The organism is Streptomyces sp. NPDC006309 (assembly GCF_040613095.1).
GTDB lineage: Bacteria > Actinomycetota > Actinomycetes > Streptomycetales > Streptomycetaceae > Streptomyces.
Genome location: NZ_JBEXRO010000012.1, coordinates 168,286 through 222,030 on the forward strand (window position 1 = coordinate 168,286; position 53,745 = coordinate 222,030).

The 53,745-nt window shown below is 73.1% G+C and carries 47 protein-coding genes and 1 rRNA gene (1 of these 48 only partly in view); 14 read left to right on the plus strand and 34 right to left on the minus strand.

Features of this window, described 5'->3' with window-relative positions; translation table 11 throughout:
* A protein-coding gene (locus ABZ117_RS18235; protein ID WP_356821888.1) for an FAD/NAD(P)-binding protein crosses the window boundary here: on the minus strand, positions 1–1,165 show its 5' portion. Its footprint begins 593 nt before the window's first position; the window shows 1,165 of its 1,758 coding nt (coding positions 1–1,165); it begins with the start codon at positions 1,163–1,165; its stop codon lies beyond the left edge, outside the window.
* The gene (locus ABZ117_RS18240; protein WP_356821890.1) at positions 1,162–2,019 is read right to left on the minus strand and encodes an amino acid ABC transporter permease; all 858 of its coding nucleotides are present in this window, start codon (positions 2,017–2,019) and stop codon (positions 1,162–1,164) included. The genes ABZ117_RS18235 and ABZ117_RS18240 overlap by 4 nt, the downstream gene beginning before the upstream one ends.
* A 438-nt stretch (positions 2,020–2,457) precedes the next feature.
* Here ABZ117_RS18240 and ABZ117_RS18245 point away from each other — a divergent pair, with 438 nt between their 5' ends.
* Both ABZ117_RS18245 and ABZ117_RS18250 read left to right on the plus strand, forming a co-directional pair.
* Positions 2,458–3,405 (plus strand): ABC transporter substrate-binding protein, encoded by a 948-nt coding sequence (locus ABZ117_RS18245; protein WP_356821892.1) that lies wholly within the window; start codon positions 2,458–2,460, stop codon positions 3,403–3,405.
* A 511-nt stretch (positions 3,406–3,916) separates the two neighbouring features.
* Entirely contained in the window at positions 3,917–4,354 is a 438-nt protein-coding gene (locus ABZ117_RS18250) for a cell division protein SepF (RefSeq protein ID WP_356821894.1), read from the plus strand.
* Between the two features lie 36 nt (positions 4,355–4,390).
* Here the strand turns inward: ABZ117_RS18250 and ABZ117_RS18255 are convergent, their stop codons facing one another.
* Both ABZ117_RS18255 and ABZ117_RS18260 read right to left on the minus strand, forming a co-directional pair.
* A complete protein-coding gene (locus ABZ117_RS18255) occupies positions 4,391–5,581 on the minus strand; it encodes an acyl-CoA dehydrogenase family protein (RefSeq protein WP_356821896.1) in 1,191 nt (396 codons plus the stop codon).
* A 67-nt stretch (positions 5,582–5,648) separates the two neighbouring features.
* The gene (locus ABZ117_RS18260) at positions 5,649–7,307 is read right to left on the minus strand and encodes an MFS transporter (protein ID WP_356821898.1); all 1,659 of its coding nucleotides are present in this window, start codon (positions 7,305–7,307) and stop codon (positions 5,649–5,651) included.
* A gap of 258 nt (positions 7,308–7,565) precedes the next feature.
* Here ABZ117_RS18260 and ABZ117_RS18265 point away from each other — a divergent pair, with 258 nt between their 5' ends.
* Together ABZ117_RS18265 and ABZ117_RS18270 are read left to right on the plus strand one after the other, a co-directional pair.
* Positions 7,566–8,876, plus strand: coding sequence for a hypothetical protein (locus ABZ117_RS18265; protein WP_356821900.1), 1,311 nt, complete (start codon positions 7,566–7,568; stop codon positions 8,874–8,876).
* A gap of 237 nt (positions 8,877–9,113) precedes the next feature.
* On the plus strand, positions 9,114–10,136 hold the full coding sequence (locus tag ABZ117_RS18270; protein ID WP_356821902.1) for a phosphatase PAP2 family protein: 1,023 nt from the start codon (positions 9,114–9,116) through the stop codon (positions 10,134–10,136).
* Between the two features lie 111 nt (positions 10,137–10,247).
* Here the strand turns inward: ABZ117_RS18270 and ABZ117_RS18275 are convergent, their stop codons facing one another.
* Positions 10,248–10,463, minus strand: a complete 216-nt coding sequence (locus tag ABZ117_RS18275) for an I78 family peptidase inhibitor (protein ID WP_356821904.1) — start codon at positions 10,461–10,463, stop codon at positions 10,248–10,250.
* A 460-nt stretch (positions 10,464–10,923) separates the two neighbouring features.
* Here ABZ117_RS18275 and ctaD point away from each other — a divergent pair, with 460 nt between their 5' ends.
* The gene (gene ctaD / locus ABZ117_RS18280) at positions 10,924–12,606 is read left to right on the plus strand and encodes a cytochrome c oxidase subunit I (RefSeq protein ID WP_356821906.1); all 1,683 of its coding nucleotides are present in this window, start codon (positions 10,924–10,926) and stop codon (positions 12,604–12,606) included.
* A 115-nt stretch (positions 12,607–12,721) separates the two neighbouring features.
* Here the strand turns inward: ctaD and ABZ117_RS18285 are convergent, their stop codons facing one another.
* Positions 12,722–13,447, minus strand: a complete 726-nt coding sequence (locus ABZ117_RS18285) for a transglycosylase family protein (protein WP_356821907.1) — start codon at positions 13,445–13,447, stop codon at positions 12,722–12,724.
* 543 nt (positions 13,448–13,990) lie between these two features.
* Here ABZ117_RS18285 and ABZ117_RS18290 point away from each other — a divergent pair.
* Both ABZ117_RS18290 and ABZ117_RS18295 read left to right on the plus strand, forming a co-directional pair.
* Positions 13,991–14,791, plus strand: coding sequence for a hypothetical protein (locus ABZ117_RS18290; RefSeq protein WP_356821908.1), 801 nt, complete (start codon positions 13,991–13,993; stop codon positions 14,789–14,791).
* Between the two features lie 67 nt (positions 14,792–14,858).
* Complete coding sequence (locus ABZ117_RS18295) at positions 14,859–15,251, plus strand: hypothetical protein (RefSeq protein ID WP_356821910.1); 393 nt, start codon at positions 14,859–14,861, stop codon at positions 15,249–15,251.
* 66 nt (positions 15,252–15,317) lie between these two features.
* On the opposite strand, the gene der is transcribed toward ABZ117_RS18295, so the two are convergent.
* From der to aroH, 5 genes are all read right to left on the minus strand, one after another.
* A complete protein-coding gene (gene der / locus ABZ117_RS18300) occupies positions 15,318–16,799 on the minus strand; it encodes a ribosome biogenesis GTPase Der (protein WP_356821912.1) in 1,482 nt (493 codons plus the stop codon).
* A 78-nt stretch (positions 16,800–16,877) separates the two neighbouring features.
* Positions 16,878–17,531, minus strand: a complete 654-nt coding sequence (locus ABZ117_RS18305) for a lysophospholipid acyltransferase family protein (RefSeq protein WP_356821913.1) — start codon at positions 17,529–17,531, stop codon at positions 16,878–16,880.
* Positions 17,528–18,223 (minus strand): (d)CMP kinase, encoded by a 696-nt coding sequence (gene cmk / locus ABZ117_RS18310; protein WP_356821915.1) that lies wholly within the window; start codon positions 18,221–18,223, stop codon positions 17,528–17,530. Before cmk ends, ABZ117_RS18305 begins: the two co-directional genes overlap by 4 nt.
* A gap of 99 nt (positions 18,224–18,322) precedes the next feature.
* Complete coding sequence (locus ABZ117_RS18315; protein WP_356821917.1) at positions 18,323–19,408, minus strand: prephenate dehydrogenase; 1,086 nt, start codon at positions 19,406–19,408, stop codon at positions 18,323–18,325.
* Positions 19,405–19,767, minus strand: coding sequence for a chorismate mutase (gene aroH / locus ABZ117_RS18320; RefSeq protein ID WP_356821919.1), 363 nt, complete (start codon positions 19,765–19,767; stop codon positions 19,405–19,407). The genes ABZ117_RS18315 and aroH overlap by 4 nt, the downstream gene beginning before the upstream one ends.
* A 148-nt stretch (positions 19,768–19,915) precedes the next feature.
* Here aroH and ABZ117_RS18325 point away from each other — a divergent pair, with 148 nt between their 5' ends.
* Entirely contained in the window at positions 19,916–20,416 is a 501-nt protein-coding gene (locus ABZ117_RS18325) for a Rieske (2Fe-2S) protein (RefSeq protein WP_356821921.1), read from the plus strand.
* Between the two features lie 21 nt (positions 20,417–20,437).
* A complete protein-coding gene (locus tag ABZ117_RS18330) occupies positions 20,438–21,223 on the plus strand; it encodes a nucleotidyltransferase domain-containing protein (RefSeq protein WP_356821923.1) in 786 nt (261 codons plus the stop codon).
* Here the strand turns inward: ABZ117_RS18330 and ABZ117_RS18335 are convergent.
* The 10 genes from ABZ117_RS18335 to ABZ117_RS18380 form a co-directional block, all read right to left on the minus strand.
* Positions 21,188–22,213, minus strand: a complete 1,026-nt coding sequence (locus tag ABZ117_RS18335; RefSeq protein ID WP_356821975.1) for an ADP-ribosylglycohydrolase family protein — start codon at positions 22,211–22,213, stop codon at positions 21,188–21,190. The two genes, ABZ117_RS18330 and ABZ117_RS18335, sit on opposite strands and share 36 nt — an antisense overlap.
* Positions 22,214–22,288: 75 nt before the next feature.
* Positions 22,289–23,353: a pseudouridine synthase gene (locus ABZ117_RS18340; protein WP_356821924.1), complete on the minus strand. Its 1,065-nt coding sequence runs from the start codon at positions 23,351–23,353 to the stop codon at positions 22,289–22,291.
* Between the two features lie 12 nt (positions 23,354–23,365).
* Positions 23,366–24,019: an SMC-Scp complex subunit ScpB gene (gene scpB / locus ABZ117_RS18345; RefSeq protein ID WP_356821926.1), complete on the minus strand. Its 654-nt coding sequence runs from the start codon at positions 24,017–24,019 to the stop codon at positions 23,366–23,368.
* The gene (locus tag ABZ117_RS18350) at positions 24,016–25,233 is read right to left on the minus strand and encodes a segregation/condensation protein A (protein ID WP_356821928.1); all 1,218 of its coding nucleotides are present in this window, start codon (positions 25,231–25,233) and stop codon (positions 24,016–24,018) included. The genes scpB and ABZ117_RS18350 overlap by 4 nt, the downstream gene beginning before the upstream one ends.
* 18 nt (positions 25,234–25,251) lie before the next feature.
* Positions 25,252–25,800: a hypothetical protein gene (locus ABZ117_RS18355; protein WP_356821930.1), complete on the minus strand. Its 549-nt coding sequence runs from the start codon at positions 25,798–25,800 to the stop codon at positions 25,252–25,254.
* On the minus strand, positions 25,785–26,918 hold the full coding sequence (locus tag ABZ117_RS18360) for a ParA family protein (RefSeq protein WP_356821932.1): 1,134 nt from the start codon (positions 26,916–26,918) through the stop codon (positions 25,785–25,787). Before ABZ117_RS18360 ends, ABZ117_RS18355 begins: the two co-directional genes overlap by 16 nt.
* A 415-nt stretch (positions 26,919–27,333) precedes the next feature.
* Positions 27,334–28,458, minus strand: a complete 1,125-nt coding sequence (gene ald / locus ABZ117_RS18365; RefSeq protein WP_356821934.1) for an alanine dehydrogenase — start codon at positions 28,456–28,458, stop codon at positions 27,334–27,336.
* Positions 28,459–28,596: 138 nt separating this feature from the next.
* A complete protein-coding gene (locus ABZ117_RS18370; protein WP_356821936.1) occupies positions 28,597–30,672 on the minus strand; it encodes a tetratricopeptide repeat protein in 2,076 nt (691 codons plus the stop codon).
* 168 nt (positions 30,673–30,840) lie between these two features.
* Entirely contained in the window at positions 30,841–31,467 is a 627-nt protein-coding gene (locus ABZ117_RS18375; protein ID WP_356821938.1) for an NUDIX hydrolase, read from the minus strand.
* A 109-nt stretch (positions 31,468–31,576) separates the two neighbouring features.
* Positions 31,577–33,226 (minus strand): CTP synthase, encoded by a 1,650-nt coding sequence (locus ABZ117_RS18380; protein ID WP_356821940.1) that lies wholly within the window; start codon positions 33,224–33,226, stop codon positions 31,577–31,579.
* Positions 33,227–33,746: 520 nt separating this feature from the next.
* Between ABZ117_RS18380 and ABZ117_RS18385 the strand changes: the two genes are divergently transcribed.
* From ABZ117_RS18385 to ABZ117_RS18395, 3 genes are all read left to right on the plus strand, one after another.
* A complete protein-coding gene (locus ABZ117_RS18385) occupies positions 33,747–35,549 on the plus strand; it encodes a glycoside hydrolase family 15 protein (protein WP_356821976.1) in 1,803 nt (600 codons plus the stop codon).
* A gap of 74 nt (positions 35,550–35,623) precedes the next feature.
* Positions 35,624–37,006, plus strand: a complete 1,383-nt coding sequence (locus tag ABZ117_RS18390; RefSeq protein WP_356821942.1) for an FAD-binding oxidoreductase — start codon at positions 35,624–35,626, stop codon at positions 37,004–37,006.
* A gap of 50 nt (positions 37,007–37,056) precedes the next feature.
* On the plus strand, positions 37,057–38,703 hold the full coding sequence (locus ABZ117_RS18395) for a PucR family transcriptional regulator (protein ID WP_356821944.1): 1,647 nt from the start codon (positions 37,057–37,059) through the stop codon (positions 38,701–38,703).
* Positions 38,704–38,715: 12 nt separating this feature from the next.
* Here ABZ117_RS18395 and ABZ117_RS18400 read toward each other — a convergent pair whose 3' ends face one another.
* From ABZ117_RS18400 to ABZ117_RS18425, 6 genes are all read right to left on the minus strand, one after another.
* Positions 38,716–39,861 carry a glycosyltransferase family 4 protein gene (locus ABZ117_RS18400; RefSeq protein ID WP_356821945.1) on the minus strand — a complete coding sequence of 382 codons (1,146 nt, stop codon included), beginning with the start codon at positions 39,859–39,861 and terminating at the stop codon, positions 38,716–38,718.
* Between the two features lie 282 nt (positions 39,862–40,143).
* Positions 40,144–40,899 carry a hypothetical protein gene (locus ABZ117_RS18405; RefSeq protein WP_356821947.1) on the minus strand — a complete coding sequence of 252 codons (756 nt, stop codon included), beginning with the start codon at positions 40,897–40,899 and terminating at the stop codon, positions 40,144–40,146.
* Positions 40,900–41,201: 302 nt separating this feature from the next.
* A complete protein-coding gene (recN, locus tag ABZ117_RS18410) occupies positions 41,202–42,944 on the minus strand; it encodes a DNA repair protein RecN (protein WP_356821949.1) in 1,743 nt (580 codons plus the stop codon).
* Positions 42,945–43,104: 160 nt separating this feature from the next.
* Positions 43,105–44,010 carry an NAD kinase gene (locus tag ABZ117_RS18415; RefSeq protein WP_356821951.1) on the minus strand — a complete coding sequence of 302 codons (906 nt, stop codon included), beginning with the start codon at positions 44,008–44,010 and terminating at the stop codon, positions 43,105–43,107.
* The gene (locus ABZ117_RS18420; RefSeq protein ID WP_356821953.1) at positions 44,007–44,822 is read right to left on the minus strand and encodes a TlyA family RNA methyltransferase; all 816 of its coding nucleotides are present in this window, start codon (positions 44,820–44,822) and stop codon (positions 44,007–44,009) included. Before ABZ117_RS18420 ends, ABZ117_RS18415 begins: the two co-directional genes overlap by 4 nt.
* Positions 44,823–44,878: 56 nt before the next feature.
* On the minus strand, positions 44,879–45,157 hold the full coding sequence (locus ABZ117_RS18425) for a hypothetical protein (protein ID WP_356821955.1): 279 nt from the start codon (positions 45,155–45,157) through the stop codon (positions 44,879–44,881).
* Between the two features lie 42 nt (positions 45,158–45,199).
* Here ABZ117_RS18425 and ABZ117_RS18430 point away from each other — a divergent pair, with 42 nt between their 5' ends.
* Positions 45,200–45,547 (plus strand): sterol-binding protein, encoded by a 348-nt coding sequence (locus tag ABZ117_RS18430; RefSeq protein WP_356821957.1) that lies wholly within the window; start codon positions 45,200–45,202, stop codon positions 45,545–45,547.
* Here ABZ117_RS18430 and ABZ117_RS18435 read toward each other — a convergent pair.
* The 4 genes from ABZ117_RS18435 to ABZ117_RS18450 all read right to left on the minus strand — a co-directional run bounded on the left by ABZ117_RS18435 (position 45,531) and on the right by ABZ117_RS18450 (position 49,586).
* Positions 45,531–46,379: an ABC transporter ATP-binding protein gene (locus ABZ117_RS18435; protein ID WP_356821959.1), complete on the minus strand. Its 849-nt coding sequence runs from the start codon at positions 46,377–46,379 to the stop codon at positions 45,531–45,533. The two genes, ABZ117_RS18430 and ABZ117_RS18435, sit on opposite strands and share 17 nt — an antisense overlap.
* A complete protein-coding gene (locus ABZ117_RS18440; protein ID WP_356821978.1) occupies positions 46,376–47,389 on the minus strand; it encodes an iron chelate uptake ABC transporter family permease subunit in 1,014 nt (337 codons plus the stop codon). Before ABZ117_RS18440 ends, ABZ117_RS18435 begins: the two co-directional genes overlap by 4 nt.
* 29 nt (positions 47,390–47,418) lie before the next feature.
* Positions 47,419–48,462, minus strand: a complete 1,044-nt coding sequence (locus tag ABZ117_RS18445) for an iron ABC transporter permease (protein ID WP_356821961.1) — start codon at positions 48,460–48,462, stop codon at positions 47,419–47,421.
* Positions 48,463–48,557: 95 nt separating this feature from the next.
* The gene (locus tag ABZ117_RS18450) at positions 48,558–49,586 is read right to left on the minus strand and encodes an HAD hydrolase-like protein (protein WP_356821963.1); all 1,029 of its coding nucleotides are present in this window, start codon (positions 49,584–49,586) and stop codon (positions 48,558–48,560) included.
* 73 nt (positions 49,587–49,659) lie between these two features.
* Between ABZ117_RS18450 and ABZ117_RS18455 the strand changes: the two genes are divergently transcribed.
* Positions 49,660–50,943: a DUF1015 domain-containing protein gene (locus ABZ117_RS18455; protein WP_356821964.1), complete on the plus strand. Its 1,284-nt coding sequence runs from the start codon at positions 49,660–49,662 to the stop codon at positions 50,941–50,943.
* A gap of 91 nt (positions 50,944–51,034) precedes the next feature.
* Here ABZ117_RS18455 and ABZ117_RS18460 read toward each other — a convergent pair whose 3' ends face one another.
* The 3 genes from ABZ117_RS18460 to rrf form a co-directional block, all read right to left on the minus strand.
* A complete protein-coding gene (locus ABZ117_RS18460; RefSeq protein ID WP_356821980.1) occupies positions 51,035–51,961 on the minus strand; it encodes a hypothetical protein in 927 nt (308 codons plus the stop codon).
* Entirely contained in the window at positions 51,853–53,271 is a 1,419-nt protein-coding gene (locus tag ABZ117_RS18465) for a hypothetical protein (RefSeq protein WP_356821982.1), read from the minus strand. The genes ABZ117_RS18460 and ABZ117_RS18465 overlap by 109 nt, the downstream gene beginning before the upstream one ends.
* A gap of 188 nt (positions 53,272–53,459) precedes the next feature.
* Positions 53,460–53,576 (minus strand): 5S ribosomal RNA (gene rrf, locus ABZ117_RS18470).
* Between the last annotated feature and the right edge of the window lie 169 nt (positions 53,577–53,745).

The following is a 53,745-nucleotide window of genomic DNA, read 5'->3' on the forward strand; positions in this document are numbered from 1 at the left end:
GGTCCAGGTCGGCCTCGACATAGTCCCTGAGCCCCGCCTGGAAGTCCTCGTGCGAGGCGTACCGGACGCCGTCCAGCGGGCGGTCGAGCGCGGCGAGGTCGAGCCGGTCGGCCGGGTCCGGTACGGCCGCGGCGACCAGCGCCCGCACCTCGGCGGGGTCCCCGGCCACCGCGTACTTCTCCTCGAAGTCGGCCCAGGCCATCGCCGTACGCCCGGGGTGGGCGGTGAACAGCCGGTGGTAGTGGGCGAAGCCCAGTTCCTTCTCGACCAGGGGCCACACATCGCGCCGGAAGTCGAAGCCGCCGGGCCGGGCCAGGAGTTCCGCCACCTCGGCGGGGCCGAGGAACCGGGGCAGCGGGGGACGGTCTCCGGTCCAGTCGTAGCCGATCTTGGAGTGGTACGGCACCCCGCGCCGCGAGCCGACGTACAGCACCGGCTCGCGCCCCGAGGGGAGGTAGGTCTCCCCCTCGTACCGTCCGCCGCGTCCCTCGGTGAGCAGCACCATCAGGTCGACGAAGGCCAGGCCGAACCCGCGGACGAGGACGGGTTCGCCGGGTGCGAGCGGCGAGAGGTCGCTGTCGGCGGTGAAGTCGGGCGGCAGGTGCACCAGGCCGTGTTCGCGGGCGTACCGCGCCAACCGGGCCTGTTCCGCGTCCGGTTCGGAGTCCAAATGGCCGAGGGTGAGGATCACCAGGTCGGCGGGGAGGGGCCGCGCGAGGCCCTCCAGCCACACCTGCTGGCGGCCCTCGCGCGGCCCGCCGACCCGGAGGGCGCGCCGGGGGTGGTGGTACACGGAGACGTTCGCGGGGAGGTCGGCGAGGGCCCGCTCGTACACCCAGCGCAGATAGCGGCCCTGGACCTGGCGGCCGGCGAAGACGCGGCCGTCGAGCCGGGCCCACTCGTGCAGGGTGGGGCCCTCGCGCACCGGACCGTCCATCGCCACCGTCTCGTCGGTGAACATGGTGACGTCCTCGGCGTGCGAGTTCATCCACAGCAGCGGCGACTGCTCCTCGCGCCAGATGCGTCCGCCGCCCGGCGGATGGGGGTCGACCAGATGGACGTCGAGGCCCGAACCGGTGTACAGGCCGGGCGCGTTGGCGGCGAGGCGTTCGAGGATGCCGGTCCCCCGCGGCCCGGCTCCGACGATCACCAGCTGCTGTCTCATCGGGCGCTCTCCGTGCCGCGCGCGTAGCGCTTCTCGACGTAGTACTGGCCGACGCCCAGCAGCGAGGTGACCACGGCGTACCAGAGGGTGGCGACCATCAGCAGCGGGATCACCTGATAGGTGCGGTGGTAGATCAACTGGGCGGAGAACAGAAGGTCGTTGACGGCGATGACGCTGACGATCGAGGTGCCCTTGAGGGTGCCGATCAGCATGTTCCCGGCCGGCGGCACGATGGAGCGCATCGCCTGCGGCAGCACGATCCGCCACCAGCGCCGCCACCGGCTCAGGCCGAGCGCGTGGGCCGCCTCGATCTGGCCGCGGTCCACGGAGAGGATCCCGCCGCGGACGACCTCGGCGGCGTAGGCGGCCTCGTGCAGGGTGAGGCCGACGATCGCGACGGCCACCGGGCTGAGCAGGTCGACGGTCCGCACGCCGAACACCTGGGGGTACAGCGCCCCGATGTTGAACCACAGCAGGAGCTGCACCAGGATCGGGATCGACCGGAACAGCCACACGTAGCCCCAGCTGACCGCGCGCAGCACGGGGTTGGCGGACAGCCGGAACGCGGCGAGCAGGGTGCCGAGGGCGAAGCCGAGGACCATCACCACCGCGGTCAGCCACAGCGTGAGCCACAGTCCGCGCAGGACGGAGTCCGAGGTGAAGTAGTCGGCGACGACGTCCCACTGGAACGCCTTGTTGCGCACGACCGAGTTGACGGCCAGGCCGAGCGCGACGAGGACGGTGACGGCGGCGGCCCACTGCCCGTACCGGCGCTGCGGGACGATCCGGGGAGCGTCCGCGGGCTCGGGCAGCTCCGGGACCGTGGGGAGTTTGGCGAGGGTGTCGGATGACATGCGAAGGCTCCGTGACGGGGGAGTCCGCCGCTCGGCGAGGCCGGGAGCGGGGGAGAGTCGTCGATACGGGGTGGTGCCTTCACACGGACGCGCCGCACGGCGCGTTACGGCCGAGCCCCTCAGCAGGGCCGCACCCCGAGAGTACGGGGGCGTTTCCCTCCGCTGTCAAGGCTGTCCATACTGTGAGCGGTACATCTCAACTCGGTTGACGCAGAACCGAATGCCTGTTCCACTTGGCCCATGCATCCACAGCAGTGGCTGGTCACCCGCTCCCACATCGACTTCGGTCGCGTGTGGTCCTCTTCCTGTTGAGCTGACCCCCTGCGCGCACCCGCCTCACGGCGGGCGCACTCGCGTTCTCTTGCTTCTCCGCCTTCACACGCACACCCCTCCCCTCGCGTTGTCGCACCCCCTTCGGCTTCAGGAGACCGCTCCCCGATGCGTACGCCCGCTTATCGGCATTTCATACCTTTTGTCAGCATCACGTCGGCCGCCCTGCTCCTCACCGCCTGCGGTTCCGGATCCGGCGGCCAGGACGGCACGGACGCCTCAGGAGTGGCGGCCAGGTCCGTCAAGGTGCCCACCACGGACGTCGTCTCCGCCGAGAAGAAGGACGAGGCCGCGGCGGGGCTGCTGCCGGCGGGCACCACCCGCCTCACCGTCGCGGTCAGCATCGGCGGCACCCCGCCCGGCACCACCTACCTCGCCGACGGCACGACCCTCACCGGCCAGGACGTCGACTTCACCAAGGCGGTCGCCCGCGTGCTGGGCGTCGAGCTGAAGCTGGAGCAGGCGAGTTTCGAGGCGATCCTGCCCGCCCTGGACAGCGGCAAGTACGACGTCGGGGCGAGCAACTTCGGTGTCACCGACGAGCGGCGCAGGACCATCGACTTCGTCACCTACATCAACGACGGCCAGGGCTTCGCCACCCGCGAGGACAGCAAGCTCTCGAAGATCACGGAGCTGACGCAGCTGTGCGGCCTGAACGTCGCGACCGCCGCCGGCACGACCTTCGAGGCCACGCTGGAGGAGAACAAGCACGTGTGCGCCGACGCGGGCAAGAAGGCCTACCAGGTGCAGACGTACGGGGAGACGAGCGCGATCTGGTCCTCGCTCCAGCAGGGCCGCAGCGACGTGGTGATGTCCACGATCAACGGACTGCGCTACGCCGTCGCCCACCAGCAGGGTCTGAGATTCCTCAACGAGTTCCACCGCCTGGACGTCGGCTTCGCCTTCAAGAAGGGCACCGCGCTGGCCCCGGCCTTCCGGGCGGCGGTGAACAAGCTGCTCGCGGACGGCACCTACGACAAGATCCTCAAGAAGTGGGACACGACGGGTTCCGCGATCGACAAGTCGCGGATCTCCCCTCCGGAGCTGAAGAACTAGGGAAACGGGGCCTTTGCCCCTCCCCCGCGTCCGAGCCCCCGGCGAAGCCGGCCGAACAGCCCCCGGCCCCGCCGGGGGCTCGGTGCGTCCCGGGCCCGCGCGCCGCCTGATCCACCGTCAGCGCGGATATGAGCAGCTCGTCATAACGTGTCACGATCCTCGCGACCCGGCCGTGATCGCGGCGAGGGCGCGGGCCGGAGCCCGTGCGCCGATGCGCCGTCCGCATTCCGCACGCGCGATCTGCCGGTTTCGCCCGTACTGTGGTACGACGTTGGGGTTCACCCATACGCACTGTGCATCACCCGTCCGCCGCGTACCATCATATTTCACTCTCAGTCAGCACCCGTATGAGTCTCGCCCCTTGGGGCACAAGGACTCTCGACGGATCTGCTGTGCACCAGTACCGTCACAAACCCCCCGCGCGGCGTCTATCCACTTGGCGCACCGTCCGCATCATGGATGACCATAGGGATACGGAAAGCAAGAAAGAACGCTGTGAGAGGAGGCGTCCATGGGATCGGTACGCAAGGCGAGTGCGTGGCTCGGCCTCGTCGACGACAACGATGACGAGCGCTACTACGACGACGACTACTCCGAGGGCTCCGAGTCCGGGGACGCCTGGGTCACCGACCCGCGCGTGAAGGTGGCCACGGACACGGCCGACGAGAAGGACCGCAGAATCGGCACGGTCACCCCGGACAGCTTCCGGGACGCCCGCGCCATCGGCGAGCTGTTCCGGGAGGGTGTCCCGGTCATCATGAACCTCACCAACATGGAGCCCGGCGACGCCAAGCGCGTCGTGGACTTCGCGGCGGGGCTCATCTTCGGGTTGCGCGGTTCGATCGACCGTGTCTCCAACCGGGTGTTCCTGCTGACCCCCGCCGACACCGAGATCATCAGCGGTGAGGCGTCCTCGCACCGCTCCGACGGCTTCTTCAACCAGAGCTGAGGCGGGGCCGCTCCCGGCCCCGCTCCCCGACGGGGCTCACCGGAAGGCGTCGAGCCCGGTGAGCGCCTTGCCCAGCACGAGCTGGTGCATCTCGACGGTGCCCTCGTAGGTGAGCACGGACTCCAGGTTGGTCGCGTGCCGCATGACGGGGTATTCGAGGGAGATCCCGTTGGCACCGAGGATCGTCCGCGCCGTACGGCAGATGTCGATGGCCTCGCGGACGTTGTTGAGCTTGCCGAAGCTGACCTGCTCGGGACGCAGGCGGCCGGCGTCCATCCGCCGCCCCAGATGGTGGGCGAGCAGGATGCCCTTGTGCAGTTCGACCGCCATGTCGGCGAGTTTGGCCTGGGTGAGCTGGAAGCCGCCGATGGGCCGGCCGAACTGCTCCCGCGTCCGCGCGTACTCCACGGCCGCCTCGAAGCTGCTGCGGGCCGCGCCCATCGCGCCCCACACGATGCCGTAACGGGCGTGCGAGAGACAGCTGAGCGGTCCGCGCAGTCCGGTCACCTCGGGCAGCACGGCCGTGGCGGGCAGCCGTACGTCGTCGAGGACGAGTTCACTGGTGACGGAGGCGCGCAGGGACCACTTGTGCCTGATCTCCGGCGCCGAGAAGCCGGGGCTGTCCGTGGGCACGACGAACCCGCGGATGCCGTCCTCCGTCTGCGCCCACACGACGGCGACGCCGGCCACGGACCCGTTGGTGATCCACATCTTGCGGCCGTTGAGCACCCAGTCCCCGCCGTCCCGCACGGCGTGGGTGCGCATGGACGCGGGGTCGGAGCCGTGGTCGGGCTCGGTCAGACCGAAGCAGCCGATCACCTCACCGGCGGCCATGCGGGGCAGCCACTGCTGCTTCTGCTCCTCGCTGCCGAACCGGTGGATGGCGTACATGGCGAGGGAGCCCTGCACCGAGACCAGGGAGCGGATGCCCGAGTCGGCCGCCTCCAGCTCCAGACAGGCCAGCCCGTACTGCACGGCGCTCGCGCCCGCGCATCCGTAACCGGTGAGGGACATGCCGAGCGCGCCGATCGAGCCCAGTTCGCGTGCGAGGTCCCGGATCACGGGGAGCTCGCCCTTCTCGTACCAGTCGGCGACGTACGGCAGGACGCGGTCGGCCGCCCAGCCGCGGACGGTGTCCCGGACGGCCAGGTCCTCCGGCTCCAGCAGGTCGTCGATCCCGAGCGGGTCGGCGGGGTCGAACGGGGGCAGCTTCGTGGACGCGGACATGGAACACCCTCCGGGACACGGGAACGGAGTAAAACTAGCACCGCTAGTCACAGCTCTCCGGCCGACGTTACGGTGCGGTGTCCCGCACGTCCAGAGCGGCCCGGGCGGAGACCCTCGGCCGGCCGCCGGTCGCCTCCGCCTCCCGCGGCCCCGGCACGTCCGGTGCGGTCCCGTCCGGCTCCTCGCCGCACTGCACGGTCCGCGGCAGCCGCAGCGCCATCAGCGCGCCCAGCAGCAACAGGCCCGCGCTCAGCAGCAGCGTCACATGCAGCCCGTGCACGAAGGAGTCCCGCGCCGCCCGGCGCAGCGCGGCCCCGGCGGGCCCGCCGAGCCGCCCGGCGACCTGGTAGGCCTCGCCGAGCGAGTGCCCCGCCGCCCGTGCCGCGTCCCGCGGCACGCCCGGCACCGACCGCAGCGCCGGGGCATAGGCCGCGTTCATCACGCTGCCCAGCAACGCGATGCCGATCCCGGCCCCCAGCTGGTAGGAGGTCTCGCCGATCGCCGCGGCGCCGCCGGCCCGGTCGGCCGGGGCCTCGCTGAGCATCGACTCGTACGCGCCGAACAGCGTCGTCTCCAGGCCGAAGCCCAGCAGCACGAAGCCGGCCAGCAGCAGCGGCGGGTCGTCGGTGCCGCCCATCACCGTCAGGGTCAGCACGGCCGCCGCCGTCAGGCAGAAGCCCGCGGACACCATCCGGCGCGGCCCGAAGCGGCGCAGCATGCGCGCGCCCGCCAGGCCCGCCGCCATCGCGGCGACGGTCAGGGGCAGCAGCCTGAGGCCGGTCTCCAGCGGCGACAGGCCGAGCACCAGTTGCAGGTACTGGGCGGCGATCAGCTCCAGGCCGACCAGCGCGAGCATGGCCAGCACGATGCAGCCCACCGAGGTGCTGAACGCGGGCCGGCGGAACATGCGCAGATCCACCAGGGGATACGGGAGCCGCCGCTGGCGCCGTACGAAGAGCAGGAGGAGACCCGCGCCGGTCAGCAGCGGCAGCGCGGTGAGCGGACTCGCCGCCGCCTGCCCGCCGCCGAGCCGCTGCACGCCGAGGACGACGGCGAACAGGCCGGCCGCCGCCGTCAGCGCGCCGGTCACGTCCCAGGGGCCGTCCCGCTCCCCCCGCGACTCGGGCAGCAGGAGCCGGCCCACCGGGAGGCTGACCAGCATCAGCGGGATGTTGACCAGGAAGACCGCGCCCCACCAGAAGTGCTCCAGCAGGAAGCCGCCGAGCAGCGGTCCGACCGCCGCGCCGACCGCCGCCACCGCGCTCCAGACGCCGATGGCGAGGGCGCGCTCGCGCCGGTCGGGGAAGACCTGGCGGAGGATCGACAGGGTCGCGGGCATGATCATGGCGCCGCCGACGCCGAGCAGCGCGCGGGCCAGGATGAGCATCTCGGCGGTCCCCGAGAACGCGGCCACGGCGGACGCCACACCGAACAGGGCGTAGCCGAGCAGCAGGACGCGTCTGCGGCCGACCCGGTCCCCGAGAGTGCCGAAGAGGATCAGCAGCGCGGCACAGACCAGCGGATAGACGTCGACGATCCAGAGCAGTTCCACGGCGCCGGGCCGGAGGTCCTCGGTGACGGCGGGCACCGCCACGTGCAGCACGGTGGCGTCGAGGGCGACGAGCAGCAGGCTGGCACAGAGGACGACGAGGACGACCCAGCGGTGGGCATCCGCCCCGGGCGCCCGACGGCGCGGCCCTGCGGCAGCCGTGGTCGTCCCGGACATGTACGTACCTCCCAGAAGATCCCTCGTGCGGGGGCGGACCGGCGGGGTGGGGACTCCTGCCGTACGGCCGGGAATGAGCGGTTTCCCGACCCGCGCGAACCCATGCGAGTGACTCGTCAGCGTACGCGAGTCCGCCGCACGGCCACGTGGCGGACATCTCACGCGCGCGACGGGGCCCGTGTGGGGTACGCCACGCCCTCCTCCCCGGCCGCGCCCCGGCGGCCGGTGCCGTTCCGGGTGCGGTCGATAATCGGATCCGTGACCGATCTCGCCGCGCGCGCAGCCGCGCCCCCCGTCTCCCTCCCGCGCCGGGCGGCCCCCGCCCTCCTGGGCTACGCGGCGGTGCGCGTTCTGGGGCTGGCCGTGCTGACGGTGTGGAGCGCCGCGCGCGGCAGGAGCGCGTACACCCTGCTGACGGCGCGCTGGGACTCGCTCTGGTACACCCGGGTTGCGGAAGGGGGGTACGGCTACGAGGTGCGGCTGCCGAACGGGGACGTCCACTCCAGTCTGGCGTTCTTTCCGCTGCTGCCGTGGCTGGAGCGGACGCTGCACGCGGTCACCCCGCTGTCGTACGCGGACGCCGGTTTCGTGGTGAGCCTGCTGGCGTCCCTGGCCGCGGCGGCCGGGATCTTCGCGGTCGCCGACCGGGTGTACGGGCCCCGGGCCGGGGTCTGGGCGGTGCTGCTGTGGGCGGTGCTGCCGGTCGGGGCCGTGCAGTGGATGGCGTACAGCGAGTCGCTGTTCACGGCGCTGGCGGCCTGGTCGCTGTACGCGGTCCTGACCGGGCGGTGGCTGACCGCGGGCACGCTCGCCGCGCTGGCGGGGCTGACCCGGCCGGTGGGGGTGGCGGTGGTCGCCGCGGTGTGGGTGGCGGGCGTGGTCTCGTTCGTGCGAGCGCGCGGCACGATGCGCGCGCCGGGCGCGTCCACCGTCTCGCGAGCCCAGGCGCACACACCGGGCGGGCCGGCCGCCTCGCACGCCCCGGCGCTCACACCCGGCGCGCCGACGGACACCCGCGCCCCCGCGCCCGTACCCGGCCCGCCCGGCGCACCGCCCGCCCCGAGCGCCCCCGCCTGGCGCCGTGCGCTCGGCATGCTGATCGCTCCGCTCGGTGCCGCCGGTTACGTCCTCTGGGTCGGGCGGCGCACCGGCGACGGCCCGCTCGGGTACCTGGACGTCCAGGCCGGGTGGCGCAACGGGTTCGACGGCGGCTACGCCTTCGCCCGCTTCGTGGGGACCGAGTTCACGTCATTCCCGTCGGCTCTCGCCGGCCTCGCCCTGGTCATCGGCGTCACCCTGCTGATCCGGCTGTACGTCACCGGCGTCCGCGGGCGCCAGCCCGTGGAACTGCTGGTGTACACGGGGATCGTCCTCGCCCTCGGCCTGTGCGCGTCGAGCTACTTCGGCTCCAAGCCCCGGCTGCTGATGCCGGCCTTCCCGGTGCTGCTGCCGCTCGCCTGCGCCCTGGCCCGGCTGCACACCTCCCGAGCCGCCCTGGTCACAGCGGGGTTGGCGGGCGCGGCGGCGGTCTACGGCGCGTTCTGGCTGAACGGCTCCGGTCCGCCGTGACCGCCCCCACCCCCCGATGACGGCCGGGAGAAATCCGCGCCAGGACCGGGTTAACACATTCATAAGCGCCATATAAACAACACCCGGCATGATCAAAGGAATTGACTCGAGTGGCCTCCCTCGATTGCGGAATCCCTGGAATTCGGGCCGCCCTTGAGAGGTTTGCCACATCACATCGTCATCACAAAGCCGCTGTTTCGACCGGGGACCCAGCTCACTCGCTGTAACGTCGATTGGGTGCGTACCGAACGAAACCTCATCCGGCGTCTGGACCGGGTGTTCACCAGACTGGACCGTGAGCCGGAACGACCGGCTCACATCGATGTGCCGAGGATGAGCCGGCACCGGGTCGTCCTGTTCTCCGCGACCCTGGCTTTCTACCTGGCGATCGTGTGGGCCGTGGTGACCACCTCCTGGCTGGTCCGGCTGGACTGGCAGGTCATGTTCTTCCGGCCGTACCAGCAGTGGCCGCAGATCCACGCCTTCCTCGACTACTACGTGGTGCTCGGCCAGCGCGGCCCCACCGCCGTGATGGTCGCGGCCTGGCTCGGCTGGCGCTCCTGGCGGCAGCACACGCTCCGCCCGCTGCTGACCCTGGCCGCCTCGCTGCTGCTGCTGAACATCACGGTCGGCGCCGCCAAGCTCGGCATGGGGCGGCTCGGTCCGCACTACGCGACCGTGATCGGCTCGAACGAGATGGGCCTGGGCGGCGATATATTTCCCAGCGGCCACACCGCCAACGCGGTCGTGACCTGGGGGATCCTGGCGTATCTGGCCTCGACCCCGAGAGCGCGCCGCTGGCTGTCGGCCCTCTCCGCGGTGACCTCGCTCGGCGTCGGCCTCACCACCGTCTACCTCGGTACGCACTGGCTGAGCGACGTACTGCTCGGCTGGGCCGCCGGCCTGCTGATCCTGCTCGCCCTGCCCTGGTTCGAGCCGCTGATCGCCCGGGCCGAGCAGGGGATCTTCGTCCTGCGCGACCGCCTGCGCGCCCGCGGCGGCCTGCCCGTGCCGGAACCGGCCGTCCCGGTCCGGCCGGTGGCGCTCCGGCCGCGCGGCGCCCCGGCGGAGCCGGCGCCGGTCCGCGAGCCGGTCTCCGCGACCCGGGCCTCCCGGGGCCCGGCCCACCTGGCCCCCGGGCCGCACACGGCCCGTTCGGAACGCACCCCGGTCACCCCGGTGGGCAGCCGCCGCCCGCCGCACGCCGACCGTCTCCCCCGCGGTACGTCCCAGCCGGCCCGCCCCCTGACAGGCGGCTGACGGCGGGAACGGCGACGGGGCCCGGTACGCACCACCACCCCGCGCCACGGCGAAGGCCCCGCTCCCTGACGAGGAGCGGGGCCTTCGCCGTATCCGTGTCACCGGCCCCGGTCAGCCCTTCCAGGCGCGGGCCACCCGGCCGTCCCGCACCTCGAAGTTCAGCCGGCCCGCGCGGTACTCCATGGTGATGACCGCGCCCGGCGGCAGCGACCGCACCGAGGGCCAACCGCGCTCGCGGGCGAGGCGCTCGGCGTGTGCGGCGTCGAGACCGACGTACCCGTCCGGACTGTCCTGGGGCTCCGCTGGCGGAGTGGGAATCGGTGCCATGCCGCCACGCTAGGCCGCTTCCGGCGACGACGGAAGCGGGCACAGCAGGGTAAGAGCCGTATCCGGTTCCGGTCACACCTCTGTCACAGCCTCGCGGCCCGGTTTCAGCCACCCGACATCGGCTGACATCACGGCCGGCCGTCACCCGAACGGGCGTTTCCGTTCGGCTTACCGGGGTAATCGAGCCGAATTCACGCGTGTCGGCGGACGGCTTCGAATTCCCCGGCGGAAAGTGCCCCCGTGGGGGATCGGGGCGGGTCCGCGGCGCGATTCCCCGGCAATCCTGTTCGACGCCACGGAAGCTGACGCCGCATAGGAGATTTCACGGATTCAGCACACAACCGCCGTATGCCCCCTGCCGGGCGCACGGCCCGGCGAGCGGCAGGACGGCGGCTCGCGGGCCCGCGCGCCGCGGGCCGTGGCGGGCCCGGGCGCGACGACGCGAAGGGGCGAGCGAGCGATGGGGACCGAGGTCGCGGGGACGACGGCACGGCCGGTGCGCACCGGCCGGGGCGGCCGGCTGGTCGTGGAGTGGCTCATCACCACCGACCACAAGAGGATCGGTCATCTGTACCTGATCACGGGGTTCTGCTTCTTCCTGGCCGGCGGGGTCATGGCCCTGCTGATGCGCGCGGAACTCGCCCGGCCGGGCCTCCAGGTCATGAGCAACGAGCAGTACAACCAGCTGTTCACGCTGCACGGCACGATCATGCTGCTGCTGTTCGCCACCCCCAGCTTCGCGGGCTTCGCCAACGAGCTGATGCCGTTGCAGATCGGCGCGCCCGACGTGGCCTTCCCGCGGCTGAACATGCTGTCGTACTGGCTGTTCACGTTCGGCGGGCTGATCGTGCTGGGTTCGCTGCTGGTGCCGGACGGGCCGGCCGACTTCGGCTGGTTCGCCTACGCGCCGCTCAACGACGCCGCCCACTCCCCCGGTCTCGGCCCGGACCTGTGGATCATGGGCCTGGCGCTGTCCGGCTTCGGGACGATCCTCGGCGCGGTCAACTTCATCACCACCATCATCGGGATGCGCGCACCCGGCATGACGATGTTCCGGATGCCGATCTTCACCTGGAACACGCTGTTCACGTCGATCCTGATCCTGCTGGCCTTCCCGGTGCTGGCGGCGGCGCTGCTGGTGCTGGAGGCGGACCGGCGGTTCGGCGCCCGGGTGTTCGAGGCGGCCAATGGGGGCCCGCTGCTGTGGCAGCACCTGTTCTGGTTCTTCGGGCACCCCGAGGTGTACATCATCGCGCTGCCGTTCTTCGGGATCGTCACGGAGATCATCCCGGTGTTCAGCCGCAAGCCGATCTTCGGCTATCTGACGCTGGTCGGCGCGACCATGACGATCACCGGGCTGTCGGTGGTGGTGTGGGCGCACCACATGTTCGCCACCGGCGCGGTGCTGCTGCCGTTCTTCTCGTTCACGTCGTTCCTCATCGCGGTGCCGACGGGCGTGAAGTTCTTCAACTGGACCGGCACGATGATCAAGGGTTCGCTGTCCTTCGAGACACCCATGCTGTGGGCGCTGGGCTTCCTGGTGACGTTCCTGTTCGGCGGGCTGTCCGGGGTGATCCTGGCGTCGCCGCCGCTGGACTTCCACGTCACGGACTCGTACTTCGTGGTGGCCCACTTCCACTACGTCGTCTTCGGCACGGTCGTCTTCGCGGTCTTCGGCGGCTTCTACTTCTGGTGGCCGAAGTTCACGGGCCGGATGCTCGACGAGCGGCTCGGGAAGATCCAGTTCTGGACCCTGTTCACGGGCTTCCACACCACCTTCCTGGTGCAGCACTGGCTGGGCGCCGAGGGCATGCCCCGCCGGTACGCCGACTACCTGGCGGCCGACGGCTTCACGGCGCTCAACACGGTCTCCACGATCGGCGCGTTCCTGCTGGGCGTGTCCACGCTGCCGTTCCTCTACAACGTCTGGACGACCGCCGTGCACGGCGCGAAGGTCGAGACCGACGACCCCTGGGGCTACGGCCGTTCCCTGGAGTGGGCGACCTCCTGCCCGCCGCCCCGGCACAACTTCGTCACCCTGCCCCGGATCCGCTCGGAGTCCCCGGCGTTCGACCTGCACCACCCGGAGTACGCCGGCCAGGCCCCGCAGCCCGAGCCGAAGCGGCATCAGGCCGGTTCCTGATCCTCCTGACCGCCTCGGCCGGCGGTCCGCGGCAACGCGCGGAGGCGGGCAGCCGCTCTCCCCGCCGGGACAGCGGCTGCCCGCCATGGGCGGCGCGGGGCTCAGAGCGCGGGGCTCACAGCGCGAGGCGCTGGCCGGGCACGATCAGATCGGGGTCGGCGCCGATGACGGCCTTGTTGGCGGCGTAGAGCCGCTGCCAGCTGGTTCCGTACCGGGCGGCGATGATGCTCAGGGTGTCGCCCTCGCGGACCGTGTAGTCGCCGCGGGACGCGCTGCGGCCGGTGGCGGCCGCCGGGCGTTCCGGCGTCGCGGCCGGGGCGGACGGCGTCGTCGCGCTCCTCGGCGTCGCGGTGTGCCGGGCCGGGCTGTTCCCGGTCGAGCCGCTTCCGGTTCCGCCGCTGCGGGGCGCGCCGCCCGGGGACGACGTGTCCGAGGCGGTAGCCGGGGCGGTGCCGGCGGCTCCGGCGCGGGCCGAGCAGACCGGCCAGGCACCCCAGCCCTGGGCGCCCTGGACCTTGGTGGCGACGGTGATCTGCGCGCTTCTGGAGGCCTGGTCGGCCGTCGGGGCGTAGGCGGTGCCGCCGTACGCGCGCCAGGTGCCGGCGGAGAACTGGAGCCCGCCGTAGTAGCCGTTGCCGGTGTTGATGTGCCAGTTGCCGCCGCTCTCGCACTGGGCGATGCGGTCCCACACCCCGTTGTCCGCCGCGGCGGCGTTGCCGGTCGCGGCCAGCAGTCCCAGCGGGGCCAGCAGGGCGGCTCCGGCCAGCGCGGCCGTCGTACGGCCCTTGCGGGCGCTGTCGGGCCGGCCGGTGTTGCGGGTGGTATCGGCACAGTCGGTCATGTGTTTCCCTCTCCACGAACCCGGGCTCCCCCGGACGGAGCGCGTCGTGCCGCGTATGACCGCGGTTCGTCGCGCCCGCCCCGTCCGCCACCACCGGTGCGGCGTTCGTGCTCTGCCTGATGCCGGTCTGCGGACGTACCCGAGCGGTGCTCCTTGCACACGGCGGAGGAATCTAGGGAGGGCGGGCCACCGGAATCAACCAACTCGCCTTCGCTCCAGGCCAGTTGACCGTTACCGACGGTAGCGGCGATTTCCGGACACCCACCTCATCCGCTTATTTCCGGATGAGTCGACCACCGACCCCAGCAGCCTGTGGCCCACATCACTCGGCCACGCCCTTTCTCCAGGCGGACTTCTCACTTGACGCAATCGTCCATGCACCCAGTGTGACAGCGCGCGGCAGGCAGTTCGAACCGGTCGGCCCCGGGGCGTGACCCCCACCACAGGACGCCCGTTGTCTTCTTCATGAGCCCGGAACCCCGGGGCTCATCGGCCGGGAGCCACCCGGCCGACCCCCAGCACCGCATTCCGAGGGAGCCACCCGTGCCGCGCATGCTCGACGTCAGTGACGCCGTACGCGCCGAGATCGGCGACGAAGAAGCCGACCGGCTGCTCGCCGGAGAGAACGCCCCGGGCAGTTACGACTGCACGTCCTGCCGCACCCAGGGCGACTCCGAGCAGGAGCGCACCAGCACCGTCCTGTTCGTCGGCGACGAGACCGCCGTCCTCGCCTTCGCCCACGCCGGCTGCCTGCCCTCGCAGGTCGTCCAGGTCACCGAGGAGCAGTTGCAGGGCGCCGTCCGGTCCATCGGCGCCGCCGGTGACATGGCCGGCGCCGACGCCGCCGGCGCGCCGCACGCGACCGTTCCCGAGCAGGCGGTGCTCGGTGTGACCAGCGGACTGGTCCTGATCGACGGGGAGTTGCACCCCGCGCTCGTCGTCGAGCCGACCACGGCGATCGCGCGCCCGGGCACCACCGGGACCGGCGACGACTTCCTCGCGCTGCTCGTCGAACAGGGCTTCCTGCCGGTGACCGAGCTGGCGTCCGTCCCGCCGGTGCTGCACGGCTGGTCCGTCCTGCTGGCCGTGGGGCAGCTGCACGCGGTGCTCCAGCCGTCGGCCAACGGGGGCGGGCCGGTGGCCTGGTGGCAGGCGCACCAGCCGCTCCAGGTGACCGACAGCTGGCGGGCCGCCGCCAACAAGCACCAGCAGGTGCTCCTGTTCGCGGCGCCGGTGGGATCGATCGGGCGCCAGCCCCGGGAGGACCTGCTGCGCGGCGCGCTGGACAGGGCCGCCGCGCACGGCAGGCTGGTCGCCGCGGCGCTTCCGCTCGCGGGTACCTGAGGCCGCCCGCGGAGCCGTACGACCGCGTCGGCCGCATCCCTTTGCGCGTCCGGTCGTTTGGACATACGTGCACGCATACGACACTCCCCCCCGCCGGTCCTTCTCCTCCGTGCCGTCCGCCCGGACGGCCCACGAACCGTCCGGCGGACCGTCGGCCACGCCGATCTACGACTCGCTCTACGCGGAGTGGGTCAGGACCTTCCGCACACTGCCGGGGGACCGCAGCGGCGAGGAGGAGCTGAGGTTCAGTGCCTTCGGCGACTTCCCCGACGGCACGAGCGCGTACGGCGGCCACCGCGCGGGGTCGTTCAGCAGCTCCTACAGCGCCTACAGCGCGGGGGCCTACAGCGCCCGGCAGCAGTCGCAGTGGCAGCGGGTCGGCACGCTCGGGCGGCAGCAGGACACCGGCATGCAGTACCTGCCCGCCGCCCTGCCGCCGGGGCCGCGCCGGGGCGCGTGACGGACCCGTGAACGGCGAGGGGCGCCCCCTGGAGAGCCAGGGGGCGCCCTTCTCGTCGTACCGCCGTCACTTCTTCTTCGCGCCGCGCTTCTCGCGCACCCGCACCGACAGGTGGATCGGGGTGCCCTCGAAGCCGAACTGCTCGCGCAGGCGGCGCTCGATGAAGCGCCGGTAGCCCGCCTCGATGAAGCCCGACGCGAAGAGCACGAACCGCGGCGGCTTGGTGCCGGCCTGGGTGCCGAACAGGATGCGCGGCTGCTTGCCGCCCCGGACGGGGTGCGGGTGGGCCGAGACCAGCTCGCCGAGGAAGGCGTTCAGGCGGCCCGTGGGGACGCGCGTCTCCCAGCCCGCCAGCGCCGTCTCGATCGCCGGGACCAGCTTCTCCATGTGCCGGCCGGTGCGGGCCGAGACGTTGACCCGGGGTGCCCAGGCGACCTGGGCCAGCTCCGTCTCGATCTCCCGCTCCAGGTAGTAGCGGCGCTCCTCGTCCAGGGTGTCCCACTTGTTGAAGGCGAGGACGATCGCGCGTCCCGCCTCCACCGCCATGGTGACGATGCGCTGGTCCTGGACGGAGATGTTCTCGGAGGCGTCGATCAGGATGACCGCCACCTCGGCCTTCTCCACGGCGGCCGCCGTACGCAGCGAGGCGTAGTAGTCGGCGCCCTGCTGGAGGTGGACCCGCTTGCGGATGCCCGCCGTGTCGACGAACTTCCAGGTGACGCCGCCCAACTGGATCAGCTCGTCGACCGGGTCGCGGGTGGTGCCCGCCAGTTCGTTGACGACGACGCGCTCCTCGCCGGCCACCTTGTTCAGCAGCGAGGACTTGCCGACGTTCGGGCGGCCGATGAGCGCGATGCGGCGGGGGCCGCCGACGGCGGTGCCGAAGGTCTGCTCGGGGGCCTCCGGCAGCGCCTCCAGGACGGCGTCCAGCATGTCGCCGGTGCCGCGGCCGTGCAGGGCGGAGACGGGATGCGGCTCGCCGAGGCCGAGCGCCCACAGGTAGGTCGCGTCCGCCTCACCGCTCGGGCCGTCGACCTTGTTGGCGCACAGCACGACGGGCTTGCCCGCCTTGCGCAGCAGCCGGACGACCGCCTGGTCGGTGTCGGTCGCGCCGACCTTGGCGTCGACGACGAAGACGACCGCGTCGGCCGCCTCGATCGCGTACTCGGCCTGCGCGGCCACGGAGGCGTCGATGCCGAGGACGTCCTGCTCCCAGCCGCCGGTGTCGACCACCTTGAAGCGGCGGCCGGCCCACTCGGCCTCGTAGCTGACACGGTCGCGGGTGACGCCCGGCTTGTCCTCGACGACCGCCTCGCGACGGCCGATGATCCGGTTCACCAGGGTCGACTTGCCGACGTTGGGGCGGCCGACGACGGCGAGCACGGGCAGCGGGCCGTGGCCCGCCGCCTCGATGGCGCCCTCGACGTCCTCGATGTCGAAGCCCTCTTCCGCGGCGAGCTGCATGAACTCCGCGTACTCGGCGTCGCCGAGAGCCCCGTGCTCGTACTCGTGCTCGGCCGAGCCGTCGGGCTGGATGTCGTCGTTCATGAAGTCCGTACCTCGTCGTTCATTCGTGGTGATCGGTGGAGCGGCCCTCCGTGGGCTGATCCACTACTCAAGTGTCGCCTAGCGCCCGGTCAGGCGCCTGGCGTTTTCCAGGTGGCTGGTGAGCCGCTCGCGGATCCGCTCGGTCGCCTCGTCCAGCGCGCCGCGCGTACGCCGCCCGCTGCCGTCGCCCGCGTCGAACGGGTCACCGAAGACGACGTCGACCCGCGAGCGCAGCGGAGGCAGCGCCTTGACCAGCCGTCCGGGCCGCTCGGAGCTTCCCAGGACGGCGACGGGCACGATCGGCGCCCCGCCGCGGACCGCGAAGTAAGCCAGCCCGGCGCGCAGCGCGGCGAAGTCGCCCTCGCCCCGGGTGCCCTCCGGGAAGATGCCCAGCACCCCCCCGGCCGCCAGCACGCCGAGGGCCTGGGTGATCGCGGTGCGGTCGGGCAGGGCCCGGTCCACCTTCAGCTGGCCGATGCCGGTCAGGAAGGGGTCCAGCGGGCCGATGAACGCCTCCTTCTTGATCAGGAAGTGCGTCGGTCGGGGCGCCACGCCCATGACCATGGGGCCGTCGACGTTGTGGGAGTGGTTCACCGCGAAGATCACCGGGCCGGTCGCCGGCACCTTCCAGGCGCCCAGCACACGCGGCCGGAACAACCCGTACATCAGGCCGACGCCGATGCGCCGCCCGATCTCGGCGCCCCGCTCCGAGGGGACCGGCGGACGGCTCACTTCCCGGCCCGCTTCTCCTCGACCAGGGTGACGACGCACTCGATGACCTGGGCGAGGGTCAGCTCGGTGGTGTCCACCTCGACCGCGTCGTCGGCCTTGGCGAGCGGCGAGGTCTTGCGGCTGGAGTCGGCCGCGTCCCGCTTGATCAGTGCCTCGCGGGTGGCGTGGACGTCGGCGTTCTTCAGCTCGCCGCTGCGGCGGGCCGCACGGGCCTCCGGGGAGGCGGTGAGGAAGATCTTCAGGTCGGCGTCCGGCAGGACGGTCGTACCGATGTCCCGGCCCTCGACCACGATGCCGTGCTCCGCGGCGGCGGCCAGCGAGCGCTGGAGCCCGGTGATCCGGGTGCGCACCTCGGGGACCGCGCTGACCGCGCTGACCTTGGAGGTGACCTCCTGGGTGCGGATCGGGCCGGCCACGTCGACGCCGTCGACCGTGATGGCCGGGTGCGCCGGGTCGGTGCCGGAGACGATCTCCGGCTTGCCGGCTGCGGCGGCGACGGCGCTGGGGTCCGCCAGGTCGATGCCGTTGTTCACCATCCACCAGGTGATCGCCCGGTACTGGGCGCCGGTGTCCAGGTAGCTCAGGCCGAGCTGCGCGGCCACGGCCTTCGACGTGCTCGACTTGCCCGTGCCGGACGGACCGTCGATCGCGACGATCACGGGCTTGGGCGTCGGGGCGGCGCCGTTTTCCACGGGGAGGCACCTTCCTGGTGAAGGGTGGTGGGCTGGGGGCGGGACGCAAGGGCGCCCCGCACAAGGTTACTGGCTCGCGGCAGGCGCCCTCACCGGGCTCTACTGCCGCAGGGCCCAGCCGCGCTCGCGCAGTGCCTCCCGCAGCGCCGCCGCGGCCTGCGGCTCGACCATGAGCTGGACGAGGCCGGCCTGCTGTCCCGTCGCGTGCTCGATGCGCACGTCCTCGACGTTGACGCCCGCCTGTCCCGCGTCCGCGAAGATGCGGGCCAGCTGGCCGGGCTGGTCGTCGATGAGGACGACGACGGTCTCGTACACGCGGGGCGCGCTGCCGTGCTTGCCGGGCACCCGCACCCGGCCGGCGTTCCCGCGGCGCAGCACGTCCTCGACGCCGGCGCTGCCCGAGCGGCGCTTGTCGTCGTCCGGGGACTGGAGGGCGCGCAGCGCCCGCACGGTCTCGCCGAGGTCGGCGGCGACGTCGGACAGCAGGTCGGCGACCGGCCCGGGGTTGGCGGACAGGATGTCGATCCACATGCGCGGGTCGGAGGCGGCGATCCGGGTCACGTCCCGGATGCCCTGCCCGCACAGCCGTACGGCGGCCTCCTCGGCGTGCTCCAGGCGCGCGGCGACCATGCTGGACACCAGGTGGGGCATGTGGGAGACGAGGGCGACGGCGCGGTCGTGGGCGTCGGCGTCCATGACGACCGGGACGGCCCGGCAGTACGAGACCAACTCCAGGGCGAGGTTCAGCACCTCGGTGTCGGTGTCCCGGGTCGGGGTGAGCACCCAGGGCCGGCCCTCGAAGAGGTCGGCGGTCGCGGCCAGCGGGCCGGACTTCTCCCGGCCGGACATGGGGTGGGTGCCGAGGTAGGCCCTGAGGTCGAGACCGGCCGCCTCCAGCTCGCGGCGGGGGCCGCCCTTGACGCTGGCGACGTCGAGGTAGCCCCGGGCCACGCCCCGGCGCATGGCGTCGGCGAGCACCCGGGCGACGTGGGCGGGCGGGGCGGCCACGATCGCCACGTCGACCGGGCCCTCGGGCGCCTCGTCGGTGCCGGCGCCCAGCGCGGCGGCCGTACGGGCCTGGTCGGGGTCGTGGTCGGCGAGGTGGACGGCGACACCGCGCCGGGCGAGGGCCAGGGCGGCGGAGGTGCCGATGAGGCCGGTGCCGATGACGAGTGCGGTTCTCACTGGGCGATGTCCTTGCGCAGGCCGGCCGCGGCGCCGAGGTAGACATGGGCGATGCCGGCGCGGGGTGTGTCCGACTCGACGTGGGCGAGGATCCGCACGACGCGGGGCATGGCGCCCTCGACATCCAGTTCCTGGGCGCAGATCAGCGGGACGTCCACGAGGCCGAGCCCGCGGGCGGCGGCGGCCGGGAAGTCGCTGTGCAGGTCGGGGGTGGCCGTGAACCAGATGCTGATCAGGTCGTCGGCGGTCAGCCCGTTCCGTTCCAGGACGGTGGTGAGCAGGGCCCCGACCTGCTCCTCCATGTGTCCGGCCTCGTCGCGCTCCAGCTGGACGGCCCCCCGGACCGCTCGTACCGCCACGGTGCTGCTCCTCGCTGACATGCGTGTCTGTTCTTGGTCCGTCCAGCGTAGTCAGCCCGCGCGGGGCGGGCGTGCGCCGCCCGGTCGCTGAGACGATGCGGACGTACCGGTATCCACCGTTCTGTACGTCCAGCGCGAAAGGCGTGACATGACCCACCCCTCGACCCGGCGCACGGTTCTGGCTTCGAGCGCGGGGGCGCTCGCCCTGGGCTGCGTGGGATGCGGCGGCGGCAAGAGCGGCAGCGGCTCCTCGTCGTCCGCCTCCCCCACCGGCGCCGGCAGCGGCTCCCCGTCGCCCGTCTCCTCCGCCTCGTCCGCGGGCGCCGCCAGCGGCTCCCCGTCGCCCTCCTCGTCCGCCGGCGGTGCGGAACTCACCAGGACCGGCGACATCCCGGTGGGCGGCGGCAAGGTGTTCGGCGACCGGAAGATCGTCGTCACCCAGCCGTCGAAGGGCGAGTTCAAGGCCTTCTCGGCGATCTGCACGCACCGCGGCTGCACGGTGGACAAGGTCGCGGACGGCACCATCGACTGCCCCTGCCACGGCAGCAGGTTCCACGTCGCCGACGGCTCGGTGGCCCACGGCCCGGCGACCGAGCCGCTGCCCGAGAAGCCGATCACCGTGCGGGGGCAGTCGATCCAGCTGGCCTGAGGGCCCGCGTAGGCTCCGGGGATGCAGCCGCAGGATCTCGTACGCGATCACACGGTCTACGCCTGTGTCATGGGCTCCCGTGCCTTCGGACTGGCCACGGACGCCAGCGACACCGACCGGCGGGGGGTGTTCCTCGCCCCCACCCCCTTGTTCTGGCGGTTCGAGAAGCCGCCGACGCATGTGGAGGGGCCGGGTGAGGAGCGGTTCTCCTGGGAGCTGGAGCGGTTCTGCGAGCTGGCGCTGCGCGGCAACCCGAACATCCTGGAGTGCCTGCACTCCCCGCTGGTGGAGCACGCCGACGACACCGGCCGCGAACTGCTGTCCCTGCGCGGCGCCTTCCTGTCGCTGCGGGCCTACGACACGTTCACCGGCTACGCCCTCGGCCAGCGCAAGAAGCTCGACGCCGACGTCCGCGTCACGGGCGCCCCGCGCTGGAAGCACGCGATGCATCTGCTGCGGCTGCTGGCGAGCGCCCGGGACCTGACGCGCACCGGCGAGCTGCGGATCGACGCCGGCGACCGGCGGGAGGCGCTGCTCGCGGTGAAGCGGGGCGAGGTGCCGTGGGCGGAGGTGGAGCGGCGGATGGTCCGGCTGGCGGCCGAGGCCGAGGCGGCTCTGCGGGGCAGCCCGCTGCCGCCGGAACCGGACCACGCGCGCGTGGCCGGCTTCCTGTACCGGGTGCGCCGGGCGTCGGCCCTGCGGGCGGAGCCGGACCACGAGGCCGCGCGGGGACTCCTGGACGCGGGGCACGGCGGTGGAGACCTCACGCTCTCAGGCCGGAGTGCCGGCCCCGGCGTCCCAGAGTGACCCCAGGGCCAGCAGGTCCGCCCGGTACTCGATCCGCCCGGCCCACTCGGCGGGCCAGGCACCGGCGCCCAGCCGGGCGCCCGCGAAGGCGCCGGTGAGGCAGGCGATGGAGTCGGAGTCACCGGCGGTGCAGGCGGCGCGGCGCAGGGCGGTGACGGGCTCGTCCGGGAAGAGCAGGAAGCACAGCAGCCCGGTGGCGAGGGCCTCCTCGGCGATCCAGCCCTCGCCGGTGGCCAGGCAGGGGTCGGTCTCCGGGGAGACGGTCCGTACGGCGTCCCGGAGGCGGTCGAGGATTGCCAGGCACTCGTCCCAGCCGCGCGCGATGAACTGCTCGGGGCCGGGGTCCTCGGCGCGGGTCCACAGGTCGCCCAGCCAGCCGTGGTGGTAGCGGGTGCGGTGGTCCAGGGCGTACGCGCGCAGGGCGCCGACCAGTTCCGCCGGTCCGGTGCCCCGCGCGAGCAGGTGGACGGCGTGGGCGGTGAGGTCGGAGGCGGCCAGCGCGGTGGGGTGGCCGTGGGTGAGCGCGGCCTGCAACTGGGCGGCGCCGGCACGCTGTTCGCCGCTCAGGCCGGGGGCGAGGGCGACGGGCGCGACGCGCATGTTGGCGCCGCAGCCCTTGGAGCCGACCCGGCTGGCGTCCTGCCAGGGCCGGCCGGGCTCCGTGAGCAGGGCGCACGCCCGCAGACAGGTGCCGCCGGGGGCGCGGACGTTCTCCGGTGACCGGTACCAGTGCACGAACTCCTCACGCAGCGGCCGCTCCAGCCGCCGCGGCGTGAGGTCGCCGCGCTCCATGGCCGTCCGCAGGGCGCGGCCGACGGCGAGGGTCATCTGGGTGTCGTCGGAGACCAGCGCGGGCCGCGCCGGCTCCAGCGTCCGCCAGGGACCGGACTCGGCGAGGATCGCCGGCACGGTCTTGAACTCGGTCGGGTAGCCGAGGGCGTCCCCGAGGGCCAGGCCCAGGAGCGCGCCGGTCGCGGCTCGTTCGGACACGCGGTTCACGCGGTTCACCATCCCCTTTATCGTCACTATGACAATAAACGGGGATGGTGATCACGGCAAGGCGCTCTAGAGGTCGACTTCCTTCATGAGCATGCCGACCTCGGTGTTCGACAGGCGGCGCAGCCAGCCCGACTTCTGGTCGCCGAGGGTGATCGGGCCGAAGGCGGTGCGCACCAGCTTCTCGACCGGGAAACCGGCCTCGGCGAGCATGCGCCGCACGATGTGCTTGCGGCCCTCGTGCAGGGTCACCTCGACCAGGTAGTTCTTGCCGGTCTGCTCGACCACCCGGAAGTGGTCCGCGCGGGCGTAACCGTCCTCCAGCTGGATGCCGTCCTTCAGCTGCTTGCCCAGGTCGCGCGGGATCGGGCCGACGATCGCCGCGAGGTAGGTCTTCTTCACCCCGTACTTCGGGTGGGTGAGACGGTGGGCCAGCTCGCCGTGGTTGGTGAGCAGGATGACACCCTCCGTCTCGGTGTCCAGCCGGCCGACGTGGAAGAGCCGCGTCTCGCGGTTGGTGACGTAGTCCCCGAGGCACTGGCGGCCCTCCGGGTCCTCCATGGTGGAGACGACACCGGCGGGCTTGTTGAGCGAGAAGAACTGGTAGGACTGCGTCGCGACCGTCAGGCCGTCGACCTTGACCTCGTCACTCTCCGGGTCCACCCGGCGGCCCTGCTCGGTGACGATCTCGCCGTTCACCTCGACCCGGGCCTGCTCGATCAGCTCCTCGCAGGCCCGCCGGGAGCCGTAGCCCGCGCGCGCGAGCACCTTCTGGAGGCGCTCGCCCTCCTGCTCCGCGCCCGGGAAGGTCTTGGGCAGCTTGATGTCCGGCTTCCCGGCGTACCGGTCCCGGTTGCGCTCCTCCACCCGCGTCTCGTACTCGCGCGAGCGCGCGGGGGCCGTACGGCCGCCCTGCTGGGGCCGCTTCGGGCCACCCTTGGCGCCACCGCGCGCGGCGCCGCCCCGGCCCGCCTTCGGGCCGTCGTGGGTGGCCCCGGGGCCCACGTCGTAGCGGCGCTCCTCGGGGCGGGGCTTGCGGGGCCGGCCCTGCCCCTGCTTGTCGTCCCTGCTGTTGCCGGCACCGCGGTAGTTCCCGCGTCCGCCACCGCTCTTGCCGCTGCCGCTGCTTCGCATCAAAGTTCCGTCTTAGTCGTCTGCGTCGTCGTCTGCTCCGGGCGCGTCGGGCGCGTCCGGGTCGAACGACGGGACTCCCTCCTGGGTCTCGGCCTCGATCGCCTCCGCCTCCGGGAGGAAGGGCGCGAGTTCCGGAAGCTCGTCCAGGCCGCGCAGGCCCGTCCGCTCCAGGAAGTAGTTCGTCGTCCTGTACAGGATCGCACCTGTTTCGGGTTCCGCGCCCGCCTCCTCGACCAGACCGCGCTGAAGGAGGGTGCGCATCACGCCGTCGCAGTTCACTCCGCGCACCGCGGAGACGCGGCTGCGGCTGACCGGCTGGCGGTAGGCCACGACCGCCAGGGTCTCCAGCGCGGCTTGGGTGAGCCGGGCCGTCCGGCCGTCCAGGACGAGCCGTTCGACTGCCGGCGCGTAGGCGGCCCGGGTGTAGAAACGCCAGCCGCCGGCGACGAACCGCAGGTCGAAACCGCGGCCCTGCGCGGTGTACTCGTCGGCCAGCTCCCGCAGGGCGTCCGCGACTGCCCGCTCCGGCCGCTCCAGGAGCCGCGCCAGGTGCTCCTCGGTCGCGGGCTCGTCCACGACCATGAGCATCGCCTCCAGGGCGGGCCTGAGGTCGAGGCCGGCGGCGGTCCGGGGTCCCGCGGGGGGTTCCGCTGTCTCCTCGCTCATGCCTTCTTCTCCTCGGGCCGCTCCGGCGGCCGGTCGAACTCGTCGGTGACCAGGGGTGCCGCGTCCGCGTCGCCGGTCCAGCGCACGAGCAGCCGGCCGAGCGCGGTCTCCTGGTCCAGGGCGACGGCCTTCTCCCGGTACAGCTCCAGCAGGGCCAGGAACCGGGCCACGACCGTCAGGGTGTCGCCGGTGTCCTCGACCAGCGTCCGGAAGTCCGCCTCGCCCAGTTCCCGCAGCCGGGCCACCACGATCCCGGCCTGCTCCTGCACGCTGACCAGCGGGGCGTGGATGTGGTCGACGTAGACCTGCGGCCTGGGCCGGGGCTGCATCGCCTTGACCGCCAGCCTGGCGAGACCCTCGGGGCCGATGCCGATGACGACCTCGGGCAGCAGCTCGGCGTGCTGCGGTTCCAGGCCGACGGTACGGGGATAGCGCCGGGCCTCCTCGTCGAGCCGCCGGTCGAGGATGCCGGCGATCTGCTTGTACGCGCGGTACTGGAGCAGCCGCGCGAACAGCAGGTCCCGCGCCTCCAGCAGCGCCAGGTCGCCCTCGTCCTCGACCTCGGCGGCGGGCAGCAGCCGGGCCGCCTTCAGGTCGAGCAGCGTGGCGGCCACGACCAGGAACTCGGTCGTCCGGTCCAGGTCCCAGTCCGGCCCCATGGCCCGGATGTGCGCCATGAACTCGTCCGTCACCCGGGACAGGGCGACCTCGGTGACGTCCAGCCGGTGCCGGGAGATCAACTGGAGCAGCAGGTCGAAGGGCCCCTCGAAGTTGGCGAGCCGAACCGTGAAAACCCCGTCGGAGGGTTGGTGGGGCACGGCAGGCGCACGGGGCTCCGCAGACTCACGGGGCTCGGTGGGCCCATGCTCCGCAGGATCACCGGGCGCCGGAGGCTCATGCGGCCCGGCGGACCCATGAGGCACAGCAGGGTCATCGCACACAGCGGGCTCGACCGGCTCACCGGGTGCCGAGGGCTCGGGTGGCAGGGGGGTTGTCGGTGCGGTCGGCGCCGGGGTCTGCGGGGCGCTCCCCGTAGTCCCGGGCGGCTCGGTGCCGGGGGTCCGGGAGGACGGGGTCTGCGGGGCGCTCCCCGGGGTCCCGGGCGGCTCGGTGCCGGGGGTCCGGGAGGCGTTCTCCGGTCCGCCCGGACCCCGCCCCAGCGCACGCCGGCGGCCGGCGGCTGCGCCGGGGGCGGGGGCTGCGTTCGAGGTCATGGCCTCCGCAGGCTACCGCTACCGCCCGCGCAGCCGTCGTACGAGGATGCTCGCGTCCCCGCGGGACTCCAGGTCGGCCAGGACCACGGCCACCGCCTCGCGGACGATCCGGCCGCGGTCCACCGCGAGCCCGTGCTCGCCGCGGAGCACGAGCCGGGCGTGCTCCAGGTCCATCAGTTCCTCGGCCGAGACGTACACGGTGATCTTCTCGTCGTGCCGCTCGCGCCCGCTGGGCCGCCGGGACGCGGCCCGCCCGCGCTTGCGCGGCTGCCCGGCGGGATCGACACCTTCCTGCGCCTCCTGCCGCCGCGCCGGACGGGTGCGGGACTCGCCGGACCCGGACGAATCGGCCGCGGCCGCCGCGTGCTCCGCACCCTCTCCGTCACCGCCCTGGACGGGCACCGACTGGGGTCCGTCCTCGGCGGCCGTCTCGTCGCTCTCCCCCGCGGGAGCCGGCACCCGGGCCTCACCGTTCGCCCCGCGCCGGGTACCGGACGGCTGGAGTGCCGTCCCCCCCGTCGTGCGGAACAACTCGTCGGCCCCGGGCAGACTCACTCGGCGTGACACCGGGCGAGCACCTCCCTGGCGAGCTGGCGGTAGGCGGCGGCACCTACGGAGTTGGAGGCGTACGTGGTGATCGGCTCACCGGCGACCGTGGTCTCCGGGAAGCGGACCGTGCGCCCGATGACCGTGTGGTAGACGTGGTCGTCGAACGCCTCGACGACACGTGCGAGCACCTCACGGCTGTGCACGGTTCTCGAGTCGTACATCGTGGCGAGGATGCCGTCCAGTTCCAGCTCGGGGTTGAGCCGCTCCTGGACCTTCTCGATGGTCTCGGTCAGCAGGGCCACACCGCGCAGGGCGAAGAACTCGCACTCCAGCGGCACGATCACCTTGTGCGCGGCCGTCAGGGCGTTGACGGTCAGCAGGCCGAGCGAGGGCTGACAGTCGATCACGATGTAGTCGTAGTCGGGCAGGAGCGGCTTCAGGGCCCGCTGGAGCGTCGACTCGCGCGCGACCTCGGAGACCAGCTGGACCTCGGCGGCCGACAGGTCGATGTTGCTGGGCAGCAGGTCCATGTTGGGGACCGCCGTCTTCAGCAGGACCTCGTCCGCGGACATGCCCCGCTCCATGAGCAGGTTGTAGACGGTGAGGTCCAACTCCATCGGGTTGACGCCGAGACCGACCGACAGCGCGCCCTGCGGGTCGAAGTCCACGAGCAGCACGCGCCGGCCGTACTCCGCGAGCGCGGCACCCAGGTTGATGGTCGACGTGGTCTTGCCGACGCCGCCCTTCTGGTTGCACATCGCGATGATCTTCGCGGGGCCGTGGTCGGTCAGCGGGCCCGGGATCGGGAAGTACGGCAGCGGGCGGCCGGTGGGGCCGACGCGCTCACGGCGCTGGCGGGCAGCGTCGGGCGCGAGCGTGGCCGCGTACTCCGGATCGGGCTCGTACTCGGCGTCGGGGTCGTAGAAATGCCCCTCGGGCAGGTCGTCGTAGTCGGCGAGTTGGTTGTGGGGCGCGCCACTTCCGTCGCCGGCCATGGCGTTCACGTGATGGCCATCCATGCTCTGGTGTGCTGTCCGGTCCGCCTGCGGATCCGGACTCTGGTGGGCTGCGAAGGTGCGCACAGCTACGGAGCCGACAGCCTCGAATCCCGTGGGGTCCTGGCCCCGTACCGGCATTCCTGGTTGACCACCCCCGGGAGAAAATGTCGACTCATTCACAAGTCGTCTTACCTCCTTGGTGACCAGGAAACTTCTAGACAAGGTCAGCGTGGCACCATGCCGACGGTTGGCGACTCTATGGCGTGTCGGCGGTCCGCAGCAACACAATCCGCCGGACCCGGCAGGATGTGTCGGCAATGAAACATCCCTCTGTCAAGGGCTCACGGCCGTCGCACGGCAGGTTTCACCGGTGTGCGAATCGGTCGAAGGGTTACGTTCGAGGCGAGTTGACCGAGTGCCGCAAAGTGACCATACACACATCCGGCCGGACCTTGTCGGGCAAGGTCCGGCCGGGCGCGCGCGGTTGACGAGTCGTGTTGACGAATCGCCTTTTACCTGGCGGTGACTTGGTGACCCGCCAGGTCGGAAGGGGTCAGCCGAGCAGGGCGGTCAGCTCGACGTGGTCCAGGCCGTGGGCCTCGGCGACCTCCTTGTAGACCACCTTGCCGTCATGGGTGTTGAGACCCTTGGCGAGCGCGGCGTCACGGCGCAGCGCCTCGACCCAGCCGTTGTTGGCGAGGGAGACGATGTACGGCAGCGTGGCGTTGGTGAGCGCGTTGGTGGAGGTGTTCGGCACCGCGCCCGGCATGTTGGCCACGCAGTAGAAGACCGAGTTGTGGACCTGGAAGGTCGGCTCGGCGTGCGTGGTGGGACGGGAGTCCTCGAAGCAGCCGCCCTGGTCGATCGCGATGTCGACAAGAACACTTCCGGGCTTCATGCGGGACACCAGCTCGTTGGTGACCAGCTTCGGGGCCTTGGCGCCCGGGATGAGGACCGCACCGATGACCAGGTCGGCGTCGAGGACGGCCTTCTCCAGCTCGAAGGAGTTGGACATGATCGCCTTGACCTTCGTGCCGAAGATCCGGTCGGCCTCGCGGAGCTTGTTGATGTCGCGGTCCAGCAGGGTGACGTCGAAGCCCATGCCGACGGCGATCTGGGTGGCGTTCCAGCCGGAGACACCGCCGCCGATGACGACGGCCTTGGCCGGGGTCACGCCCGGGACGCCGCCGGGGAGCACGCCACGGCCGCCGGCCGCGCGCATCAGGTGGTACGCGCCGACCTGCGGGGCCAGGCGGCCCGCGACCTCGGACATCGGGGCGAGCAGCGGCAGGCCGCGGCCCGGCAGCTCGACGGTCTCGTAGGCGATGGCCGTGGTGCCGGACTCCAGCAGCGCGTCCGTGCACTCCTTGGAGGCGGCCAGGTGGAGGTAGGTGAAGAGCGTCTGGTCCTTGCGGAGGCGGTGGTACTCCTCCGCGATCGGCTCCTTGACCTTGAGCAGCAGGTCGGCGGTGGCCCACACCTCGTCGGCGGTGTCGAGGATGGCGGCACCGGCGGAGACGTACTCCTGGTCCGTGATGGAGGAGCCGAGGCCGGCGCCCCGCTCGATGACGACCTGGTGGCCGTTGCGCACCAGCTCGTGCACGCCGGCGGGGGTGATGGCCACCCGGAACTCGTTGTTCTTGACCTCGCGGGGGATGCCGACCTTCACGTCGATCACGGTCCTTGGCTCAGAGGGTATGGGGGGTGCATTACATGACATACCCAGGCATGCAGGGCACACCGGGAGACACCGCAGGAGAACGAGCGGCAGAGCCAGTCTAATGAAGGCGTTCCGGCTGTCTAGCCTTTCATTGCATCAATCTTTGTCGGATGAGCTGCGGATTTCGCAGGCATCAGCGTCCTTTTCCTGGCCTGTGCCGTCCTCGGGCGGCTCCTCGACCAGCATGCGCTCCGCCGCCACGCGGTGCAGGCGGGCCGCCGCCGGGTCGCCGATCCGGTCCAGGGTGTCCGCCAGCCGCAGCTCCAGCGCGGCGTGCAACCGGACGTCCTCGGCGCGCCGCGCCCAGTCCACGGCCTCCTGGCAGGTGCGCAGCGACTCCTCGGGCCGCCCCGCGTACTCCTGCACCCGGGCGATCTCGCTCAACGCCCGCGCGCTGGCGGCGACATCACCGCTCCTGCGGTAGCCGGCGAGCGCGGCCCGCCAGTTCCTGAGCGCCTCGCCGTACCGGCCGGCGTAGGTGTGGGTGGTGGCGATCCGGCCGTAGAGCCGGGCGGCCTCCGGGCGTTCCCCGCGGGCCAGCCGCTCGGCCAGGGCCCGCCCGAACCAGTCCGCGGCCCGGTCGTAGTCGCCCAGCTCCTGGTAGGCGCCGCCTACGGATTCCATCGCGCGGCCGGTCGCGTACGGGTCGTTCGCCTCGCGGCCGGCCTCCAGGGCGGCCCGGTAGCGCACCAGGGCGTCCCGGGTACGGCCGGTCTGCGCGTCCAGATCGCCCAGGTTCAGCAGGGCCGCGGCCTTCTCCCGGGGCAGCCCGCGCCGCTCGGCGACATCGAGGACCAGGCCGTGGACGCCGTACAGGTCCGGCGCGGCGGCCTGGGTGCCGACATGCGCCGCGATGGCCCTGACCAGCTGGGACAGCAGCCGCCTCGCCAGGGTGTCCAGCTCCCCGTCGGCCACCGCGAGCCGGGCGGACGCCAGCAGGGCGGGCCGCCGGATACGCAGCCAGTCGGCCGCCGCCCGCGGGGTGGGGAAGCGCACCTCCCGGGGCATGGCGCTCAGCTTCTCCCGGGCCTGCGGACTGTCCGTCTCGGTGATGACCCGGCAGGAGTGCAGCAGCCGCACCGTCCGCTCCAGCATCCGGGCCCGGGCGAGCTGGAGCTCCGCGGGCCGCTCCTGGCCGGCGGCGAGGACGCGCAGCAACGGGTGCAGCCAGCCGGGGACGTCGTACTGGGGCAGCGGGGAGTCCACCGCGCGCAGCAGGCCGAGGGCGACGAAGTCGTCCAGGACGGCGCGGGCGGCGTCGACCGAGCAGCCGGCCAGGGAGGAGGCGGTGTGCGGGTCGACCAGGCCGGCCGGGGCGAGGCTGAGCAGTCGCAGTATCCGGGCACCCTGGCCGGGCAGCTGTTCGTACACGAGCCGCAGGACACGGGCCGTCGGACCGGCGTCCGCGCCGTCGGCGCCGTCATCGCTGTCCGCGTGCATCCGCTTGGCGAGGTCGGCGACGGCGGCCTGGGGCCGGGCCGCCAGCCAGCCGCCGGCCAGGACGAGCGCGGCCGGGTGTCCCTGGCAGGCCTCGGCCAGGCTCTCCGCGGAACGGGGGTCGACGGTGACACGGACCGCGCCGGCGTAGCGGGTGAGCAGCTCCACGGCGGACTTGGTGTCCAGTCCGCCGAGTGTGCAGGGGCGGACGTCCGCGATACCGGTGAGCGGGCCGCCGGAGACGGCCACCGCCAGGCAGTCCGGGGCGTCCGGGAGCAGCGCGTCGACCTGGTCGGCACCGGCGGCGTCGTCCAGCAGGAGCAGCATGCGCCGGCCGGCGAGGGCGCCGCGCAGGGCAGCGGTGAGGTCGTCCTCGGCGGCCCCGGCCGGTGCGGGCAGGCCCAGGGCGCCGAGCAGTTCGCGGGCGGCCCGCTCGACGGGCACCGGCGTGCCGTCGGGTTCGCTCAGCCGGGCCCGCAGCACCCCGTCGGGGTAGCGGCCGGCGACCTGGCGGACGAGTTCCTCGGCGAGGCTGGTGCGGCCCGAGCCGGGGCGGCCGGCGATGAGGAGCACGCGCGCGCGGGGGGCCTTGCGGCCGGAGAGCGTGTCCAGGCCCGCGCGCTCGATGTCGGCGCGCAGTTCCTTCAGCTCGCGTGCCCGGCCGAGGAAACGGTCCCGCGTGGCCGGGTGCGCGGCCGGCCGCACCTCGCCTGTGTCCACCGCCTGATCCGTCACGGGCCACGCTCCCGTCCCACCGCACGCGCAAAGCCCGCCGGTGTCTTCCGGTACGGGCGTTTTGCAGAGCCTAGTTCACGCTCTGCTACCTCCCGGAAGGAGCGCGGCGGACGGATCGCCCGATCGGATCAGGCGATCGTCACACCACTGCGCCGGACGGGTGATGGGTCAGGAGGTGAAGGGACGCGCGGGCCACGGGGCGTCGGCCGGGCGCAGCGCGTCCAGCCCGTCCCCGCCGCGGGCCGCCACCAGGGAGAGGACCCCGACGACGAGGCAGTTGTTGTGCACGTCCCCGGCCAGCACCCGGCGCACCAGTTCCTCGACCGGCACGCGCGCGTGCTCCATGTCGGTCTCCTCGTGCTCCGCCTCGAAGCGCTGCTGATCGGCCGGGGACAGGTTCCGGGCGAGGAAGATCCGTACGGCCTCGTCGCAGCCGCCGGGGGTGGTGTAGACGTCGGTCAGCACCCGCCAGTCGCCGGCCTTGACGTGCGCCTCCTCGTACAGCTCCCGCTGGGCGGCGTGCAGCGGGTTCTCGCCGGGTACGTCGAGCAGGCCGGCCGGGATCTCCCACAGCCGGTGCCGGACCGGGTGCCGGTACTGGTTGATGAGCAGGACCCGGTCCTCGTCGTCCAGGGCGAGGACGGCGACCGAGCCGGGGTGGACCTGGTAATCACGGCCGGCCACCGAGCCGTCGGGCATGACCACGTCGTCCGTGCGGACGGAGGTCTTGCCGCCCACGAAGGGGGTGTCCGTCGCCCGGATCTCCCACTCCTCGGGGGTGTCCTTGATCGTCATGCCCTGTCCTTCCACGTGCGCACAGAGAAAACCGGGGTGCCCACCTCTCGAAGGTGCGCACCCCGGCCACCGTACAACCGGTGGATCACCTCGCGATCTTCCGCGTGTGTCAGCCCTGCTGCTGGCGCTCGACGGCCGCCTTCACGAGGCCGGCGAAGAGCGGGTGCGGGCGGGTCGGGCGCGAGCGCAGCTCCGGGTGCGCCTGGGTGGCGACCAGGTAGGGGTGGACCTCCCGCGGGTACTCCACGTACTCGACGAGCTTGCCGTCCGGGGAGGTGCCGGAGAACAGGATGCCGGCCTTCTTCTCCAGCTCCGCGCGGTAGGCGTTGTTCACCTCGTAGCGGTGGCGGTGGCGCTCCTCGACGTACTCCTTGCCGTCGTACACCTCGCGCACGATGGAGTCCTCGGCGAGCTTGGCCGGGTACATGCCCAGCCGCATCGTCCCGCCCATGTCGCCCTCACCGGCGACGATGTCCATCTGCTCGGCCATGGTGGAGATGACCGGGTGGCCGGTGGCCGGGTCGAACTCGGTGGAGTTGGCGTCCGGGATCCCGGCCAGGTTGCGCGCCGCCTCGATCACGATGCACTGGAGACCCAGGCACAGGCCGAGCAGCGGGATCCGGTTCTCGCGGGCGTATCGGATGGCACCGACCTTGCCGAGCACACCGCGGTCGCCGAAGCCGCCGGGGATGCAGATGCCGTCGACGTCACCGAGCTGGGCCTGGGCGCCGGCCGCGGTCTTGCAGTCGTCCGAGGTCACCCACTTGATCTTCACCCGGGCGCGGTGGGCGAACCCGCCGGCCCGCAGCGCCTCGGTGACCGAGAGGTAGGCGTCGGGCAGGTCGATGTACTTGCCGACCAGCGCGAGGGTGATCTCGTGGTCGGGGTTGTGGACGCGGTCGAGCAGGTCGTCCCAGGTCGTCCAGTCCACGTCCCGGAAGGGCAGGTCGAGCTTGCGGACGACGTAGGCGTCCAGGCCCTCACCGTGCACGGTCTTCGGGATGTCGTAGATCGAGCGGGCGTCCGGGCAGGCGACGACGGCGGCCTCGTCCACGTCGCACATCAGCGAGATCTTCCGCTTGATGGCGGTGGGCACCTCGCGGTCGCAGCGCAGCACGATCGCGTCGGGCTGGATGCCGATGTTGCGCAGCGCGGCCACCGAGTGCTGGGTGGGCTTGGTCTTCAGCTCGCCCGACGGGCCGATGTACGGCAGCAGCGAGATGTGCACGACGAAGACGTTGTCCCGGCCGACCTCGTGGCGGACCTGGCGGACGGTCTCCAGGAACGGCAGCGACTCGATGTCGCCGACGGTGCCGCCGACCTCGGTGATGACGACGTCGACCTCGTCGGTCGCCATGCGGCGGATGCGGTGCTTGATCTCGTTGGTGATGTGCGGGATGACCTGGACGGTGTCGCCCAGGTACTCGCCGCGGCGCTCCTTGGCGATCACCGTGTTGTAGATCTGGCCGGTGGTGACGTTGGCGCTGCCGTCCAGGTCGCGGTCGAGGAAGCGCTCGTAGTGGCCGATGTCCAGGTCGGTCTCGGCGCCGTCGTTCGTGACGAACACCTCACCGTGCTGGAAGGGGTTCATCGTGCCCGGGTCGACGTTCAGGTACGGGTCGAGCTTCTGCATCACGACACGCAGGCCGCGGGCCTTGAGCAGCATGCCCAGGCTGGAGGCCGTCAGACCCTTGCCGAGCGAGGAGGCGACACCCCCGGTGACGAAGATGTGCTTGGTCGTCGTGGATTTGGAGGGCATGGCCAAGAGGGGGCTCCCGTGGTCGCTGTCTGTGATGCGGGGCGGCTGCCGGACGGGAAGGGCCCGGGGTGCCGTCGCTGCGGTACGGGGGTTCGTCGCCCACCGCTCCACGGGCTACCAGCGTATCAGCGCCCGGACGGGATGGCTCCCGGGCACACTCCGCGCACACCCGGGCACGGACCGCTCCGTCACGTACGTCACTACGGACAGTTCCCACCCGCCAGGTCACCCGTTTAGCCCACACGGGTTGTCCGGAGCGGCGCGCGGATCATGTACGTGCGTCGTATCCTGCTCGGACACTCGCTGCCGAGCCCGGCCGGAAAAGACGGCACACCCCCGCTGCATCACACCGGAACAACGAGAGCGCGGCAGTTCGTTGAGCAAAGACTGTCGTGTTGCCTCAGGGCTCGGCGGGCTGCTTTGCTTCACCGCTCAACGACGCACAACAACGATCCCCTTGACCGCACTAAGCGATATCCCCCTGCGCGGGGGTGACGTGGCCGTTCGACTGGAGTTGCACGTGGCCGGGCGCATCGAAGATTACGCACTCATCGGAGACATGCAGACCGCGGCACTGGTCTGCCGGGACGGCACGGTGGACTGGCTGTGCCTGCCCCGCTTCGACTCGCATGCCATCTTCGCCGGCCTCATGGGCACCGAGGAACACGGCTTCTGGCGGCTCGGCCCGGCGCACGCGGCCGACGCCGAGCCGCCCACGGCGGCCCGGCGCGGCTACCGCGGCGACTCGCTGATCCTGGAGTCCGAGTGGGACACCCCGCGCGGCACGGTGCGCGTGACCGATTTCATGCCGCCGCGTGACGGCGCCCCCCAGCTGATCCGGATCGTGGAGGGCGTCACCGGCCGGGTGCCGATGCGTTCCGCCCTGCGGATGCGGTTCTCCTACGGCCGTGTGGTGCCGTGGGTGCACAAGCACGAGGGCCGCACGGTGGCCGTCGCCGGACCGGACTCCGTGTGGTTCGACACGGAGGCCGAGACCTACGGCAAGGCGCTGACCACGTACGCGGACTTCACGGTCGCCCCGGGTGACCGGATCGCCTTCACGATCTCCTGGGAGCCCTCCCACAAGCAGCCGCCGCCGCTGCCGGAGCCGGAGCAGTCGCTGGAGGCGACGGAGACGTTCTGGCGCGAGTGGGTCGAGCACTGTACGTACCACGGGCCGTACCGCGAGGCCGTGGTCCGCTCGCTGATCACCCTGAAGGCGCTGACGTACGCCCCCACGGGCGGCATCGTCGCGGCCCCCACCACGTCCCTGCCCGAGGACATCGGCGGCGTCCGCAACTGGGACTACCGCTACACGTGGCTGCGCGACGCGGCGATCACCCTCTCCTCCCTGCTGCGCACCGGCTACCGCGAGGAGGCCCGCGCCTGGCGCGAGTGGCTGCTGCGGGCGGTGGCCGGCGACCCGGAGAACCTCCAGATCATGTACGGCATCGCCGGCGAGCGGGAACTGGGCGAGGCCGAGCTGGACTGGCTGCCGGGCTACGAGAACTCGGCCCCGGTCCGGGTCGGCAACGGCGCCGCGCACCAGCTCCAGCTGGACGTGTACGGCGAGGTCACCGAGGCCCTGCACCTGGGCCACATGACGGGCCTGGCCCGCAACGACTACGCCTCGCTGCTCCAGCTGAAGCTGATCCGCTACCTGGAGGACCACTGGCAGGAGCCGGACGAGGGCATCTGGGAGGTGCGCGGCCCGCGCCGGCACTTCGTGCACTCCAAGGTGATGGCCTGGGTCGCGGTGGACCGCACCATCAAGCTGATCGAGTCCGGTGACGCGGACGGCCCGCTGGAGCGCTGGAAGGAACTGCGCGACGACATCCACCGGGACGTCTGCGAGAGGGGCTACGACCAGGAACGCAACACCTTCACCCAGTCCTACGGCTCCCGTGAGCTGGACGCCTCGCTGCTGCTGATCCCCCAGATGGGCTTCCTGCCGCCGGACGACAAGCGGGTGATCGGCACGATCGAGGCGATCCAGCGGGAGCTGTCCACCGCCGACGGGTTCATCCTGCGCTACCCGACGGAGGGCGACAACGCGGGCGTCGACGGCCTGCCGGGTGACGAGGGCGCCTTCCTGGCCTGCTCGTTCTGGATGGCGGACGACCTGGCGATGATCGGCCGGGTGGACGAGGCCCGCAGGCTGTTCGAGAAGCTCCTCTCCCTGCGCAACGACCTCGGTCTGCTCGCCGAGGAGTGGGACCCGCGCCTGAAGCGCCAGGTCGGCAACTTCCCGCAGGCGTTCAGCCACGTCCCGCTGATCGACACGGCCCTGCGCCTGACCGCCTCGGGGGCGTACGGCGGCTGACCGCGACCGGAAAGCCCGGCGGGACGGCCTAGGCTGGAGGCGGACGACAGCCCCTGTTGCGGAAGGGGGCAGCCATGGCTTCCCTCTCGAAGGCGGGCGCGGCCCTGGACGCGCTGCGCGACGATCTGGTCGGCGCGGTGCTCGCCCCGGCCGACCCGGGTTACGACGAGGCCCGTACGGTCCTCAACGCGGTGACCGACCGGCGGCCGGCCGTGATCGCCCAGTGCGCGGACACCACCGACGTGGTCCGGGCGGTGCGCTTCGGCCGGGAGCTGGATCTGCCGATCGCGGTGCGCGGTGGCGGGCACGGCGTGGCCGGTGCGGCGCTCGGCGACGGGGCGCTCGTGGTGGACCTGCGCCGGATGCACGAGGTGAGTGTCGACCCGGCGGCCGAGGCGGTCCGGATCGGGGGCGGCGCCACGATGAGCCATCTGGACCGGGCCACCGAGCCGTACGGTCTGGCGACCACCGGCGGGCGGGTCTCCACCACCGGCGTCGGCGGACTCGTCCTCGGCGGCGGCACCGGCTGGCTGGACCGTGCCTTCGGTCTCGCCGCCGACAACCTCCTCGGGGTCGAGCTGGTGACCGCCGACGCCGAGCGGGTGCACGCCGGCGCCGACGAGAACCCCGAGCTGTTCTGGGCGCTGCACGGCGGGGGCGGCAACTTCGGCGTCGCCACCGCGCTCACCCTGCGGCTGCACGAGCTGCCGGAGTTCTCCGTCGTCCTGCTGCTGTACCTCCCCGAGTCCGGCCCCGACGCGGTCCGCGCCTTCGGGGAGGTCATCGCCGAGGGGCCCGACGAGCTCGGCGGCGCGGTGCTCTGCGGGGCCGGCCCGCCCGCGGAGTTCGTGCCGGAGCGGCTGGTGGGCACGCCGCTGTGCGGGGTGCTGCTGACGTACGCGGGCGGCGAGGACCACCTGCGCAAGCTCGCCGGGCCGCTGCTGGCGCTGCCGCACGAGGTGGAGCTGGCCGGTGACATGCCGTACGCCGACGTGCAGTGCATGCTGGACGTCCCGTCCGGGCTGCGCCACCACTGGTCGGCCCAGTGCCTGACCGGGCTGCCGGACGAGGTGGTGGACATCCTCTGCGCCCGCGCGGACGGCCTGCCGGTGCCGGCCGGCTGCCGGCACCTCCTGTTCCCGCAGGGCGGGGCGATCGCCGCCGGCCCGCGCGAGTACCCGCTGCCGTACCGGGACGCGCCCTGGGCCGCGCACCCGTTCGCCGTCTGGGCGGAGCCGGCCGACGACGAGCGGGCGACCGGCTGGGTGCGGGACGTGTGCGCCGGCCTGCGGCCGTGGAGCACGGGCGCCGTCCACCTCAACTTCGTCGGTGACGAGGGACCCGAGCGGGTCCGGGCGGGCCTGGGCGTCGGCAACATCCTGCGCCTGGAGAAGGTGAAGCGGCGGTACGACCCCGACAACGTGTTCCGCTTCAACCACAACATCAGGCCCGTGTAGCCGGCCGCCACACCTGTCATCGGGCCGTTTACGCAGGTAGCGTCCGCTGCATGGACAGCAGTACGGACCACCGTTTCGACACCCGGGGCGCCGGCATCACCGTGCAGCGGGCGCTGGAGCTGCCCGGGCTGCGCAGCGGGCTGCCGGAGATTGTGGCGGGCGCCGACCGGCTCGGCCGTACCGTGCGCTGGGTGCACGCCGGCGAGGTGCCGAACATCGCCTCGCTGCTCAAGGGCGGCGAGCTGCTGCTCACCACCGGTTACGGCGCGGGCACCCGCCCGGCCGAGCAGCGGGCCTTCGTCCGCACCCTCGCCGAGCGCGGGATCGCCGCCCTGGTGGTGGAGCTGGGCCCGCGGTTCGCCCGGCTGCCCGCCGCCCTGGTCGAGACCGCCCGGACGGCCGGCCTGCCCCTGGTCCAGCTGCACCGTGAGGTGCCGTTCGTGACGGTGACCGAGGAGATCCACACCGAGATCGTCAATCACCACTACGCGCTGCTCCAGCGGGCGGAGGAGGTGCACCGGCGGTGCACGCAGGCCCTGCTGGGCGGCGGCGGGGTGCCGCAGGTCCTGGGCATCCTGGCCGACTTCGGGGACAACCCGGTGTTCCTGGAGACCGCCGACGGCCGCCTGCTGTACGCCGCCGGATCCGGACCCGAGGGCGCGGACCCGCTCCAGGTGTGGGAGGGACTGCGCGGCCCGCACAAGGACGCCCCGCCGCCCGCCGGTTCGGTCCTGGTGGACGTGCCCGGCGGCGGACCCGGTACGACGGGTTCGGTGCGCGCCCGTCTCGTCCTGTTGCCGGTGCGGGCGCCGCTGGCCCCGGTGCACCGGATCGCCGCCGAGCGGGCCGCGGGCATCCTGGCCGTGGTGCTGATGCAGGCCCGGCAGGAGGAGGAGCTGGCGGCGCGCGGGCGCGGTGACTTCCTCACCGACCTCGCCGAGGGCCGGATCGCGGCGGAGGACGCGCCGGCGCAGGCCCGGGTCCTCGGCTTCAAGCCCGGCGGCAGCCCGCTGCTGCCCGTCGTCATGCGCGTCGGGGACACCCTCTCGCCCGGCGGGGGCTGGGCGGTGCTGGCCCGGGCCGTCTCGGAGGAGCTGGCCGCGGTGGGCGTACCGGTGCTGCTGGGGGTGCGGCCGGTGGAGGGACGGGTGCCCGTGCTGCTGGGGCTGCGCTCGGAGTCGGAGCGGGCGGCGGTCGCGGACCGGGTGGCGGCGGCGCTGCGGGCGGGTGTGGAGCGTGCCGGGATGCGGCGGCCGGGCTCCCCTCCCCCGGTGGTCGTCGTCGGCGTGGCCGGCGGCTGGGCGGCCGCGTCGGCGGGGCTGCGGCACGCGGCGGAGACGGCGACCGCGGCGCAGGGCCTGAGCGACCGGCCCTGGTACGACGCCCGCCGCCTCGACATCGACCTGCTGCTGTGGCGGCTGCGCGAACACCCGGACCTGGCGGCCTTCGTCGACCGCGCGATCGGCCCGCTGCGCGAGCACGACCACCGCTCCCGGCCGCCGCTGCTGCCCACCCTGGAGACCTATCTGGCGCACGCCGGCCGCAAGGCGGAGACGGCCCGCGAGCTGCACCTCAACCGGCAGACCCTCTACAACCGGCTCGCCCGGATCGGTGAGCTGCTGGGCACCGACCTCGACGACCCGCAGACGGTCCTGGCCCTGAGCCTGGCCCTGCGCGCCCGCCGCCACGTGCCGTAGCCCCGCCGCCGGTCAGGCCAGGGGCCGGGGCTGGGTCAACTCGTCGTAGACGCTGAGCACCTGGGCGACGGTCTCGTCCTCCGTCGGCCACGTCGCCGCCTGCCGCACCCCGCGCTCGCGCAGCCGCGCGCACCACCCGGGGTCCGCCAGCAGCCGTACGACGGTGGCGGCCAGGGCGTCCGCGTCACCGTAGGGGACGAGGGCCGCCGCGTCGCCGACGAGGTCCGGGATGCCGCCGACGCGGGTCGCGACGAGCGGCACGCGCGCGTGCAGCGCCTCCTGGGCGAGGACGGACCGTGACTCCCACCTGCTCGTCAGCAGCGCCAGATCGGCGGCGGCGAGCAGTTCGGGCACGTCGTCCCGGCGTCCGATGAGCCGTACCGGCAGTTCCTCGTCCTCGATGCGCCGCTGGAGCACCGGACGCAGCGGCCCCTCGCCCGCGATCACCACCAGCGGGACGGGGTCGAGGTCCCGCCAGGCCCGTGCCGCGTCGAGCAGGACGTCGTAGCCGCGCTGCCGGTCCAGGGAACCGACGGCGATGAGCAACGGGCGTCCGGTGGCGCCGAGTTCGGCCCGGGTCTTGGGCCGCAGCAGGTCGGGGTCGTCCGGGGCCGCCGGGTGACCGGGCCGGCGCCGGTCCGGCAGGGCGACGGCCGCGAGCCGGGCGTCGCGCGCACCGCCCCGCCGGGCCAGGTCGACCAGGTCGGAGCTGGTGCCGAGGACCACGGCCGCGGTCCGCACGACCCGCCGCTCGAGCACCCGCAGCAGTTGTGCCCGCGGGCCCTCGGCGCGGGCGCGGCCGTGCCAGGTGACCACCAGCGGGGTGCCGCGTCCGCTGAGTGCGAGCACGGTCCGGAAGGAGGCGTGCAGACCGTGCGCGTGCACCAGGTCGGCATGGGCGCAGGCCGTCCGCAGCGCGGCCACGGAGACCGGGTCGCTGCTGCGCGGCACGTGCACGTGTTCGGCGCCGGCTCCGGTGAAGTCGTAGGCGCGTTCGGCCTCGACGGGGGCGCACACGGTGACCCGCACGCCCCGCGCCACGAGCCCCTGGGCCAGGGACCGCACGTGCGCGCTGCTGCCGGCATTGCCTCCGCCGAGCACCTGCACGGTGCGCAGCGATGACTGGCCGTGCGGTGCGTTGCTGCTCACGGGGGTCACGTGGCCGGGGCTCCTGGTTCGCGTGGGCGGTACGAGGAAACGTACAGAAGGTAGCGGGCTCAGGGGGCCGGAAGGGCGCACCCCGCGCGCCTCCCGCGCGGACGGTCCGGACCCGTCGCCCGCCCCCCGTTCCCTGCCAAGCATGCCAGGGCGTACGGCTGTTCAGGGACAGCCGGGAGGGCGCACCACGCGGCGGGCCGGGGCAATGCGCCGGAGCACATCACCCACACGGAGGAGGGAAATTCCGCCATGGCCGAGCGGCAGACCCGGCATACGGTGAGGTCAGCCGCCCACGGCGCGCGCCCAGGTGCTCACCCGGTCCCCGTACCGGGCCGCCGCCACCACCGCGACCGCGTGGGCGAGCAACCCCGCGCGCCGGTTTCCCGCCGCCACGGCCGCCCCCAGCGCGACGCCGAGGGCGTGCGCCCCCGTGTCCCCGAGCATCGTCCGCTCCGCCAGGTCCTCCGGCAGCACGGCCGCGGCCGCCCCCAGCGCACCGGCGGCCAGCTGCCCGCCGGCCCCCGCGCGCACCGCCGCCGGCGCGCCGAGCAGCAGCACCGCGCCGGCGGCCCGTCCGGGCCGCACGTCGACGAGGTTGACCAGGTGGGCGGTGCCCGCGACGGCGACCCCGGCGAGCAGCCGGTCGAGCGGGTGTTCCTTCAGCAGGACTCCCGCGGCCAGCCCGGCGGCCGAGATCCCGAACAGCTTCACGGCTCCGCTGGTGACCTCGCCGTCGCGCAGCGCCCCCAGATGCGCGCGGAAGCCGCGCCGGTGGTCCCCGGCCACGTCGTCGTACGCACCGCACACCCCGGCGGCGAGGACCGCGAGTCCGGCCCCGGGACGCACCCGGGCCACGGCGAGGGACGCGCCGAGGGCCGCGGCGGGACCGGCGTACAGCCCGACGGTGCGCCCGGCGTGGTTCGTCCGCTCCCAGCGCTCCCGCCCGCCGGGCGCCCGGGCGCGCAGCAGGGCCTGGCCGGCCCGGGTGAGTCCGGCGGCGAGGAGGAAGACGCGGGAGGACCGCGTCGCACTGATCATCCCGCCACCCTAGTCACCGGCGAGGACACCGTCCGCGAGACCGGCTCCGGCCGCCGCCAGGCTCCTCCGCGCGCGCCCGGCCCGTCTCGGCCGCCACCCCGATCACCGGCGAAGGCGCCGCCCCCACACCTCGGCCCCGACCGGCACCGGCAGCACGCCCCCACGGACCCTGGACCGTCCCCGAGCCACCACCACGGTCACCAGCGGAGACGCGTCCGCACAGCTCGGCACGGGCAGCACGCCCGGACGCACCCTGCTGCCGCCCCGAAGCCACCGCCACGGTCACCGGCGGGGACCCCGGCTCAGAGGGCGGCTCTGGCCGTCGCCAGGAGCTCCTCCGCGTGCGCGCGGGCCGTCTCGGAGTCCTCCTGGCCCGCCAGCATGCGCGACAGTTCGCGGATGCGGTCCTCGCCCTCCAGGACCTTCACGCCGGAGCGGGTGACCGACCCGTCGTCGGTCTTCTCCACCAGCAGTTGCCGGTCGGCGAACGCGGCGACCTGCGGCAGGTGGGTGACCACGACGACCTGCGCGGTCCGGGCGAGCTTCGCCAGGCGCCGGCCGATCTCGACCGCGGCCTTGCCGCCGACCCCGGCGTCGACCTCGTCGAAGAGGTACGTCGGGACCGGGTCGGTGCCCGCGAACACGACCTCCACGGCCAGCATCACCCGGGACAGCTCACCGCCGGACGCGCCCTTGGCGATGGGCCGGGGCGGGGCGCCGGGGTGCGGGGCGAGGAGCAGTTCGACCTCGTCGACGCCCGACGGCCCGTAGGCGACCGTACGGCCGCCGACCTCGACGCCCTCGGGGTCCTCGGTCTGCCGGATGTCGAAGGACACGCGCGCGTGGGGCATCGCCAGCGAGGCCAGCTCGGCGGTCACCGCGGCGGCGAACCGCTCGGCGGCCTCGGCGCGCGCGTCGGTCAGCGCCTGGGCCAGCCCGCTCAGCTCGGCGCGCAGCGCGTCCCGCTCGGCGGTCAGCTCCCCGGTCCGCTCGTCGTCGCCGTCCAGCTCGGTGAGGCGCGCGGCGCTCTGCTCGGCCCAGGCGAGGACGGCGTCGATGTCCTCGCCGTACTTGCGGGTCAGCGCGGTGAGCGCGGCCCGCCGTTCCTCCACGGCGGCCAGGCGCAGCGGATCGGCGTCCAGGTCGTCGGCGTATCCGGCCAGCTCGCCCGCCACGTCGCCGAGCAGGATCCCGATCTCCCCGGCCCGGTCGGCGAGCGCGGCCAGCGCCGGGTCGTGGGAGCGTACGGCCTCCAGCGCCCGGTGGGCGCCCGCCACGAGGGTCGAGGCGTCGATCCCCTCCGGGTCCTCCGGGTTGCCCGCGAGAGCGGCGTGCGCGGCCGTCGCGGCGGACGCCAGCGCCTCGGCGTGCCCGAGCCGCTCCGCCTCTTCTGCCAGCTCCGCGTCCTCCCCGGGCCGCGGCTCCACGGCGGCGATCTCGTCCAGCCCGTACCGCAGCAGGTCGGCTTCCTGCGCCCGCTCACGGGCGCGGGTGGTGATCTCCTCCAGCTCGGCGGAGACGGCCCGCAGCCGCCGGTAGGCCTGCGTGTAGGCGGCGAGCGGCACGGCGACGGCGTCGCCCGCGTACCGGTCCAGGGCCTGCCGCTGCCGGGACAGCTTCAGCAGCCCCTGCTGGTCGGTCTGCCCGTGCACGGCCACCAGATCGTCGGCCAGCTCGGCGAGCAGCCCGACGGGCACGCTGCGTCCGCCGAGATGCGCCCGGGAGCGGCCCTCGGCGGAGACGGTACGGGTGATGAGCAGGGCCCCGTCGTCCAGTTCCGCGCCCGCCTCCTCGGCCCGGACGACGGCGGCGGCGTCGGCGGGTACGGTGATCCGCCCCTCGACGACGGCCCTCTCGGCGCCGATCCGCACCAGCGCCGGGTCCGCCCGGCCGCCGAGCAGCAGCCCCAGGCTCGTCACCACCATGGTCTTGCCCGCACCCGTCTCACCGGTGACAGCGGTGAACCCCGGTGACAGCTCGACCACAGCGTCGTCGATGACCCCGAGTGACCGTATCCGCATCTCCTCCAACACGGAACAGACCATACGAGGTCCGGGGCGGGGAGCGCACATGGCCCGCCCGTGTCACCCCGGCGAGTGGTCCCGCCGCCCGGGCGCGGCGAACCGCGCGGCGAGCCACGAAGCACCCGCACCCGCCGGCGGACCGCGCCGTCCGCCGGCGGACCGCGCCGGGCCCCACGATCCGCTAGTGCGGCGCTCCGCGCCATCCGGTGGTCGGCAGCGCGAACTTCGCCACGATCCGGTCCGTGAACGACGAGTGGTGCAGCCGGGCCAGCCGCACCGGTACGGCCCCCCGCCGCACTTCCACCCGCGCCCCCGGCGGCAGCTCGACGGTCCGCCGTCCGTCGCACCACAGGACACCGGGCGGGACGTGCGGCAGGACCTCCACCGCCAGCACCGAGTCCGGCGAGGTGACCAGCGGCTTGGCGAACAGGGCGTGCGCGCTGATCGGCACCATCAGCAGCGCCTCCACCTCGGGCCACACCACCGGCCCGCCGGCGGAGAACGCGTACGCGGTGGACCCGGTCGGCGTGGACAGGACGACCCCGTCGCACCCGAACCCCGTCACCGGCCGCCCGTCGATCTCCAGCACGACCTCCAGCAGCTTCTCGGCGCCGGCCTTCTGCACGGCCGCCTCGTTCAGCGCCCAGTCGGTGTGCACGATGTCCCCGTTGCGGTGCACGACGACGTCGACGGTCATCCGCTCCTCGACCTCGTACGACCGTGCCACCACCCGGTCCACCACCCGGTCCAGGTCGTCGCGTTCGGCCTCGGCGAGGAAGCCGACGCGCCCGAGGTTGACGCCGAGCATCGGCACCCCGGAGGCCCGCGCGAACTCGGCGCCGCGCAGCAGCGTGCCGTCACCGCCGAGCACGATCAGCAGCTCGCACCCGTCGAGGCACTGCGGGGTGGCCTCCTTGACGAGCCGCACCTCGTCGGGGAGCGGCAGGTCGCGGGCCTCCTCCTCCAGCACCCGCACCCCGATGCCGTGCCGGAGCAGGCCCTTGACGACGAGTTCCGCGCTGCGGATCGCCGCGGGCCGCCCGGTGTGGGCGAGCAGGAAGACAGTACGCGCCAGGTTCTGTGTCACCGGGGCCCCTCCGCCACTGCACGGTCGACGTCGGCCGGGTCCACCTCAGGTGCTCCCGCCCGCAGCCAGAGAAAGTACTCCACGTTCCCCGAGGGCCCGGGCAGCGGGCTCGCGGTGACGCCACGCACCCCGAGTCCCAGCTCCCAGGCCTTCCGGGCCACTCCCCGCACGGCCTCCGCCCGCAGCTGCGGACTCCGTACGACACCTCCGCTGCCGAGCCGTTCCTTCCCCACCTCGAACTGCGGCTTGACCATCATCACCAGGTCGGCGTCCGGCGTCACGCACCGCTTCAGGGCGGGCAGCACCAGCCCGAGCGGGATGAAGGACAGATCGCCCACGACTAGATCCACCGGTTCCCCATCGATCGCCTCAAGCGTCAACTCGCGTACGTTCGTACGGTCCTTGACGGTGACGCGTTCATCGTTGCGCAGACTCCAGGCGAGCTGTCCGTAGCCGACGTCCACCGCGACGACGTGGGCGGCGCCCGCGCGCAGCAGGACGTCGGTGAAGCCGCCGGTGGACGCGCCGGCGTCCAGCGCGCGCCGGCCCTCGACGGCGAGGCCCTGCGGCACGAAGGCGGCGAGCGCGCCGGCGAGCTTGTGCCCGCCCCGGGACACGTAGTCCGGGTCGCTGTCGTCGGCCCGGACCACGATCGCCGCCGCGGCCTCCACCTGGGTGGCCGGCTTGGTCGCCACGGTCCGGCCGACGGTGACCCGGCCGGCGGCGATCAGCTGGCCGGCGTGCTCGCGCGAGCGGGCGAGCTTCCGGCGGACCAGCTCCGCGTCGAGACGGCGGCGTGCGACTCCTGCCACGTTCGGTTCAGCTCCTGCTATTCGTACGGCGGTCGAGGGATGCGACCCGGAGGGTCTCACCGTGGGGCGGCGGTCGGGTGACGGTCAGGAACCGGGGGTCCCGGGCGGGCGTCGAGCGCGGTGAGCGCGTCGCGCAGCCCCCGGTGTACATCCTCGTACACCTCGGTGTGCCCGTCGGTGGCGAGGTGGCCGGCGTCGGCCAGCCGCTCCAGCACGGCGTCGACCCCGGCGTCGCCGGTGGGGGTGCGCGGGATGTTCAGGGGGGCCGGGGCGGCGGGGTCGTACGCGGGCTCCGCCGCGGCGGCGGTCCCGGCCTCGGACACGGACTCGCTCATGCCCAGACGCTACCCCGAACCGCTGGGGTACCGTCGGTGGCGATGGCCACGATCGAGGAGTGCCGCGCCGCACTGGGCAAGCTTTCGGACAACATGCAGGGGGCCGGGGGCGAGGTCCGCGCCGCCGCCGCCCTGGACCGCTCGGTGAGCTGCCACATCACCGATCTCGACGTCACCTTCGCGGGCCGGCTGACCGGCGGCCGGATCGAGATCGACGCGACCCGCCCGGGGGAACCGCGCGAACGGGCGCAGATCCGGCTCGCCATGGCCGGCGACGACCTGGTCGCCCTGGTGGGCGGCGGGCTGAACTTCGCGACCGCCTGGGGCTCGGGCCGGGTGCGGCTGGAGGCGAGCCTGCTGGACCTGTTCCGGCTCAGGAAGCTGCTGTGACCCGCCGTGCCCGCGCCTTCCGGGCGGCCGGCACCACCAGCGGGGTACCGGTCTCGGGATCGTCGATGACCTGACAGCGCAGCCCGAAGACCTCCTCGACCAGCTCCGCCGTGACGATGTCGCCCGGGGCGCCCTCGGCGACCACCTCGCCGCCGCTCAGCGCGATCAGATGGGTGGCGTAGCGGGCGGCGTGGTTCAGGTCGTGCAGGACGGCGACCAGGGTGCGGCCCTGTGTCTCGTGCAGCTCGGCGCACAGGTCGAGGATGTCGATCTGGTGCTGGATGTCGAGGTAGGTGGTCGGCTCGTCCAGCAGCAGCAGCGGGGTCTCCTGGGCGAGCGCCATGGCGATCCACACGCGCTGGCGCTGTCCGCCGGACAACTCGTCCACGTACCGGTCCGCCAGCGCGTCGACCCCGGTCTGGCGCATCGCCTCCCGGACGACCCTCTCGTCCTGCGCGGACCACTGGCGCAGCAGGCCCTGGTGCGGGTAGCGGCCCCGGCCGACGAGGTCGGCGACGGTGATCCCGTCGGGTGCGACGGACGACTGCGGCAGCAGGCCGAGGGTCCGCGCCACCTTCTTCGCGGGCATCGACCGGATGGCCTGCCCGTCCAGCAGCACCCGGCCCCGGCTCGGCCTGAGCATCCGGGACAGCGCCCGCAGCAGCGTCGACTTGCCGCACGCGTTCGGGCCGACGATCACCGTGAACGAGCGGTCGGGGATCTCCACCGACAGCTGGTCCGCGATGACGCGCTGGTCGTAGGCGAGGGTGACGTTCTCGGCGGACAGGCGGTTCACAGTGCTCCTAGAGGTGTTCGGGGAGGCGCCGCTCATATCCGGCCCGCCCGGCGCTCGGCGACCAGCAGCCACAGCAGATAGCCGCCGCCGAGGACGCCGGTGACGACGCCGACGGGCAGCCGGCCGGCGCCGAACAGGCGCTGGGAGGCCCAGTCGGCGGCGACCAGCAGGGCGGCCCCCATGCAGAGGGAGGGCACCAGGTTCGGCCCCGGCGAGCGGGTCAGGCGCCGGGCGAGCTGCGGGGCGGTGAGCGCGACGAAGCCGACGGGGCCCGCGGCGGCGGTGGCGGTGGCGGTGAGCAGGACGGCGCAGACCATCAGCAGGAGCCGGACGCGCTGCACGCGTACACCGAGCGCGTTCGCGACGTCGTCGCCCATCTCCATCATCCGCAGGCCGCGCGCGTGGACGAGGACCAGCGGGACGAGGACGGCGCACACGGCCAGCAGCGGCCGGACCTGGTCCCAGTCGCGGCCGTCGAGCGAACCGGTCATCCACACCACCGCGCGGGACGCGTCGACCAGGTCGGCCTTGGTGAGCAGGTAACCGTTGACCGCGGTGACGAGCGCGTTGACCCCGATGCCGACCAGAACCAGCCGGTATCCGTGCACACCCTGCTTCCAGGCGAGCAGATAGATGGCGAGACCGGTCACCAGGCCGCCGATCAGTGCCCCTGCGGTGACCTGGGCGGCGCCGCCGGACATCAGCACGATCACCACGAGCGCGCCGGCCGTCGATCCCTGCGACAGGCCGAGCACGTCCGGACTGCCGAGCGGGTTGCGGGAGACGGACTGGAACAGGGCGCCGCCGAGCCCCAGCGACGCACCGACCAGCAGGCCGACGAGGACCCGCGGCAGCCGCAGCTCCTCGACGATGAAGTCCTGGTAGGCGGTGCCGTTCCCGGCGAGCGTCCTGAGCACGTCGGCCACCGGGATCCTCGCCTCGCCGGTGCCGATCAGCGCGACCCCGGCGGCGAGCGCGGCGGCCAGCACCAGCACGACGACCGTCAGGGCACGCGGGTCCAGCCGCAGGGACAGCCCGCCGGGCATGCGGACGGCACGGCTCCTGGAGTGGGTCTTCACAGCTGGGCCGTCCTCCGCCGTCGTACGAGAAAGATGAAGACCGGGCCGCCGACGACCGCGGTGACGATGCCGACCTGCACCTCGGAGGGCCGGGCCACGACCCGCCCGAGGACATCGGCGCCGAGCAGCAGCACGGGCGACAGCACCGTGGCGTACGGCAGGATCCAGCGCAGATCGGGACCGGTGAAGGAACGCACCACGTGCGGGACCATCAGGCCGACGAAGACGATCGGGCCGCAGGCGGCGGTCGCCGCACCGCTCAGCACCACGGCGGACAGCATGGCCAGCGCGCGGGTCCGGCCGAGGTTCGCGCCGAGGGCCCGGGCGGTGTCGTCGCCCATCTCGACCGCGTTCAGCGGCCGGGCCAGGGCGAGCGCGAGGACGGTGCCGGCCGCGAGGAACGGCAGCACCTGGTGGGTGGTCGAGTCGGTGGCCGAGGCCAGTGAACCCACCGTCCAGAAGCGCATCTTGGCCAGCGCCGCGCCGTCCGTGAGCATCACGGCCTGGAGATAGCCGTAGAGGGCGGCGCTGATCGCCGTACCGGCGAGCGCGAGCCGCACCGGGGTGGCGCCCCGGCCGCCGCCGAGGAACCACACCAGCGCGCCGACGGCCGCGGCGCCGAGGAACGCGAACCACACGTATCCGGTCAGGCTGGTGACGCCGCAATAGGTGAGGGCCGTGACGACGGCGGCGGAGGCGCCCGCGTTGATGCCGAGCAGCCCGGGGTCGGCCAGCGGATTGCGGGTCAGCGCCTGGAGCACCGCACCCGACAGACCGAGCGCGGCACCCACCAGGAGCCCGAGGACCGTGCGCGCGAGCCGGTCGTCCACGACGACGTCCCCGTAGGTCCCCGAGGCGTGGAAGAGGCCGTGCCAGACCTGGTCAGGGGACAGCGCCTTCGCCCCGATCGCGATGCTCGCCAGGGCGACGAGCGCCAGGAGCACGACCGAGAGCAGGAGCCCAACGGCCCTTGCCGCTCGGCGGGTCGGGGGCGCGGCCGCGGCTTCCGCGCGCTGTTCCGGAGGACTGTCGACCAACACCAGGTTAGGGTAGCCTACCCTGCCTGCGATGCGATCCCCGGTGACGGCGCATCCCGCGGAAGACGGAACTCAACCCGCCTTCCTGCACAGCGGCCTCACCACCCCAGCCGGTCCAGCGCCTTGCCCCCGTCCAGCTCGCACGCGCCGTCCCCGGCCGCCGTCCACGCCGCCGCGCACAACGCCCGCAGGCCGTCCAGCGCCTCCCCGTCACCCTCCAGCGCCAGCTGGCCGGACCCGGCCGTCGCCGTCCAGCCACCGCAGCGGAAACCGCCGCCCTCCGCGGCGACCTCCGGCTGCCCGGTGAGCAGCCCGCGCAGATCGGCGTCCACGAACGTCGGCCGGTGCCGCGGCGGCGCGGCGAGCAGCTGCGGCGCGTCGGTGACGCCGGTCAGCACCAGCAGCGAGTCGACCTCGCCGTGGAACGCGCCCTCGATGTCCGTGTCCAGCCGGTCCCCGACCACCAGCGGGCGCTCGGCACCGGTCCGGATGATCGTCTCCCGGTGCATCGGGGGCAACGGCTTGCCCGCCACCTGCGGCTCGGCCCCGGTCGCGATGCGCACGACCTCCACGGCCGCCCCGTTGCCCGGTGCGATGCCCCGCCCGCTCGGGATCGTCAGATCGGTGTTGGACGCGAACCACGGCACCCCGCGCCTGACCGCGTACGACGCCTCCGCGAACCGCCCCCACGGCAGATCGGGCCCGCCGTACCCCTGCACGACCGCCGCCGGATCGTCGTCCGCCGACTCCACCGGCACCAGGCCGCGCTCGCGCAGCGCCACCCGCAGCCCCTCCCCGCCGATCACCAGCACCCGCGCCCCGGCCGGCACCTGCTCGGCGATCAGCCGCGCGACGGCCTGCGCGGAGGTGATGACATCACCGGCACCCGTCGGTATCCCCAGCTCCGTGAGGTGCCCGGCCACGGCGTCCGGGGTCCGCAGCGCGTTGTTGGTGACATACGCGAGACGCATACCGCCTTCGCGGGCCGCCGCCAGCGAGTCGACCGCGTACGCGATCGCGTTCCCGCCCGCGTACACCACCCCGTCCAGATCGAGGAGCGCCGTGTCGTACGCCTCGTTCAGGGGCCGCTCACTGCCCTCGGGCCTCGTCCTGACACCCTGGCTCATTCCGCATCGCTCCTCGTTCGTCGCCTTTCCCCCGATCATCCCGCACACCGCCGGCCCCACGTACGATGCCGGGATGAAGACAGCAGGTCACTCGGAGGCAACGGCGCGCCGAGGCCTGGAACTCACACCGTTCCGAGGCCTCCGTTACGACCCCGACCGGGTCGGCAGCCTCGCCTCCGTCACGTCCCCTCCCTACGACGTCGTCGTGCGCCCCGACGGCCTGCACCACCTCGAGTCCGCCGACCCCTACAACATCGTCCGGCTGATCCTGCCCCAGGCCGGCACGCCCAGCGCCCGCACCGAGCAGGCGGCCGACACCCTCCGCCACTGGCTGGACGAGGGCATCCTCACCGCGGACCGGGAACCCGGCCTCTACGTGTACGAGCAGCAGGACACCGACGGCATGCTCCAGCGCGGGGTCATCGGCACCCTGCGCGTCACGGATCCCGCCGAGGGCGTGGTGCTCCCGCACGAGGACGTCATGCCGCCCGTGGTCGCCGACCGCGCCGCGCTGATGCGCGCCACGCGCGCGAACCTGGAGCCGCTGCTGCTGACGTACCGGGGCGACGGCACCGCCGCCGAGGTCGTCGAACGCACCGCCGGCCGCCCGCCGCTGCTGGCCACGACCACCGAGGACGGCTTCCACCACCGGCTGTGGTCCGTCACCGACCCCGGTGACGTCGGCCGCATCCGGTCCGACCTCGCCGGCCGGCAGGCCCTGATCGCCGACGGCCACCACCGCTGGGCCACCTACCTGCGGCTGCGCGCCGAACACCCCTCCCCCAGTCCCTGGGACCACGGCCTGGTCCTCCTGGTGGACACGGCCCGCTATCCGCTGCGGGTCCGCGCCATCCACCGGCTGCTGCACGGCCTGCCGGTCGCCGACGCCCTGACGGCGGTGGCGGGCCTGTTCCGGACACGGCGCCTCGACGTGCGGCTGCCGCAGGCCCTGGAGGTGCTCGCCGACGCCTCCTGCGAGGGCAATGCCTTCCTGCTGGCCGGGGACGGCGCCTTCCACCTCCTGGATCGTCCGGATCCGGACCTGCTGGCCCGGACGATCCCGGCGGACCGCCCCGCCGCCTGGCGTTCCCTGGACGCGGCGGTCCTGCACACCACGCTGCTGGAGCACGTCTGGCGGATCCCGGAGGACTCCCCGGCGCACATCGCCTACATACACGACACGGCCGCGACGGTCGAGAAGGCGGAACGCGACGGCGGTACGGCCGTCCTGATGCACCCGGTCCGCGAGGAGGTCGTCCGCGACCTGGCCCGGCAGGGCGTCACGATGCCCCGCAAGTCGACGTCGTTCGGCCCGAAACCGGCCTCGGGACTGGTGCTGCGCGCGCTGGACATCTGACCGGGCACAGGCAATGGCGCAACAACAGGAAACGGCACAAAAAAGAGGGCAGGCTCCCCGGGGAGCCTGCCCTCTTCGTCACCGACCTGGGTCAGTCCTTGTCACCGGCCTCCGGGGAGGCGACATCCCCGGCCTTCTCGGCCTCGACGGTCTCCGCGGACTCGACGGGCTTGCCCGGCTCCTCGGCCTCGACGGGCTCGGCGGACTCGACCGGCTCCTCGACCTCGACGGGCTCGACGGACTCGGCGGGCTCGCCGGACACCTCGACCTCGTCGGCGTCCTCGGACTTCTCCGACTCGACGGACCCGTCGGCCTCGTCGGGCTCCTCCGACTCGTCCTCGGCCAGGGCGTCGACGAACTCGACCCCGTCCAGCTCGGCCAACCGGTCCGACGCGTCCGTGCTGCTGTCCCGGTCGGCCTCGACGGCCTTGGCGAACCACTCGCGCGCCTCGCGCTCCCGGCCGGCGGCCAGCAGCGCGTCGGCGTACGCATAGCGCAGTCGAGCGGTCCACGGCTGCACCGACTGGGAGGCCAGCTCGGGGCTCTGGAGGGTCACGATGGCCGCGTCCAGCTGCCCCATGTCACGCCGGGCGCCGGCGGCGACGAGTCGCATCTCGACCTGCCCGGCCTTGTCCAGCTTGTGCACCTCCGGGGCGCCGGCCATGTCCAGCGCCTTCTCCGGCCGTCCGAGCCCGCGCTCGCAGTCGGCCATGACCGGCCACAGCTCCACGCTGCCGGTCATCCGCCGGGCGGCCCGGAACTCCCCGAGGGCCTCGGCGTACTTCTGGGTGGCGTACGCGGCGAACCCGGCGGCCTCCCGTACGGCGGCCACGCGGGACGCCAGACGCAGGGCCACCTTGGAGTAGCCGTACGCGCCCTCGGGGTCCTCGTCGAGCAGCCGGGCGACCATCACCAGGTTCTTGGCGACATCCTCAGCGAGCGTCTTGGGCAGGCTCTGAAGCTCCTGCCGGACGTCCCTGTCGATCTCGTCACCGGTGACGTCCTCCGGGATCGGCAGGCGCTTGATCGGCTCCCGGTCCCGGTCCCGCTCGTCACGGAACCCGCCTCCACCACGGTGGTCGTCCCGGCGGTCGTCACGGCCCCGGAAGCCACCGGGTCGGCCACCGCGGTCATCCCGGTGCGGCCCACGGCCACCGCGGTCGTCCCGGCGGTCGTCGCGCCGGAAACCGCCGCGCTCACCACGGTCGTCACGACCCCGGAAACCACCACGGTCCTCACCACGACGGTCGTCGCGTCGCTCGACACGACTGTCGTCACGGCGCTCGACACGGCGGTCATCGCGGCGGTCGTCGCGGCGGTGGTCGGGGCGGAAGCCGCCGCCGCGGTTGTCGTCACGGCGGTCGTCACGGCGGAAGCCACCGCGGTTGTCGTCGCGGCGGAACGGGGGACGGTCGCCGCCCCGGTCGCCGCCGCGGTCGTCGTCACGGCGGTACGACGGACGGTCGCCGCCGCGGTCGTCCCGGCGGAAGCCGCGGTCCCCACGGTCGTCCCGACGCGGCCCACGGTCACGGTCGTCCCGCTGGAACGCCGGACGCGATCCCCGGTCACCCTCACGGCGGTCGTCGCGCTGGAACCCCGGACGCGACGTGCGGTCACCCTCACGGCGGTCGTCGCGCTGGAACCCCGGACGCGAAGTCCGGTCGCCCTCACGGCGGTCGTCGCGCCGGCCGGCGTAACCACCACGGTCAGCACGCTCGCCGTAACCGCCACCACGGCGGTCATCGCGGCGGTCATCGCGTCGGTGGTCGGGGCGGAAGCCGCCGCCGCGGTTGTCGTCACGGCGGTCGTCACGGCGGAAGCCACCGCGGTTGTCGTCGCGGCGGAACGGGGGACGGTCGCCGCCCCGGTCGCCGCCGCGGTCGTCGTCACGGCGGTACGACGGACGGTCGCCGCCGCGGTCGTCCCGGCGGAAGCCGCGGTCCCCACGGTCGTCCCGACGCGGCCCACGGTCACGGTCGTCCCGCTGGAACGCCGGACGCGACGTGCGGTCGCCCTCACGGCGGTCATCGCGCTGGAACCCCGGACGCGACGTGCGGTCGCCTTCACGACGGTCGTCGCGCTGGAACCCCGGACGCGAAGTCCGGTCACCCTCACGACGGTAGCCGCCGCCACGGGTGTCCTCACGACGGTCGTCACGGCGGAAGCCGCCGCGCTCGCCACGGTCGCGGTCGTCACGACGGTCGTCACGGCGGAAGCCGCTGCCGCGGTTGTCGTCACGCGGGCCGGAAGAACCGGCACGGTCGTCACGGCGGCCGCTGTCACGGCGGTCGTTGTCCCGGCGGAACCCTCCGCGGTCACTGCGGTCACCGCGGTCACCTCGGAAGCCTCCGCGGTCGCCCCGGTCACCACTGTCCCGTCGCCGCTGGTCGCGCTCCGGTCGGTCGTCGGGAGAGTTGGTGGACATGGTGACTCCTGTCATCGGTACACAAGCATAGTAAAAACGAAAGGACCCCTGGTCCCAGCTGAACGCTGGGACCAGGGGTCCTCCAAAGATTGTTCGGCGGCGTCCTACTCTCCCACAGGGTCCCCCCTGCAGTACCATCGGCGCTGTGAGGCTTAGCTTCCGGGTTCGATATGTAACCGGGCGTTTCCCTCACGCTATGACCACCGAAACCCTAATGGTTTCGAGCGAACAAGCACACTTTTTTGTTATGTGTTCTGCTCAAAAACCGGCAACGGTCGTTGCCTCAGAACCAACACAGTGAACGCGAGCATCAATGGACAAGCCCTCGGCCTATTAGTACCGGTCACCTCCACACGTTACCGTGCTTCCAGATCCGG

Excerpts from the sequence above, each read along its gene's own strand:
- ABZ117_RS18435 (WP_356821959.1), bottom strand. The coding sequence starts at position 46,379 with ATGAGCGGCGCCTCCCCGAACACCTCTAGGAGCACTGTGAACCGCCTG.
- ABZ117_RS18440 (WP_356821978.1), bottom strand. The coding sequence starts at position 47,389 with ATGCCCGGCGGGCTGTCCCTGCGGCTGGACCCGCGTGCCCTGACGGTC.
- ABZ117_RS18285 (WP_356821907.1), bottom strand. The coding sequence starts at position 13,447 with ATGACCGACTGTGCCGATACCACCCGCAACACCGGCCGGCCCGACAGC.
- ABZ117_RS18380 (WP_356821940.1), bottom strand. The coding sequence starts at position 33,226 with ATGCCCTCCAAATCCACGACGACCAAGCACATCTTCGTCACCGGGGGT.
- ABZ117_RS18390 (WP_356821942.1), top strand. The coding sequence starts at position 35,624 with ATGGCTTCCCTCTCGAAGGCGGGCGCGGCCCTGGACGCGCTGCGCGAC.
- ABZ117_RS18395 (WP_356821944.1), top strand. The coding sequence starts at position 37,057 with ATGGACAGCAGTACGGACCACCGTTTCGACACCCGGGGCGCCGGCATC.
- ctaD (WP_356821906.1), top strand. The coding sequence starts at position 10,924 with ATGGGGACCGAGGTCGCGGGGACGACGGCACGGCCGGTGCGCACCGGC.
- ABZ117_RS18455 (WP_356821964.1), top strand. The coding sequence starts at position 49,660 with ATGAAGACAGCAGGTCACTCGGAGGCAACGGCGCGCCGAGGCCTGGAA.
- ABZ117_RS18350 (WP_356821928.1), bottom strand. The coding sequence starts at position 25,233 with ATGACCTCGAACGCAGCCCCCGCCCCCGGCGCAGCCGCCGGCCGCCGG.
- ABZ117_RS18325 (WP_356821921.1), top strand. The coding sequence starts at position 19,916 with ATGACCCACCCCTCGACCCGGCGCACGGTTCTGGCTTCGAGCGCGGGG.
- scpB (WP_356821926.1), bottom strand. The coding sequence starts at position 24,019 with ATGAGCGAGGAGACAGCGGAACCCCCCGCGGGACCCCGGACCGCCGCC.
- ABZ117_RS18450 (WP_356821963.1), bottom strand. The coding sequence starts at position 49,586 with ATGAGCCAGGGTGTCAGGACGAGGCCCGAGGGCAGTGAGCGGCCCCTG.
- ABZ117_RS18240 (WP_356821890.1), bottom strand. The coding sequence starts at position 2,019 with ATGTCATCCGACACCCTCGCCAAACTCCCCACGGTCCCGGAGCTGCCC.
- ABZ117_RS18275 (WP_356821904.1), bottom strand. The coding sequence starts at position 10,463 with ATGGCACCGATTCCCACTCCGCCAGCGGAGCCCCAGGACAGTCCGGAC.
- ABZ117_RS18425 (WP_356821955.1), bottom strand. The coding sequence starts at position 45,157 with ATGAGCGAGTCCGTGTCCGAGGCCGGGACCGCCGCCGCGGCGGAGCCC.
- ABZ117_RS18330 (WP_356821923.1), top strand. The coding sequence starts at position 20,438 with ATGCAGCCGCAGGATCTCGTACGCGATCACACGGTCTACGCCTGTGTC.
- ABZ117_RS18250 (WP_356821894.1), top strand. The coding sequence starts at position 3,917 with ATGGGATCGGTACGCAAGGCGAGTGCGTGGCTCGGCCTCGTCGACGAC.
- ABZ117_RS18430 (WP_356821957.1), top strand. The coding sequence starts at position 45,200 with ATGGCCACGATCGAGGAGTGCCGCGCCGCACTGGGCAAGCTTTCGGAC.
- ABZ117_RS18340 (WP_356821924.1), bottom strand. The coding sequence starts at position 23,353 with ATGCGAAGCAGCGGCAGCGGCAAGAGCGGTGGCGGACGCGGGAACTAC.
- recN (WP_356821949.1), bottom strand. The coding sequence starts at position 42,944 with ATGGTCTGTTCCGTGTTGGAGGAGATGCGGATACGGTCACTCGGGGTC.
- ABZ117_RS18245 (WP_356821892.1), top strand. The coding sequence starts at position 2,458 with ATGCGTACGCCCGCTTATCGGCATTTCATACCTTTTGTCAGCATCACG.
- ABZ117_RS18260 (WP_356821898.1), bottom strand. The coding sequence starts at position 7,307 with ATGTCCGGGACGACCACGGCTGCCGCAGGGCCGCGCCGTCGGGCGCCC.
- ABZ117_RS18375 (WP_356821938.1), bottom strand. The coding sequence starts at position 31,467 with ATGACGATCAAGGACACCCCCGAGGAGTGGGAGATCCGGGCGACGGAC.
- ABZ117_RS18405 (WP_356821947.1), bottom strand. The coding sequence starts at position 40,899 with ATGATCAGTGCGACGCGGTCCTCCCGCGTCTTCCTCCTCGCCGCCGGA.
- der (WP_356821912.1), bottom strand. The coding sequence starts at position 16,799 with ATGAACGACGACATCCAGCCCGACGGCTCGGCCGAGCACGAGTACGAG.
- ABZ117_RS18255 (WP_356821896.1), bottom strand. The coding sequence starts at position 5,581 with ATGTCCGCGTCCACGAAGCTGCCCCCGTTCGACCCCGCCGACCCGCTC.
- ABZ117_RS18360 (WP_356821932.1), bottom strand. The coding sequence starts at position 26,918 with ATGCCGGTACGGGGCCAGGACCCCACGGGATTCGAGGCTGTCGGCTCC.